Here is a 56761-nt window from a genome sequence, read left to right as displayed (position 1 = left end):
GACCAGGCGCAGCTTGTCGCGCGCCTCCTCGCGGGCCCGCTGGTCGAGGACGGTGATCCGCCCCTTCCCCCCGGCCTTGGCCTGGTACATCGCGATGTCGCAGTCGCGGATGAGCTCCTCGGCGCTGGTGTGCTCGGTGGTCTGCACGGTCACGCCCACGCTGGCGTAGGGCCGGACGTCGACCCCGCCCAGCCGCACCGGGCGGGCCAGCTCCACGGAGATCCGCTCGGCGAGAGCGACGGCGGCGGCCTCGTCCACGCTCTCGCAGACCACCACGAACTCGTCGCCGCCGAAGCGGGCCACGAGGTCGCTGGGACGCACGACGGCGCGCAGCCGGTAGGCGACCTCCGCCAGGAGCTCGTCGCCGGCGGTGTGCCCGAGGGAGTCGTTGACGACCTTGAAGTTGTCCAGGTCGAGGAAGAGGCAGGCCAGTCCGCTGGAGCCCGCGGTGAACCGGCTCGCCACGTACTGCGCGAGCAGGGTGCGGTTGGGCAGTCCGGTCAGCGGGTCGTGGTTGGCCTGGTGCGCCAGCTTCGCCTCGAAGGCCAGCCGGTCGGTGATGTCCTCGATGGTGCCGACGAAGCCGGCCCCGACGCCCGGGGTGAACAGGTGGGCGAACCTGATGATCGTCGTCCGCACGGACCCGTCGTCCCGCATCAGGCGGGCCTGGGTCTCGACCTCCGCGCCGTCGAGCGCGGCCGAGACCTGCTCGATGACCAGGTCGAGGTCGTCCTCGTGGACCGTCTCGATCCAGCCGGTGCCCAGCAGTTGCTCGGCCTGGCGGCCGACCAGCGTGCAGAACGCGTCGTTGACGTGCGCCAGCCGCATACCCTGCTCGGAGAGCAGCGTCGGCACCGGGGAGCGCTCGGTGAGGGTGGAGAAGCGTCGTTCGTGGGCATCGGCGGTCGCGCGGAGGGCCCGCTCCTGCTCGCTCGCGGTCGACACGATGCGGATGGTCCACATCCGGCTCGCCGGCGACGGCGTCGTCGTCACGATCGCCTCGACGGTGGCTCCGCTCGCCGTCCGCACCTGCAGCGTCATGCGGGCCGCGCGCTCACGGCGCAGCAGCAGCTTCAGCTCCCCACCGCCGAGGGTCGGGAACAGGTGGTCGACGGGCAGCGCGCGCAGATCCTCCAGGCCGTAGCCGAGCAGCTCGACGGCGCCGACGTTGCCCCAGGTGATGCGGATGCGGCTGCCGACGACCTCTGCCACCACGAGCGCCAGCTGATCGCTGACGGTCGCGCTGTAGAAGACCGACGAGACGATCTCCGGCGGAACGCGGTCGTCGTCGGGCACGCTCATGGTGACGCTCACGGTCCTCCTCTCGTGGATCTCTCCCGGGCACCCTGCGGCGCCGTGCACGTTGGTTCTCGGTCGTGGCCCCCCTGGGCTTGCACCCGAGTGCGCACGGCGTCCCCCGTTGGGGGGAGGGCGGCGCGGGAGCCCGTCACCTGGGGGCAGCCGCCACCCGACGGGACGTGCGCTCCCTCACATTCACGCGACCATCCGTCGGAACGCCGCGTTAACAGGCAAGATCCATCCGTTCCACCGAGCACCGCGTACGACCCCACCACTGGCGGACAGGCGACGAGGCCTGACCACCGAGGAATGGAGCGCCACGATGCACATCGGAGTTCCGCGCGAGACACGCGCCCGCGAGACACGGGTGGCGGCCACGCCGACAACCGTGGCGAAGCTGGTCGGGCTGGGCTACGAGGTGGTCGTGGAGGCCGGGGCGGGCGAGGCGAGCAGCTTCCCCGACGACGCCTACGCCGAGGCCGGCGCCCGGATCGGGTCCGCCGACGAGGCCTGGGGCGCCGACGTCGTGCTGCGGGTCAGCGCCCCGTCGGCCGAGGAACTGCCCCGCCTGCGGGACGGCGCCACGCTCGTCGGGATGCTGAGCCCGGCCTTCAGCCCGGAGCTCGTGGACGCGCTGGCGCAGCGGCCGATCACCGCGCTGTCCATGGACGCGGTGCCGCGCATCTCCCGGGCCCAGTCCATGGACGTGCTCAGCTCCATGGCCAACATCGCCGGCTACCGCGCCGTGGTCGAGGCCGCGCACGTCTTCGGCCGGTTCTTCACCGGCCAGGTCACCGCCGCGGGCAAGGTGCCGCCGGCCAAGGTCCTGGTCGCCGGCGCCGGGGTGGCCGGCCTCGCCGCGATCGGCGCGGCCAGCAGCCTCGGTGCGATCGTGCGCGCCACCGACGTCCGCCCGGAGGTCGCCGAGCAGGTGCGCTCGCTGGGCGGGGAGTACGTCGCCGTTCCCGCCGGCGAGCAGGAGGCGAGCTCTGACGGCTACGCCCGCGAGATGGGCGAGGACTTCAACCGCCGCGCCGCCGAGATGTACGCCGAGCAGGCGCAGGACGTCGACATCATCATCACCACCGCGCTGATCCCGGGGCGGCCCGCGCCCCGGCTGATCACCGAGGAGATGGTCGCCTCGATGAAGTCCGGCAGCGTGATCGTGGACATGGCCGCCGCACAGGGCGGGAACGTGGCCGGCTCGGTCGCCGACGAGATCGTGGTGACCGGCAACGGCGTCTCGATCATCGGCTACACCGACCTGCCCGCCCGGCTGCCGGCGCAGGCCTCGCAGCTGTACGGCCAGAACCTGGTCAGCCTGCTCACACTGCTGACGCCGGAGAAGGACGGCCGGCTGGTCCTCGACTTCGACGACGTCGTCCAACGGGCCATCACGGTCGTGCGCGAGGGCGAGAAGACCTGGCCCCCGCCGCCGGTCCAGGTGTCGGCCTCGCCCGCGCCGGCCGCGCCACCGGCCACGAAGGAGCCCGCTCCCCCACCGGAGCCCCCGAAGCCCGGCCGGCAGCTCGCCCTCGTCGGCCTGGGTGCGGCGCTGCTCTTCCTCGTCGCGGCGCTCTCCCCCGACGAGCTCGTCGGCCACTTCACAGTGTTCGCGCTCGCCGTCGTCGTCGGCTTCTACGTCATCGGGAAGGTGCACCACGCGCTGCACACCCCGCTGATGAGCGTCACCAACGCGATCTCCGGGATCATCGTGGTCGGCGCGATCCTGCAGCTGAGCAGTGACGACGGCGTCGTCCGGACGCTGGCCTTCGTGGCGACGCTGCTCGCGAGCATCAACGTCTTCGGCGGCTTCGCCGTCACCCGCCGCATGCTGGCCATGTTCTCCCGCGGCCCGAGCCCGAAGGGCGCGACCCGATGACCGCCACGTCTGCCGCCTCCGCCGCCTACATCGTCGCCGGGCTGCTGTTCATCCTCAGCCTCGCCGGGCTCTCCAGGCACGAGACGGCCAAGTCGGGCAACGCCTTCGGCATCGCCGGCATGGCGCTGGCGCTCGCCGCGACCGTCGGCGTCGCCACCCGCGACATCTCCGCCATCGGCCTGACCCTGCTGGTGGTGGCGGTCGTCATCGGAGCGGCCATCGGTCTCTGGCGGGCCCGCGCGGTCGAGATGACCGGCATGCCGGAGCTGATCGCCCTGCTGCACAGCTTCGTCGGCCTGGCCGCGGTGCTCGTCGGCTGGAACGGCTACCTGTCGGTCGAGGGGGCGGATCCCTCCGACGGCGGATCGACGCTCAGGGGCGCCGAGGCCGGCATCCACTCCGGCGAGGTGGTCATCGGCGTCTTCATCGGCGCGGTCACCTTCACCGGCTCGATCGTGGCGTTCCTCAAGCTGTCGGCGCGGATCAAGAGCAATCCGCTCATGCTGCCCGGCCGCAACTGGCTGAACCTCGGCGCCCTCGCGCTCTTCGCCGTGCTGACAGTCGTGTTCGTGGTCGAGCCGAACCTGCTGGTGCTCTCGGTCGTCACCGCCCTCGCGCTGGCGCTGGGCTGGCACCTGGTCGCCTCCATCGGCGGCGGCGACATGCCGGTCGTCGTCTCGATGCTCAACAGCTACTCGGGCTGGGCGGCCGCGGCGTCGGGCTTCCTGCTCGGCAACGACCTGCTGATCATCACCGGTGCGCTGGTCGGCTCCTCGGGGGCCTACCTCTCCTACATCATGTGCAAGGCGATGAACCGGTCGTTCATCTCCGTGATCGCCGGTGGGTTCGGCAACGAGGGCAGCGCCGCGGCCTCCGACGTCGACTACGGCGAGCACACCGAGATCGGCGCCGAGGACGTCGCCGAGCTGCTCCGCGACGCCGACTCCGTGGTCATCACCCCCGGCTACGGCATGGCGGTGGCCCAGGCACAGGGCGCGGTCGCCGACCTGACCCGCAAGCTCATCGACCGCGGGGTGCAGGTGCGCTTCGGCATCCACCCCGTCGCCGGGCGGCTCCCGGGGCACATGAACGTGCTGCTGGCCGAGGCGAAGGTGCCCTACGACGTCGTCCTCGAGATGGACGAGATCAACGACGACCTGGCCGGCACGTCCGTCGTCCTGGTCATCGGCGCCAACGACACGGTCAACCCTGCCGCGGCGGAGGACCCGACCAGCCCGATCGCCGGGATGCCCGTGCTGCGGGTGTGGGAGGCCGAGCGGGTCGTGGTGTTCAAGCGCTCCATGAACACCGGGTACGCCGGCGTCCAGAACCCGTTGTTCTTCCGGGACAACAGCCGGATGCTCTTCGGGGACGCCCGCGAGCGCGTGGAGGACATCCTCCGCGCCCTCTGAGGTCCCGACGGATCGTGGATCCCGGCAGATCAGTGCCGAACGTCCCTGTTCCGATAGGCCGACAGCAGCTACTGTCGGTACGTGCGCCGTCACGGACAGGTCAGTGAGGTTCCCGAGCCGTCGGCGCGCGAGCACGTGTGCTGGGTCTACCGGGACGATGCCGAGCTGCACAGCGCCGGAATGGCCTTCCTCGCCGGCGGACTGGCCCGGGGCGAGCGGCTGCTCTGCGTCGGCGACCGCCTGGCCGCGGGGCTGCGTGCCGATCCCGCGGCGCTCGGCGGCATTGCCGGGCTCGTCGCGGCGGGCACGCTCCGGGTGCTCACCTTCGCCGAGGCCTACGAGGTGGCCGGCGAGTTCAGCGCGGAGAACCAGTGGGCCTTCTACGACGCCGCCACCCGCCGGGCGCTCGCCGACGGCTACACCGGTCTGCGTGTCCTCGCCGACGTGAGCCCTCTGGCCGGCGACCCGGTGCTCCACGACGAACTGGTGCGCTGGGAGCACGTGGCCGACCAGTTCATGGCCACGGGCCCCGGGATGTCCGCGATGTGCGCCTACCGGAGCGACCTGCCGGAGTCCGCTCTCGCCGACGTCACCGCCGTCCACCCGCTGGTGCGATCGACGGCCGCCACCGCGTTCCGGCTGTTCTTCGACGGGAAGCGCCTGGTGCTGGCCGGTGACGTCGACACGCTCGGCGCCGAGCGGCTCACCCGGGCGCTGGGCTGCTCCCCCGCCCATCCCGGAACGCACTCGCTCGACCTGGCCGAGCTGCAGTTCGCCGACGTCGCCGCCATCCGGGTTCTCGCCGCCTGGGCGCGGTCGGTGACCGACGACGGCGGCGAGGTGCAGCTGTGGAACGCCCCGGCGCTCCTGCGGCGCACGTGGCGTCTGCTCGGTCTGGACGAGTGGGCCCGGGTGTCGTTCGCCGCGGCCGCCTGACCGCGGTCAGCGCTTCGGGACCTCGCCTGTCGTCACCACGTGCTCGGCCACGGCGCGGACCTTGGTGTTGCCCTCCATCGACAACCGCGCCAGCGTCTGGAAGGCCTGGTCGGCGGTGAGCTTGAACCGCTCCATCAGCACACCCTTCGCCTGGTCGATGACCGCCCGAGACTTGAGCGCGATCTGCAGGTTCTGCGCCTGCTCGCGTGCCTGTTCGTAGGCGAGCATGTTGCCGGCCACGACGGCGGCGTAGGAGGCGAAGCGCTCCGCGAAGCCGCGCGCTTCCCCGTCGACGGCCGCAGGCCCCCGTCCGTAAACGTTCAACCCGCCGCTGAGCTGCTCCTGCACGGGGAAGGGCAGGGACATCACGCTCCGGCAGCCCCGCTCGCGGACGACCCGGAGGTAGTCCGGCCAGCGGTCGTCGGCGGCGGTGTCGGGAATCGTCACCGGACGGCCGTGCGTTGCCGCCTCCAGGCACGGACCGTCCCCCCGCCCGTACTGCTGCTCGTCCAGGTCCTTCGCGAGGTCACCGCTGTACGCCGCCGTGAACGGTGAGCCCTGGCGGATGAGCGTCACCGACGCCTCGATGTCCTCGGCGAGCCCCTGCCGGGCCAGGCGCACGATCTCGTCGAGGACCGAGTCCATCGAGTGGTCGCTCAACCGAATCCGGCCCAGCTCGTCGAGCGCTGCCTCGGGAGGCAGAACGGCACGGTCGCGGGCCACGAGGGCCTCCGGTCTGTTGCGACCCGGATGCACGTCCCGGCTCAGAACGTGGTGTCCGAACGGACCCGCACGAGGGGACGGCGATTCTGACCGACCCTCGAAGCGTGTGCCCACGTGAGCGAAGGTCAAGGCTACGCCCCTCGTTGAGATAACCGTGAGCTTCTGGAGGATCCTGACGACCGCCACCACGCTCCCGCAGGTCAGGCCTGCGTGGCCCCACGCCGGAGACTGGCTATGCTCGATGCCGCGACAAGCGCGTCACACAGCCGGCGTGCGGCCGGGCCTTCGGCCCGGCGCTGGAGCGACCTTGGAACCCCCGGGGTCGTTCCCTCACCGCCGGCATCTGCGTGACCGGTTGCAGCCCTAGACGGAGTACCCCCGTGACACCGCCCGACGACGATTCCGCCGTCGTCCAACCGGCCTTCGACGAACTGGCTCGGCTGTCCTTCGCCGAGCACTCGCTCGAGTCGGTGCTCGACAAGGTGACCGAGCTGGCCACCCGCATCCTTCCCGGCCGGCCTCTGGCCTCGGTCACCATCCTCGCCGGCGGCCGGCCCACCACCGTCGCGGCCAGCGGTGAGCTCGCCAACGAGCTCGACCAGGTCCAGTACCGCCTCGGGGCCGGCCCGTGCCTGGAGGCCGCCTCCACGGGGCGGCACGCCGGCATCCCGAACACCCACGCCGAGCGCACCTGGCCGGAGTTCGCCGCAGAGGCCGCCGCCCGGGGCGTGGACAGCATCTTCTCCTATCCCCTGCCGTCCCAGGAGCTGGTCCAGGGCGGGCTGAACGTCTACGCACGGCAGGCAGACGTCGACGACCCCCGCACCCGTGACCTGGTCTCCCGGCTCGCCGCCTACGCGGTCGGGCCGGTCTCCAACATCTACCTGTACGAGACCGCGGTGGATCGGGCGGAGCACCTGCAGGCTGCGCTGGAGTCCCGGGCCGTCATCGACCAGGCCAAGGGCATCCTGATGGAGCGGTTCAAGCTCACCGCGGACCAGGCCTTCCAGATCCTGGCCCGGCTGTCGATGGAGCGGAACGTCAAGCTGCGGGACGTCGCCATCCAGTTCGTGCACACCGGCGAGCTCGACCCGTCCTGAACCGACCCCGCCTGAACCGACTCCGCCCAGCACGTATGCGGCCGGTCCGCACTGGGCATCCCGGACTCACGGCCCCCCGGGTCGCCGGCGGCCCGGGGGGGCCGAGATCCAGCGGTCCAGCAACCGGCCGCTGGATCGTCCCCCCGAACCGGCCGGGTTGCGTGCACGCCGGCACTCGCGGACGGTGACCAGGTGGATCCCTTTCGCGGCCTCGGCCTCCCCCGCATCCCCGGGTTCGGCGAGCTGCTCTCCCTGCTGCAGACCCAGACCGAGGCGCTCGCGCAGCTCCCGCGCACGCTGTCGGACCTGAACGGCACCGTGCGGCAGCTCATCCAGCTCGTCGACTCCGCCACGGAGACGATCGCGTCGGTGCAGCGCACGGCCGAGCGCCTGGAGACGCTGGTGGACGACCTCGAGGAGCCGGTGCGAGCCTTGAAGCCGGGCCTGCAGCGGGTGGCCCGGGTGCTCGACGACCCGGTCGTGGAGACCGTGCCCGACACGCTCCGGCACATCCAGGACGACCTCGTGCCACTGATCGCCGGGCTCCGCCAGGCGCAGACCCGGATGGGCACGGTGACCGGCCTGCTCCGCCGTCCGCCCCGCCGACCGCGGGACGACGAGGAGGACGACGGCTACTGAGCGGGGTCCGAGCCCTCGGAACGACGCTCGCCGTGGCGCACGAAGTCGCCGACCGCCTCTTCGAGCCGCGCCCAGGTGGAGCTCCACTCGACCAGCGGGTCCAAGATCTTCTCCAGCACCTCGAGCTGCCGGTCGAAGGCGTCGAGCTGGGCGCGCATCGCCGCGATCGAGCTGCGCTGGGCGCCGACCATCTCCGCGATCGCCCGCACCTGGGCGGCGGAGAGCGCGCCGGGCGGGCTCGGCAGGGCGGGCAACGGCAGCCGGGCGGTGGCGCTGCCGGCGAGGCTGCGCGCGCGGTCGGTGAAGCCGCGGAGCTGGCCGACGAACTCGTCGATCGAACGCCCGACGAGCCCGGGGGGCGGCACGGCGGGGTCGGCGGCGTCGGGCTCGGTCATCGGGGTCCCTCCGGCTGGGGTGCGGTCCCCCGACCTTAGGCAGCCGAGCACCTCCGCGGCGAGCGGTCCAGTCGCCCTCGCACCTCGCGCATGCCCGGGTGTCCCGTCGGGAACACTGCTGACGGACCCCTTCCACCTGCTCCGGGAGAATCGTGCGCATCCGCGGTCCACTGCTCCCTGCTGTCGCGTCCGTGACGCTCGCCGTCGCGCTGGCCGCCTGCACCACGACCGAGACGCGCCCCGTCGCCGCCACCGCCACCACGGCGGCCGAGGGCTCCTCCCCGACGGCCTCGGCGCCGGCGGCGCCGACCAGCGCGAACCGGGTGGACGCGGCGCTGGAGGAGCTGGACCAGCGCCAGCGGGTCGCCCAGCTGTTCGTGGCCGGCGTGCCCCTGGACGACCTGGACAGTGGGGCCGACATCGTCCGCACCGGGGTAGGCGGGGTCTTCCTGCACGGCCGGACGGGGATGCCCGCCGCCGACCTGGCCGCGCGAACGCGCGACTGGCAGGAGGCGGCGCCCGGCCCTGCCCTGTGGATGGCCGCCGACCAGGAGGGCGGCCTCGTGCAGACCTTCAAGGGCCCGGGGTTCGACCTGCTCCCGACCGCGGTCGAGCAGGGTCGGCTGCCGGACGCCGAGCTGCGGACCCTCGGCGAGCAGATCGGCGCCTCGATGAACGCGGCCGGCCTCAACGTCAACCTGGCGCCGGTAGCCGACGTCGTCCCGCCCGGCACGGAGGGCGGCAACGAACCCATCGGCGCGGTCGACCGGCACTACGGCGGCACCGCCGGTGACGTCGCCGCCGACGCCGTCGCGATCTCCGACGGGTTGGCCGCGCACGGCGTCGTCGCCACGCTCAAGCACTTCCCCGGCCTCGGCCGGGTGCAGGGGAACACCGACACCCGGGCCAGCGTGGTGGACCCGGGCACCGGCCCCGACGACGAGCAGGTCACCGCGTACTCCGACGCCCTCGACCGCATCTCCGCCGAGCCGTTCGTGATGATGTCCAGCGCCGTCTATCCGCTGATCGACCCGGAGAACCAGGCGGCCTTCTCCCGACCTGTGGTCACCGGGCTGCTCCGCGAGCGCCTCGGCTTCGACGGTGTGGTCATCTCCGACGACCTGGCGAACGCCGACGCGGTGGAGGGCATCCCGCCCGGCGAGCGCGCGGTGCGGTTCCTCGCGGCCGGCGGAACTCTCGTGCTCACCGTCGACGGCGAACCCGTGCCCGCCATGATCGACGCCGTGGTCGGGCGCGCGGATCAGGACCCGGCGTTCGCCGAGCTGGTCGACGACGCCGTCCGGACGACGCTGGCGGCAAAGGACCGGGCCGGGCTGCTGGACTGACCGCCGCGGTGCCTAGTCGGCGATGCGGTCCTCCTCCTCCGGCGTGCCGACGTAGGAGGGGTCGATCGGATAGCTGGCCATGCAGACGTAGTTGGCGAGGGAGAAGTCGGCCCGCTGCGCTTCCGACGCCACGTAGGCCCCCTCGACGAGTCGCCAGCCCCGACCGGCCAGGCAGTTCTCGACCAGCGCAGCCCGCCGTTCCGGGGTGACCAGTTCGACGACCGGCACAACCGGTGGATCGACGATCCCGAACTCGGCGGCGAGGTCGGCGTGCTGCTCCGCCACGCCGGGCGTCGTCGGCCCCGCCGGTGCGGCCACGCTTCCGCGGTCGGGCCGGTCCGGGCGGTCCAGCAGGGGCACCGCGGCGACCACGAGGACCGCGCCCGCGGCGGCGGCCACCAGGCCGGCCCGGCGGCGGTTGCTCCGTCGGTGCAGCTGCTCGACCCGCTCCAGCAGGTCACCGGGCGGTTCCCCGACCAGGTCGGCGTCGCGGCGCAGGGCGTCGGTCAGGTCGCTGCTGTTCATCGGACTTCCTCTCGCTGCGCGGTCTTCCCGGTCGAGGGGGCGAGCTCGGCCCGGAGCCGGGCCAGCCCGCGGGACGCCTGGCTCTTGACGGAGCCGGGCGAGCAGCCGAGCGCCGCGGCGGTCTCGGCCTCGGAGAGGTCCTCGTAGTAGCGGAGGACGACGACCGCCCGCATCCGCGGAGGCAGCGTCTCCAGCGCCGCGAGCGCGCGGCCCGGGAGGATCCCCGCCTCGTCCGGCGGCGGACCGTGATCAGGCAGCTGGTCCACCAGCACCTCGGTCACCCGGCGGCGCCGCAGCCAGCTGGTCTGCGTGGTCACGAGCACTCGGCGGACGTAGGGGTAGGCAGCCTGCGGGTCGGCGATCGCCGACCACCGCCGCGACGTCTTCAGGAGCGCCGTCTGCAGGAGGTCCTCCGCCGACCAGCGGTTGCCGGTGAGCAGGAACGCCACCCGCAGCAGCGCGGGTGACCACTGCTCGACGAATTCGGCGAAGTCGCCTTCGTCGCCGCTGACCACGATGCCTCCGCTCCGGCACCCGGCCGGGTGCTCTACCTCTGAACACGCCCGACACGGCACCGAAGGTTGAGTCGGCCGCCGATCTCTCCGCACCGGCCCCCGATCGGGCGAGGTGCGCGGCGTCACCCGGCTACGAGTTCACGGAGCCGCTCGGCGTTGCGGACGGCGTGGCCGTGTCCGTCGTTGTTGAAGTAGACGTAGACCTCGCGCCCGCCGGCCTGCCACTCCCCCAGCCGGTCGGCCCACCAGCGCAGGTCGTCGTCGGAGTACGAGCCGGCGTAGAGGTGCTGGGAATCGGGGCCGTGCATGCGGACGTAGACGAACGGCGCCGTGGCGCGCAGCACGCAGGGCAAGCCCGCGCCGCTCATGACGCAGTACGCGGCGCCGTGCCGCTCCAGCAGGGCGTAGACGGCGTCGTCGTGCCAGCTGGGGTGGCGGAACTCCACGGCCACCCTCATCCACGGCGGCAGCCGCTCCAGGACGTAGGCCAGCCGGGCGTCGTCGCGCTGGTGCGCCGGGTGCAGCTGGAGGAGCAGGACCGCGCGTCGGTCGCCGAGCTCGTGCCAGGCCGAGGTCATCCGGCCGATCCACGCCTCGGGGGCGTAGAGCTTCTTCGCGTGCGTCAGGCCGCGGGGCGCCTTGACGGAGAGCTGGAAGCCCGGTGGCAGCCGACGCCGCCAGCTCGCGAACGAGGAGTCCCGCGGCCAGCGGTAGAAGCTGGCGTTGAGCTCGACGGTGCCGAACCGCCGCACGTAGTGCCCCAGCCGGCCCCGAGGCGGCGTGCCGGGCGAATAGAGCACGCCGTCCCAGTGGTCATAACTCCACCCCGACGTCCCGATGTGCACTGCCCTCTCAGTACCAGCCCTTGGACTGGCTGTGCGACCACGCGGCGCAGGGGGAACCGAACCGGTTCTCGATGTAGATCAGGCCCGCGTCGATCTGCCGGTAGCCGTCGGAGGTCTTGGCGATCCCGGTGCCCTTCCAGGTGGAGTCGAGGAACTGCGGGATGCCGTAGGCGGTGCTGGAGGGGTTCTGGGCGTTCGGGTTCCAGCCGCTCTCCTTGCCCCAGAGGCTCTCCAGGCAGGAGAACTCGCCGGAGCTGCCGACCTTGCTCATCGCGTACTGCTTGTAGGAGCCGGCCGGCGCGGCGGCGGTGGTGGTGCCGCGGCCCGGGCGGGCGGATGCGGCAGCGGCCTCGGCCTTGCGCGCGGCCTCCGCCGCGGCGGCCTCGGCGGCCTTCCGTGCGGCCTCCTCCTCGGCGGCCTTGCGCGCTGCCTCCTCGGCGGCGCGGCGGTCGAGCTCGGCCTGGTCGGCAGCGATCTGCGCCTGGACGGCGGCGTCCTGCGCGGCCTGCCGCTCGCTGCGGCTGGCGGCCAGCTCGCCCAGGGAGTCGACGGCGGTGACCGCGTGCTCCTCGACCGGGGCGGCCTCCTGGGTGATGCCGAGCTGCTCGGCGACGCTGACCGAGGCCAGCTGGGGCTCGGCCTGCGCGGCGGGCTCGCCGGCGGTGACCACGTTGACCATCAGGGCGCCGGCGGCGGCGACTCCGAGCAGGAGCGCGGGGCGACGGGCGCGCAGAGCGGCGCTGCGGGTGCCGGTGGACGGGCGTGCGGCACGGGTGAGACGAAGGTTCATGGGGAGGAACTGCTCCAGGTGCAGGGCGCGGCGGTCCGGCCGGGGGCGGCGTCGGACGGCTGCGAAGTGGTCGGGTGGCAGCGGGTGTCGGGCGGGTGGCCCGGGCGCTCAGCGCGGGGAAGGCGCGCGCGAGACTCCGTACCGGCTGCGGTTCCGTGCAAGGTGGGCCCGCAGGCTCGCCATGCGGCGGTGCTCCGTTTCTTCTGTGAGCCGCCTACCGAGTTAGCTGACGGATTCGGGCGCAGAAGTAGCCCTACCCGCGCCGGTGCGGCGCAGGATTCACCCCAGTACTGCGGTGGGTCCCCGGTTCGCTCGCGGCTCGGGAGCAGCGGGCGATTCGGCGGCGCCCGGTGGACCTCCCCGGGTGGGGAGTGAGTGACCGGCCGGGCTCAGCCACGGTAACCAGTGTTATCCGTTCGTGACAATCCCCGGGGCTCAACTATCGGGCTGTGAGCCGAGTCGCTCCCCGGGTCAGGGCAGCCGCCAGACCGTCGTCCGGCGGACCCCCGGCCCTTCGGTGTCAGGCACCTCGTAGGTGGCCACGGAGCTCAGCCGGTCCTCGGGCAGGTACACCCGGCCGGGGTCGCCGATCAGCACCTCGGCCCCGCGGGCGCGGGCCGCCTCGAGGAAGGGCAGCACCCGGTCGGTCATCTCCCGGTCGTAGCAGACGTCGCCGGCCAGGATCACCGCGACGTCCGGCGAATCCCCGCCCAGCACGTCACCGACCGGCGTGATCCCCGCGGCGCCGTTCTCCTCTGCGTTGACCGCGATCGCGGTCAGTGCGAACGGGTCCACGTCGCTGGCCAGCACCTCGGCGGCGCCGGCCTTCACCGCGGCGACGGCGACCAGCCCGCTGCCCGCCCCGAGGTCCAGGACCCGGCCGCCCGCCACCACCTGCGGGTTGTCGAGCACGTACCGGGCGAGCGCCTGACCGCCGGGCCAGGCGGCCGCCCAGAACGGCGGATCGGTCGAGGTCCGCCCCTGCTCGGTCTCCATCGCCTCCCACAGGGCGACGACGTCGGCCGCGATCAGCAGCTCGACCTCGGGCACCAGCTCCGGGCGGACCGGGCGGGTGTGGGCGCGGATGAACTCCGGGGGGACGTCGGGCACCCGGTCAGTCTGCGGTGCCCGGCCTGCGCGGGGGGCCGGCGACCCTGCCGACCAGCCGCCAGTACCGCCCCGGCATCAGCCGCACGAGCACGTCGGGCACCTTCGCGCTCGCGCCGATGAGCAGCCGCGGACGGCGCTTCTCGATGGCCGTGACGATCTGAGCGGCGGCCTTCTCCGGCGGGATGCGGAGCATGCGCGAGAACTGCTTGCGCCCCTTCTCGTACTCCTCGGCGGAGACGCCGGAGCCGGTGCGGGCGGTCTCGGCGATGCGGGTCTTGATCCCGCCCGGGTGCACCACGGTGAGACCGACGCCGTCCTCGGCGAGCTCGTGCCGCAGCGACTCGCTGAACCCGCGCACGGCGAACTTGCTGGCCGCGTAGGCCACCTGGCCGGCCGGCGCGAAGATGCCGAAGACGCTGGACACGTTGACCACGTGCGCGCCCGGGTGCGACTTCAGCACCGGCAGCATCGCGTAGGTGAGCCGGACGACGGCGGAGAAGTTGATCGCCATGACCCAGTCGAAGTCCTCGAGGCTGACCTGGTCGAGCCGCCCGCCGAGGGCGACGCCGGCGTTGTTGACCAGCAGCGTCGTCTCGGGGTGCTCGGCCGCCAGCGTCTCGGCCAGGACGGCGGTCGCCTTCTCGTCGGAGAGGTCGACGACGTGCGTGACCACGCGCAGCGCGGGGTGCTCGCCCCGGATCCGCCCCGCCACGCCCTCGAGCCGCTCGGCGTCCCGGTCCACCAGGACCAGGTGGCTCTCCCGGCGGGCCAGGTCGAGCGCGAGCGCCTCGCCGATGCCGCTGGCCGCGCCGGTGAGAACTGCCGTGCCCCCGGCGAAGGTGCACTCGCGCATCACGCCACGACCGACGGGGCCGCGGCGGCCGGCACGGCGGCCTGCTTCTGGAAGGTCATGCCCTCGTCCTCCAGCGATCCACGCTTCATCATCCGCACGTCGAGGATGTAGTTCTGGTGCAGTCGCCACGGGGTGCGGCCGCCCTGCTTCGGCAGTCCGTCGAGGCTGCGCTGCACGTAGCCGGAGGCGAGGTCCAGGAAGGGTGCGTCGGCGCCCTCCGGCGGCGCGACCGGCGTCGCCGTGGCGAGGCCCTCGGCGTCCAGGTGGTCCAGCAGCCGGCACACGTAGCGGTTGACCAGGTCGGCCTTCAGCGTCCAGGAGGCGTTGGTGTAGCCGATGACCATGGAGAAGTTCGGCACGCCTGAGAGCATCATCCCCTTGTAGGAGACGGTCTCGGAGAGCTTCACCTCCGTGCCGTCCAGGTACAGCGTCATTCCGCCGACCGGCAGCAGGTTGAGCCCGGTCGCCGTGATGATCACGTCGGCCTCGAGGTGCTTGCCCGACTCCAGCTGGATCCCGGTCTCGTCGAAGTGCGCGATCCGGTCGGTGACCATGTCGGCCTTGCCCTTGCGCAGGGTGCGGAACAAGTCGCCGTCGGGCACCAGGCACAGCCGCTGGTCCCACGGGTTGTACGGCGGGTTGAAGTGCGTGTCGACGTCGAAGCCGGGCAGCTGCTTGACGGTCAGCCGGCGGATCAGGCCGCGCACCAGCGTGGGACGGCGACGGCTGAGCTGGTACAGCGCGGTGGAGGCCAGCACGTTCTTCCAGCGCACGATCGGATAGGTGAGCTTGTCGGGCAGCCGGTTCTTCAGCGCCTTGGCCAGCGGGTCGCGCCCGGGCAGCGACAGGATGTAGCTGGGCGTCCGCTGGAGCATCGTGACCTTGGCGGCCTGCTCGGCGAGATTGGGCACCAGGGTGACGGCGGTGGCGCCGCTGCCGATGACGACGACCTTCTTGCCCGTGAGGTCGAGGTCCTCGGGCCAGTGCTGCGGGTGGATCATCTGACCGGCGAAGCGCTCCTCGCCCTCGAAGCTCGGGCTGAAGCCCTTGTCGTAGCTGTAGTAGCCCGCGCAGGTGTGCAGCCAGTCGCAGGTGAGCTCGAGCGTCTCGCCGGTGTCGGTGCGCTCCACGGTCACGACCCAGCGGCTGTCCGCGCTCGACCAGTCCGCCGAGACCACCTTGTGGTGGTAGCGGATCTTGTCGGTGACGCCGTACTCCCGCGCGGTGTCCTCGATGTAGGAGCGGATGTCCGCGCCGTCGGCGATGGCCTTCGACTCCTTCCACGGCCGGAAGGCGTAGCCCAGGGTGAACATGTCCGAGTCCGACCGGATGCCCGGGTAGCGGAAGAGATCCCACGTGCCGCCCATGGCGGCCCGGGACTCCAGGACGGCGTAGCTGCTGCCGGGCCGCTCGGTCTCGAGGTGGCAGGCCGCACCGATGCCGGAGAGCCCCGCTCCGACCACCAGGACGTCCAGGTGTTCGCTCGTCATGTCCGCTCTCTCCGCTTGCTCGTCCGGCCGGAGCCGGGGACTGGTCGTCGCTGTCGCAGGACTCTGCGCCGCCGACCGTATCGACGCCTTGTCGAACGAGTCAACATGGTGTCGAGTTACGCAGGAGCAGCGGTTATCCTCCCTTGCTGTGTCGACTGCTCAGGGTGATGCCCCCGGCACCGGACGCGGCCGACGGCCCGTCCGGCCCTCTGGCGACGACCGGGAGCTGGCGATCCTCGCGACCGCGGAGCGCCTGCTCTCCGAGCGCTCCCTGGGGTCGATCTCGGTCGACGACCTGGCGCGCGGCGCGGGCATCTCCCGGCCCACCTTCTACTTCTACTTCTCGTCGAAGGACGCCGTCCTGCTGTCGCTGCTCGACCGGGTGGTGGCCGAGGCCGACAGCTCGATGCGGCAGGTCTTCGGCACGCCGGCCACCAGCGCCCGCGAGGGGTGGTCGCGCGCCATCACCGCCTACTACGAGACCTTCCGTCGGCACCGGGCGCTCACCGTGGCCTGGGCCGAGGCGCGGACGACCAACGCCGAGGTCCGGGCGCTGTGGTCCTCGGTCTTCGAGCGGTGGGTGCAGCAGTGCGCCGCCGCCATCGACGCCGAGCGCGCCCGCGGCGCGGCGCCGCAGGGCCTGCCCGCGCGCGACCTCGCGGTCGCGCTGACCTCCATGAACGAGCGGGTCCTCTACGCGACCTTCACCGGCGACGGCCCCTCGGTTCCCGAGTCCGACGTCGTCGACGTGCTGCTGGGCGTGTGGTTGTCAGCGGTCTACGGCGCCGTCGGGGACGTCTGACTCACAGCTGCACGGTCACAGGTCGACCGTGGCCAGCGTGCTGCCGGTGAGGCTGCCGAACCAGAGCCGGCCCTGCGCCTCGCGGACGCCGGTGAGCATCTCGAAGCCGGGGATCTCCCCGCTCAGCCGGTGCACCACGCGCCCCTCGGCGTCGACGGCCAGGACGCCGAGCGTCCGGCCGGGGCTGGGCTGCAGGCTCGGGGGCAGCTTGCTGAGCAGCACCCGCAGCGGCGCGGGGAGCCGGTGGATGACCGCCAGCGAGGAGACCCGGGGGCTGGGCAGGGTGATCCAGATCAGGCCGTCGGAGCCCAGGGCGATGTTGTCGGGATGCCCGGGCAGGTCGTCGACGAAGACCTCGCTCTCGCCGGCCCGCTCCCCCGTCAGCCAGACGCGCTGCACCCGGGCCGCGCCGGTCTCGGCGACGGCGACCCAGGACTCGTCCGGCGCCAGCGCCACCCCGTTGGCGAACTCCAGCCCGCCGAGCAGCTCGGTGACCATGCCGTCGGGGGTGCGCCGGAACAGCCGCCCGGTCGCCGTCCGCTGCACCAGGTCCGCGCGCCACTGCGGAATGCGGAAGCGCTGCGAGGAGTCGGAGAAGTAGATCGTGCCGTCGGCGGCCACCGCGGCGTTGTTGACCGCCTCGAGGGGACGCCCCTCCACCCGGTCGGCCAGCGTGCGGACGGCGCCGTCGGCCAGGGTGACCGCCAGCAGCCCGCCCTCGGACGAGCAGACGAGCAGCTCCCCCTCGCCGAGGAACTCCACGCCCAGCGGCCGACCCGGTACCCGCGCGACGGTCTCCACGGGCCCCTGCGGACCGGCCACGCGCACGATCCGGCCGTCGGCCAGGCCGGTGTACACCCGTCCGGCCCCGTCGACGAGGACGTCCTCCGGCCCCTCGCCGACAGTCACCACCGTGGTTCCGCTGAAGTCGCGCACGCCGTTCCTCCGCTCCGGCCCGCGGCTGCTCCGCAGGTCAGCGGCAGTGTGCACGACGTCCCGCAGGGGTCAGCGGGGTCCCGGGGCGAAGGCGTGCCCGCCGTGGCCGCTGCGGACCACCGTCACCGGACAGGCCGCGTGGTGGACCAGCTGGTCGCTGACCGAGCCGAGCAGGAGGCCGGCGAACCCGCCCTCGCCACGGGCCGCGACCACCAGCAGGTCGGCACCTTGCGCGGCAGCGAGCAGCGCCTTCACCGGCGAGCGGTGCACCACGTGGGCGGTGACGCGCACGGACGGGTCCACCGCCGCCGCGGCCACGTGCGCGGCGAGCTCGTCGGCGACCGCGCGCTCCCAGTCGGCCAGCGGCGGCACGGACCCCGGCTCCCAGCCGGCCGGCCGCGGTGCGGTCGGAAGGGACCAGCCCCGCACGACGTGCAGCTCCAGTCCGGCGCGGGCGGCCAGCCGGCCGGCCCACCCCAGTGCCTCCTGCGCCCACGTCGATCCGTCGTGCCCCACGACGATCCCGCCGTCGATCCGCACGTCCTCGTTCACCGCGTCCACGCCCGACCGCCTCTCGTCGTCCTCCGGTCGGAACAGGATCCCACCGGCGGCCGTCAGGCCGGAACCGGCTCCCCCGGGCCGCCGGCCAGGACGAGGTCGTCGGGGTCGGGCACGCCCACGGCGCGCAGCGCCTCCCCGAGCCGGTCGGCGAGCCCACGCAGCGTGGCCCGGACCTCCTCCCGCTGACGGTGCAGGTCGGCCAGGTCCGCGGCGATCCGGTCGCGCTCGGCGAGTGCCGCGGCAGCCTGCCGCTCGCGCTCCTCGGCCGCTTCCCGCGCCAGCGCCTCGGCGCCCCGGCCGGCCTGCGCGAGCAGCGCGGCGGCCTCCGCCCGGTCACGCTGGGCGTCGGACCGGAGCTGGTCGGCGACATTGCCGGCCAGCTCCCGGATCTCGTGTGCCTTCCGCAGTCGGGCGTCGGCCTCCAGGCGCGCGTCGGCGATGATCCGGCCGGCCTCGCTCTCGGCGGCGGCGAGAACCTCGGCGGCCTGGTCCTCCGCGAGCCGGAGGATCTCCCCCACCCGGTCGCTGACCACCGGGCGCGGATGCGGGCGCTCGGCCAGCAGTCGCCGGGAGATCTCCAGCTCGGCGGCGCCGGACACCAGGCGGTCCAGCAGGTGCTCCCGCTCCCGCTGCGCGGTGGCGAGCTCCCCCTCGGCCCAGGCGACGTAGTTGTCCACCTCGAGGCGGTCGTAGCCCCGGACCGATCCGCGGAAGGCGGGACGGTGGTCGAGCAGCGTCTCGAGCGCTCCGGCCGGACGCGGTGGGCCGGCCAGGGACTCCTCCGAGGGCGCCTCACCGTCCACGACACGGTTCTCGACGAACTCGACTTGTCGGACCGACCGCATGCGCCCCCCTGGGAAGTTAGGTGCCACCGAATCTGCCAGGCCGCTCCCGGAGGGTGCGGCACCGTGACTGAGCCGTGACCCGCCACGCCGGGCGCTCCGGTGGCGCCACGGCGGCGCGTGCCGGACCGACTACGCATCGCTGCCGGGGCTCTTCACCCCCATCCGGAGGAGCGGGCATAGGAGAGGGGGAGGCCGTGTTGCAGCGGGTGAGATAGTTGCACTCTCAACTAGCACGGAGGCGGACATGCAGTTCGGCATCTTCACGGTCAGCGACATCACGACCGACCCGACCACCGGCCGCACCCCCACCGAGGCGGAGCGGCTCCAGGCGGTCCTGACCATCGCGCAGAAGGCCGAGGAGGTCGGGCTCGACGTCTTCGCCCTGGGCGAGCACCACAACCCGCCGTTCTTCTCGTCCTCCCCCACCACGACGCTGGCGTGGATCGCGGCGAAGACCCAGAAGCTCCAGCTGTCGACCTCCACGACGCTGATCACCACCAACGACCCGGTGAAGATCGCCGAGGACTACGCGATGCTGCAGCACCTGGCCGGTGGCCGGGTGGACCTGATGATGGGCCGCGGCAACACCGGGCCCGTGTACCCGTGGTTCGGCCAGGACATCCGCAACGGCATCGAGCTGGCGGTGGAGAACTACGCGCTCCTGCGCCGGCTCTGGAGCGAGGACGTCGTCGACTGGCAGGGCAAGTTCCGCTCCCCGCTGCAGGGCTTCACCTCGACGCCCCGCCCGCTGGACGGCGTCGCCCCGTTCGTCTGGCACGGCTCGATCCGCAGCCCGCAGATCGCCGAGCAGGCCGCGTACTACGGCGACGGCTTCTTCTCCAACCACATCTTCTGGCCGGCCGAGCACACCCAGAAGATGGTCGAGTTCTACCGCCGCCGCTACGAGCACTACGGCCACGGCACCGCCGACCAGGCGATCGTCGGCCTCGGCGGGCAGGTGTTCATGCGCAAGAACAGCCAGGACGCCGTGAACGAGTTCCGGCCCTACTTCGACAACGCACCGGTCTACGGCCACGGCCCCTCGCTGGAGGACTTCAGCCGCGAGACCCCGCTGACCGTGGGCTCCCCGCAGCAGGTCATCGAGCGGACGCTCGGCTTCCGCGACTACGTCGGTGACTACCAGCGCCAGCTGTTCCTCATCGACCACGCCGGCCTGCCGCTCAAGACCGTGCTCGAGCAGCTCGACATCCTCGGCGAGGAGGTCGTGCCGGTGCTCCGCAAGGAGTTCGCCGCGCTCAAGCCGGCGCACGTGCCCGCCGCCCCGACCCACGCCTCCCGCGTGGCCGCGGCCGGCGGGGCGAAGGACGCGACGGTGCACGCCGGCGGCGACAGCGTCACCGGACAGGCCCCCGGGCGCACCGCGGAGGAGGCGATCCGATGAGCACCCGCACGCTCGCCGTCGTCAGCGCCGGGCTGAGCAACCCCAGCTCGACCCGGCTGCTGGCCGACCGGCTGACCGCGGCCGCCCAGGCCGCGCTCACCGGGCGCGGCATCACCGCCACCGTCGAGGTCGTGGAGCTGCGCAAGCACGCCCGCGACCTGGCCGACAACCTGCTCACCGGGTTCCCGAACGAGTCGCTGCGGGGTGCGGTGGACACCGTCGTCGGCGCCGACGGGCTGATCGCGGTCACCCCGGTCTTCTCGGCGTCCTACAGCGGGCTGTTCAAGACGTTCTTCGACGTCCTGGACAAGGACTCGCTGACCGGGAAGCCGGTGCTCCTGGGCGCCACGGCGGGCACCGCGCGGCACTCCCTGGTGCTCGAGCACGCCATGCGCCCGCTGTTCTCCTACCTGCGGGCCACCGTGGCGCCGACCGCGGTGTTCGCGGCGTCGGAGGACTGGGCCGGCGGCGACAGCGGCACCCCTGCCCTCACCGGTCGGGTGCGCCGCGCCGCCGAGGAGCTCGCCGACCTGGTCGCCGGTCGCCCGCCGGCGGCCCCGGCCGACCCGTTCGCCGATCCGACGACGTCGTTCGAGGACCTCCTCAAGGGCCTGTGACCAGCAGTTGATCATCGTCTGCCTGCCCGCCCGGACGGCGCGTCGAGCCGGCGCCACGCCCGAGACGGGCACGTGGACGACGATCGATTCCGAGGGCGGAGCCTTCAGCCGGCGGCGGTCGGCGAGGGCGGCGCACTGCCGCCCCGCGGCGACTCCCCCGCCATGATCGCGGCGATCGCGCTGCGGTCGGCCGCCGACGGCAGCCCCCACCCCGGCTCGTAGCCGTACACCTCGTCCAGCGGCCGCGACTCGGTCCGGCCGGTGAGCACCTCGACCGAGCCGGTGTCGATCAGCCCCGGGTGCTCGACGCCGCAGGCCTCGGAGACCTTGAGCAGATCGCGCCGCAGGGTGCGCACGTAGTTGGCGAGTCGGACCGACTTCAGCGCCGGGTCCAGTCCGTGGGCCAGCCAGGCGTTCTGCGTCGCGACGCCGGTCGGGCAGGTGTCGGTGTGGCACTTCTGCGCCTGGATGCAGCCGATGGCCAGCATCGCCTCGCGGGCGATGTTGACCAGGTCGCAGCCCAGCGCGAAGGCGACGACGGCGTTGTCGGGCAGACCCAGCTTCCCGCCGCCGACGAAGACGACGTCCTCGGCCAGCCCTGCTCGCGCGAAGGTGCTGTACACCCGGGCGAAGCCCAGCTGGAAGGGCAGCGACACGGAGTCGGTGAAGATCAGCGGCGCCGCTCCGGTCCCGCCCTCTCCGCCGTCGATGGTCACGAAGTCGACGCCGCGCCCGGTGGTGGCCATGAGCGCGGTCAGCTCCTCCCAGAACACCATGTCGCCGACGGCGGACTTGATCCCCACCGGCAGCCCGGTCGCGTCGGCGAGGAGCTCCACCCAGTCCAGCAGGCTGTCGACGTCGGAGAACTCCGCGTGGCGGGACGGGCTGACGCAGTCGACCCCCTGCGGCACCCCCCGGGCAGCAGCGATCTCCGCCGACACCTTGGCCGCCGGCAGCACTCCGCCCAGACCCGGCTTGGCGCCTTGGCTCAGCTTGATCTCCAGCGCCCGCACCGGGGCGCCGGCCACCAGGTCCACCAGCCGCTGCAGGTCGAAGCGGCCGTGCTCGTCCCGGCAGCCGAAGTACGCGGTGCCGATCTGGAGGACCAGCTCGCCGCCGTGCCGGTGGTGGGCGGACAGCCCGCCCTCCCCCGTGTTCTGCAGGCAGCCGGCCAGAGCCGCACCCCGGTTGAGCGCCTCCACCGCGGCGCCCGACAGCGACCCGAAGCTCATCGCCGACACGTTGACCACGGAAGCCGGACGGAACGCCTTCGCCCGGCCGCGGGCCGCGCCCAGCACCTTGGCGCACGGCAGCTCGACGTCGGAGCCGGCCTCGACGTGCGAGGCCGGCACCGCACGGCCGAACGTGCGGTGCTTGATGACCGGGTACCCGGCCGTGTACTCGAGGTCGTTGTCGGTGCCGAACCCGAAGTAGTTGTTCTCCTGCTTGGACGAGGCGTAGACCCAGCGCCGCTGGTCCCGGGTGAACGGCCGCTCCTCGTTGTTCCCGGCGACGAGGTACTGGCGCAGCTCGGGGCCGATGGCCTCCAGCAGGTAGCGCGCACGCCCCACCACGGGGAAGTTGCGGAGGACGGTGTGCTCGCGCTGCAGCAGGTCTCGCGCGGCGACCGCCGCGACCGCGGAGAGCCCGGCGGCGGCCACCCGCGAGATCCGGTTCATGGGCCTGAGGGTCCCAGCGGCCGGCCCGCTGGGACAGCCCCTCCGGCGCGCCGGGTCAGAGGAACAGGCTGAGGACCAGGGCGATGAGGAAGCCGATAGTGCCCAGCAGGGTCTCCATCACCGTCCAGGTCTTCAGCGTCGTCTTCTCGTCCATCCGGAAGAAGCGGCTGACCAGCCAGAAGCCGGAGTCGTTCACGTGCGAGAGCACGGTGGCGCCGCCGGCGATCGCGATGACGATCAGCGCGAGGTCGATCGACGACAGCCCGGAGGACGCCTCCACCACCGGTGCCATCAGCCCGGCCGCCGTCGTCAGCGCGACGGTGGCGGAGCCCTGAGCCACGCGGAGCAGCACCGACACCACGAACGCGGCGACGATCACCGGGAGCCCGATGTCCCCGAGGACGTCGGCCAGCGCGGTGCCGATGCCGCTGGCGCGCAGCACGCCGCCGAACATGCCGCCGGCACCGGTGATCAGGATGATCGCGCAGACCGGCCCCAGGGCGCTGTTCACGATCGACTCCACCTGGGCGCCGCTCTCCCCGCGCCGCAGCCCCAGCACCACGCTCGCCACCAGCACGGTGATGAGCAGGGCCACCGGCGTCGCGCCGATCAGCTGCCCGGCGCGCACGACGAACGACTCCTCGTCCACCGTGCCGTTGGCGGCCAGGGTGCTCAGCCCGGTGTTGAGGAAGATCAGCACCAGCGGCAGCAGCAGGATGCCGACGACGGTGCCGAAGCGCGGCGGCGCCGGCCGGGTCGCCGTGGTGGTCCCCGACGAGGCGATGCCCGGCGAGGTCCCCTCGACCGACGGGTCCGGGGTGTCGTCGAGCGCATTGCCGCCGCTGAGGATGTCGGGCACGGCGACGTCGTACCGGCGTCCGGCCCACAGGCCGAACAGGTAGCCGCCGAGGTACCAGGTCGGCAGGCCGACGAGGAGCCCGAAGACCAGCACCAGGCCGATGTCCGCGCCGATCAGCTCCGCGGCGGCGACCGGTCCGGGGTGCGGCGGGACGAACGCGTGCATCACGGCGAAGGCGCCGGCCACCGGCAGGCCGTAGGTCAGCAGCGACCCGCCCAGCCGCAGCGCGACGGTGAAGACGATCGGCAGGAAGACGACCAGCCCGGCGTCGAAGAAGATCGGGAAGCCGAAGAGCAGCGCGGCGACGCCGAGGGCCAGCGGCGCCCGCCTCTCGCCGAACCGCCGGATGAGGCTGTCGGCCAGCACCTGCGCCCCGCCGCTGTGCTCGAGCAGCCGGCCGAGCATCGCGCCGAGCCCGACCAGCAGCGCCACTCCGGCCAGCGTGCTGCCGAAGCCGGTGGTCAGCGTGGTGACGACGTCCTCGAGCGGGATCCGGGTGGCCAGCGCGGTGAGCAGGCTGACCAGGACCAGCGCCAGGAAGGCGTGCAGCTTCAGCTTCATGATCAGGAACAGCAGGACGCCGACCGCCGCCGCCGCGATCAGCAGCAGCGGCCCGGCGCTCAGGACGGGTTCGACCTCGGGCATGGGTTCCTCCTCGGGTGGTTCAGCCGGTCCGGTCCGGGCTGGTGAGCCCGTCGAGGGTGCTGAGGACGTCGGCCAGGGCGGTGGTGGACCGGGTGACGAGCGGACGCAGCCGGGCGTAGACCTCGACGTCGGCCGGGTCGGGCAGCACCGGATCGCCGACCGCGACCAGCTCGGTCGCCGCCTCGAGGTCGGGCAGCGCACCGAGCGCGTGCAGCCCCAGCAGGCCGGCGCCGAGCCCCGCGCCCTCGGGTGAGTCGGCGACCCGCACCGGCAGGTCCAGCGCCGCGGCCAGCGTCCGCAGCCACAGCCGCGAGGAGACCGAGCCTCCCGTGGCGCGCACCTCGCGCACCGGCAGCCCGGTGGCGGCGAACGCGTCGCCCACCAGGGCGAGCTGCTGGCAGACCCCCTCGACCGCCGCGCGCACCAGGTGCGGACGGCGGTGCTCGCGGCGCAGGCCGAGATAGGCGCCGCGCAGTCCGGGCCGCCACCAGGGCGCGCGCTCGCCGAGCAGGTAGGGCAGGCAGAGCAGCCCGGAGCTGCCCGCCGGAACGCCCTCGGCCTCGGCCAGCAGCTGCGCGTCGAGGTCGTCGGCCGCCTCGCCCTCGGGGTCGGGCCCGCCGTCGTCGGCCATCGCCCGGGAGGCCCAGCGCACGACCGACCCGGCGTTGTTCACGGCTCCCCCGACGACCCAGCGGTCGTCGGTCAGGGCGTAGCAGAACAGCCGGCGCTCGGGATCGACCACCGGCGCAGGGACGACGACGCGCATGGCGCCGCTGGTGCCCAGAGAGACGGCGGCGACATTCTCGCGGACGGCTCCGATGCCCAGGTTGGCCAGCACGCCGTCGGAGGCGCCGATCACCACCGGGAGCCCGGCCGGCAGCCCGGTAGCCGTCGCCGCCTCGCGGGTCAGCCCGTCGAGCACCGTCGTCGTCGGCAGCACCTCGCCGAGCTGGCCGGGCACGACGCCGGCGACGTGCAGCGCCTCGTCGTCCCAGCGCCCGGCGTGGATGTCGTAGAGCCCGCTGGCCGAGGCGCAGGACCGGTCGACCACGTGCGCGCCGGCCACCAGGGCGGCCACGACGAGCTCCTTGACCCCGCCCCACCGCGGCGTGCCGATGACCCGGTCGGGGTCCTGCCCGAGCTCCCAGGCCAGCTTCAGCAGCGGCGACATGGGGTGCACCGGGGTGCCGGTGCGCGCGTGCAGCCCGGCGGCGCGGCCGTCGGCCTGCAGCACGGCGGCCTGCTCGGCGGCGCGGTCGTCGGCCCAGGTGACCAGCGGCCCTCGCGGCACCCCGGCGCCGTCCATGGGCACCAGCCCGTGCATGGCCGCGCTCAGCGAGATGCCGACGACGACGTCCCCGCGCTCGCGCGCCCGGGCGGCGACCTGCGCGAGGGCCTCGATCGCCGCGCCCTGCAGCCGGACGGCGTCCAGCTCCGCCCGGCCGGGCCCGGGCACCTGCAGCGGATAGCCGACGCTGGCGACGTCCCGGACGCGCCCGTCGATCCCCGCCGTGACCGCCTTCGTGGCCGTCGTCCCCGAGTCGAGCCCGACGACGACGTCCACGACACTCCCCCGACGGTCCGGCTGCTGGGCGCGATCATGCTCGCCCCGGAGGCCGAGCGGCAAACGCGGGCCGCCGGATCAGCTCGGGTCAGGCGTCCGGACGCCGCCGGATCACGTAGCGCCGGGCGTGCCAGTGCGTCTCCGGCTCGTCGACCGCGGCCGCCTCGACGACCTCGGCCCCGTGCACGGCGACCAGCCCGGCCACCCGCTCCTCGGAGACGCCGGTCATCCGCATCGGCGCGGGGTAGCCGAGCAACCGGCGCTGCGCCCAGCGGATCAGCGGTGCCGGGGCCACCCGCCACACCAGGCCGCGGGCCGTCCGCATCGGTCGCGTGGGGCAGTGCACGACGGCCACGCCACCCGGGCGCAGCACGCGCGCGAACTCGGTCAGGTAGGTCTCCAGGACCTCGCGCGGCAGGTGCTGCAGCACGCGCTCGGTGTAGACGAGGTCGAAGTGCCCGTCGGGGAAGGACCGGAGGTCGGGGTCCTCGTTGAGCACGAAGGAGATGCGGCCTCCGCTGCGGTCCAGACCGCGGGCCGTCTCCAGCATCGGCGCCGCCACGTCCAGCCCGACGACCTCGCCGGCGTGCTCCGCCAGCGCCTGGCTCAGCCGCCCGGCGCCGCAGCCGAAGTCGAGGACGCGGTTCCACGACGTCGGCAGACCGAGCCGCCGCAGCTGGTCGCGGGCGACCCCGACGTCGCGCCGGCCGAGCTCGAGGAACGCCTCGGCGTCCCAGCGCCCGCCCCGCTTGTCGGGGTCCACCAGGACCGCCCAGAGCGGGTCCTCCGCCCCCAGCGTGGTCCAGTCCTTGCGCACCTGCTCGAAACTCATCGCACCCGCCGCTCTCCTGGACCTCGACCGCGGACCGTACCGGCCCGGTCCCGGCGGTTCCAAGCCCCGGACGGGTGCACTCACCGGTACGCGGAGCCGCCCCGCAGCCGTGCGCGGACGGCGACGTGCAGCGGAGCCAGGACGACGCCGTCGCGCGCGAGCCGGGACCGCAGCTGCCGGCGATGGCGGATGACCCCCGCCAGCCCGATCGCCCAGAACAGGTACTGGACGGAGAAGGCCGCCCGGAAGGCGTCCAGGTCGTAGTCGGTGGAGCCCCCGGGCGTGAGCACGTCGAGCACCGCCCCCACGGCCAGGATGGTGAGCAGCGAGGCCACGAAGCCACCGACGTTGACCACGCCGCTGGCGCTGCCGTGCCGCTCCACGGGGTTCTCGGTGCGGGCGTAGTCGAAGCCGATCATCGAGCCGGGCCCGTTGGTGCCCAGCACGACGACGAGCAGGACCAGCAGCCACAGCGGCGCGCGCCCCGGCCACAGCAGGACCACGGTCCACGCCGTCACCGTCGCGAGCAGGATCGAGAAGACGAGCACCGACCGGCGCAGCGGCCAGCGCGCGCAGAGCCGCCCCAGGGCCGGGCCGACGCCCATGCCGACCAGGACCAGCAGCGTGAGCAGGGCGGCCGCCGTCCCCGGCGTCAGCCCCTGGCCGACCACGAGGAACGGATAGCCCCACAGCAGCGCGAAGACGGTGCCGGAGAACTGGGTGACCAGGTGCGTGTAGAGGCCGATGCGGGTGCCGGGCTCGCGCCAGGTGTCCAGCAGCCCCTGCCGGAGCTCGGCCATCCCGGGGGCCACCGGGCGGGGCGTCCCGGCCGGGGCGTCGCGCAGGGCCACCAGCACGAGGACGGCGACGAGCACGCCGGTCGCCGCGGCACCGAGGAACGTCGTCGGCCAGGACGTCGAGTGCAGCAGCGTCACCAGCGGATAGGCGGCCACGATCGAGCCGATCTGCCCGAGGATGCCGGTCAGCTGGGTGATCAGCGGCGCCGCCGACCCGGGGAACCAGAAGGAGATGACCCGCAGCACGCTGATGAACGTCATCGCGTCCCCGGCGCCGACCAGGACCCGGGCGGCGATCGCGGTCGGCACGTCGCCGGCCAGCGCCAGGACCAGCTGTCCCGCGGCCATGGTCACCGCGCCGGCCAGGATCATGCGGCGGGAGCCGAAGCGGTCCAGTGCCACGCCGACCGGCACCTGGAGCGCGGCGTAGACGGCCAGCTGCAGCACCAGGAACAGCGAGACCGCCGACGCGCCGGCCGAGAAGCGCTCCTGGGCCTCGACCGCGGCCACCCCGAGCGAGGACCGGTGGAACACCGCCACGCCGTACGCCAGCAGGGCGATGAGCCACATCGCGTACGCGCGGGCCGGGATGCGGGTTCCGGGCGCAGAGGTCACCTGGGGACGACGCCCTGCGGGCCCCGACACTTCCGCCGCGGGGAATGAGATGCATCACCGACCAGTGATGCACAACTAGAGTTCCTCGCCGATGGACAAGCTGGTCGACCTCACCGACGACCCGGCGGTGGACGACGGCCACCGCCGCGGCCGGATCCTCTGGGCGCTCGCGACCTGCATGGCCGAGAAGGGCTACCAGGCGACCACCATCTCCGACATCGCCCGCGAGGGCCGGGTGTCGAAGACGATCGTCTACGCGCACTTCCAGGACAAGGAGCAGTGCCTCCTCGAGCTCTACACCCGCGCCAACGACAAGGTGCTCGACACCGTTCGCCAGGCGCAGGAGCAGGCCCGGGCGGGAGGCCTGGCCTGGCGGGCCCGGCTGCGGGCGGGCATCGGGGCCTACCTGCAGACGCTCGCCGCCGGGCCGACGGTGGCCTGGGCGGCGCTCGTCGAGGTGCAGGCCGCCGGCCCCCGGGCGCGCGAGCTGCGGCGCGAGGTGCTCGACCGCTACGTCGACCTGATCTGCGAGGTCGCGGACGGGCTGGCCCGCGAGCTCCCCGACGAGGTGCGCCCGGTGGACCGGCAGCTGGTGCTCGCCGCCGTCGGGGGCATCAACGAGCTGATGCTCGTGCGGGTGGAGAACGGGGAGACCCACCGGCTCCCGGACGACGTCGACGACGCGACCTCCGTCGTCGTCGGCCTGCTGGAGCGGCGCCCCCAGCTGTCGTGACCACCCGGGTGCCGCCGGGCCCTTCCCGGCGTCACCCTCCTCGGTGACCGGCTGCGGTCGTGCGGCCGATCTCGTGCCCTGCGCCCCCTAGAATCGCCGACCATGGCTGCCTCGACGATCGCTGCTCGCGTCGCGCGTCACACGCGCAACCGAGGCGTCCTGCCGGTGCTCACCGACTGTCTCGCGTGGGGCGCCCGCTGGGCCGTGGGCCGGCCCCTCGCCGGACGCCCGGCCACGGCGACCTTCGCCCACGACGGATCCGTGCACTCCTACCTCCGCCATCCCTACAACTGGACCTGGCTGAACGAGCGGGCCGTCGAGGTCCCCCTTGCCGCGGCGGTCCTGGCGGGCGCCGGAGGACAGCGGGTTCTCGAGGTGGGCAACGTCCTGGCCCACTACCAGCACGTCGCGCACACGGTGGTGGACAAGTACGAGCAGGCGCCGGGCGTGCTCAACGAGGACGTCGCCGAGCTCACGCTGACCGGGCCCTACGACCTGATCCTCGCCGTCAGCACGCTCGAGCACGTGGGTCTGGACGAGGACGTGCGGGATCCCGACAAGCCCGCCCGGGCGATCGCCCGGCTGACCGCCCTCCTGGCTCCCGGTGGGCGGCTGTGGTGCACGTTCCCCGTGGGCTACAACCCGGATCTCGACCGCCAGCTGCGCTCCGGCGAGCTCGGGTTCACCCGCCTGTCGGCACTGCGCCGTACGGGCCCGGCCAACCGCTGGGAGCAGGTTCCCCTCGAGTCCGTCTGGGACGTCGACTACGACTGGCTGCTGTACACCGCGCACGCGGTCGTCGTGGCCGAGCTGACCCGCTGACCCCGTGACCGCGTCCGCGGCGCTGGAGGGCGGGCCGGTCGCTCGAGTCGAGCGCACCTACCCCGCCCTGGACGGGCTGCGTGCCGTCGCCGCCCTGGCCGTCCTGGTGCACCACGCCTCCTACTGGAGCGGGGACCACAGCGACGACGTCCTCGGCCGGACCTTCTCCCGGCTGGACGTCGGCGTCGCCGTCTTCTTCGTCCTCTCGGGGTTCCTGCTGTCCCGCCCGCTGTTCCAGGCGGCCGCCGAGGGGCGGCCGGCGCCCCGGACCGCGGCCTACCTCTGGCGACGCGCCCTGCGCATCCTGCCCGCGTACTGGCTCACGATCGCCGCGGCCCTCCTCCTGCTCCCGAGGAACGAGGGGGTGGGCCCGGACACCTGGATCCGTCATCTCACCTTCACCCAGTACTACGGGGACGGGTGGTTCGGGGACGGGCTCAGCCATGCCTGGAGCCTGGCCACCGAGGTCGCCTTCTACCTGGTGCTCCCGTTCGTCGGCGCCGGTCTGGTCGCCCTCAGCAGGAGGAGCCCCGGGCGCCCCGTCCGTGCGCTGGTCGCACTCGGGGCCGCGACCCTGGGCAGCCTGGCGTGGACGGCCTGGACCTGGACCAGCCGGCCCACCATCGGCGCGACGGACCTCTGGCTGCCCGCGTACGCCGGGTGGTTCGCCGCCGGCCTGGCCCTGGCGCTGCTGACCGTCTCCTCCCCCTCGTGGGGGCCGGTGCGGGTGGCGCACGAGCTGGGCCGGAGCCTGCCCACCTGCTGGGCGGCCGCGGGTGCCCTGTTCTGGATCGCCAGCAGCCAGATCGCCGGCCCGATCGACCTGGCCGCTCCCACGCCGGGGCAGGCCGTGCTCCGCAAGGCCCTGTACCTCGCGGTGGGCCTGCTGCTCGTGCTGCCGCTGGTCTTCGGGAACCAGCGCGACGGGGTCACCCGGCGGGTTCTGGCCGGCCCTGCGGCCCGGTTCCTCGGGGAGATCTCCTACGCGCTGTTCCTTGTCCACCTGGTGGTGATCGCCGGGGGCTACGCGCTCTTCGACGTCGCGCCGTTCTCCGGCAGCCTCTTCCTGGTGCTCGTGCCGACCCTGGTGGTCTCCCTGGTGGTCGCGGTCGCCGTCTACTGGCTGGTCGAGCGGCCGCTGCGCCGGTGGCGCGGCCTGGTGGCCGACCCGGCGTCGTCGACCAGCAAGCGGGCCAGCAGCGCGGCGAGCGCGACCAGCACGAGCGTCTGAGTCGCCACCTCGGGCCCGGCGCGGCCCAGGGTGAGCGTCACGGCGCCCGCTGCCACGAGCGCGCCCGCGGCCATCGCGGGTAGCACCCACCGGCGGCCCTGACCCGCGACCTGCCCGAGCACGCCCGCGACGACGAGGGCGACGAGGGCGACCGGGCCCCCGACCAGGGCCATGCCGAGGACCGCCACGGCGGCGGTGCCGAGACCCGCGCGCGACCGGCCGCACCGGGCCGGCCGTGCGGAGCGCCGTGCCGGAACGAGCAGGACGAGGATGAGCAGCAGGACCGCGCCCGCGCCGGTCAGGAGGGCCGTCCGGTAGGTGTCGCCCGGCTCGAAGCGCAGGAGGACCTCACCGGCACCCCCGGCCGGGAGCACGTACGCCTGCTGCCAGCCGTCGACCGTGCGCTCGTCCAGCACCTCGCCGTCCAGGGTGGCCACCCACCCGGGGTTGACGTTCTCCGGCAGGACCAGCAGCGCCGGCTCCGTGCGCGCGGGCACCTGCAGGTCCCGCGCCTCCGCCTCCCACCGGGTGGCGGGGACGTCCGCGCGCCGCACGGGCGCCGCCCCGTCGGCGTCGATCCGGATGAGTTCGGCCGACACCACGCCGAAGACGTCGGTGCTCTCCGCGCGGAACCGATGATCCCCGGGCGCCAGGAGCACCGGTCCGCTGCCGCAGATCTCCACGTCGAACGGTTCCAGCGCGCGCAGACCACCGAGCGTCGTCCGCACCGAGGTCTCCAGCCGCCTGCCGTCGAGCTGCACGACCGGGCCCTGTCCGCACGGGAGGGCGACGGACGCTGCGGGGTCGCCGACGCCGCGACCGACGATCTCGAGCTCGGAGACGCCCACCCCGAGGGTCGTGGCCGCGCGGCTGTACGGGTCGTAGGAACGGATCTCGTCCACCAGCGGAAAGGTGATCGTCACGGATGTGGCCGTCAGCGCCGGGAACTCGGCCCAGCCGTCCTCGTCGAGGTCGGCACGCCGTTCGAGACCGTCCGCGGCGATCGACACCGCGAGCGGGCGGGAGACCGCGGTCTCCGGTTCGACGACCACCCGGAGCCGGTCGACGGTCTGCGGCGTCGCCCACCTCATCGTCAGGGTCGGGCGGGGGTCGTCGGGATCGGCCATCCAGGCGGTGTCCCGGTCCCCGTCCATGGCCGCGTCGGCTCCCGCACGCGGGTCGGGGACCAGCGAGCTGGAGGCGGTCAGGACCTGGCCGTACGGCCGGGCGAGGCCACCGATCAGGTCGTCCAGTTCCGGCCCCGGACGGGGCACTACGGTGACGCCCACCTCGTGGTCGGCCTGCTCGAGCACGTGGAAGGTGCGGTCGAGCCCGATCGGCTCCTCGGCGGCCCTCGCCAGGGAGGGCGCACAGCGCGGGCGGTCGCTCTCGGCGAGCACGCAGCCGGAACCGGCGGTGCGGGAGGCGTCGAAGACGTAGGCCGATGCCGGCTCCACCGGTTCCGGCGTGACCACCGATCGCGAGACGTCCAGCCCGTCGATCTCGACCTCGGCCAGGTGCGGGATCTCGGTGGTCAGGCCGCCCGGGCCGGGCACCTCGATGGTGAGCCGCCGGGTCGGGCCGTCGGGCAGGAGCAACCGCTGCGGGTCGGGGGTGTCGGCCACGTCCACGGTGCGCTCTCCGCTGTCCGTGCGCACGATCAGGGAGTCGGGCCGGTCCCCGCCGAGCCGGACCGTCACCGCAGGGGCCTCGAAGGTCCGGCCGGTCTCGATCCGCCACCAGACCGGCTGCGCCTCACCGAGCCGGTTGGCCGGCCGCCACGCGCTCTCCGGATCGCCGTCCAGGGCGGCGTAGGGATGGGCGGAGGTGTCGGTACCGCCGAAGCTGGCGGCGTCCGCGGCCGAGCTGGACGCGGAGACGTCTGCGCCGTCGATCCGGACGACGCTCTCCCCCAGCTCCCAGCCGGGGTAGAGGTAGTCGCGCTGCGGACCCTCCAGGGTCAGCGCGTCCTTCCGCCCGAGCCCGGCCGACGCCGCCTCGTTGATCCGCCCGAACGTCCGCTCGCGCCGGAGCTGCGCATCGCTGACCAGCACGGGGCCGGTCGCGGGCACCTCGGGCTGCGCGAGCAGGGCGGGCCGCCCCGAGAGCAGCTGCCGTTGCTCGAGGGCGAGGATGCCGTCCGGGCCGCCCTGCACCGTCACCGCGCTGCTCAGCGGCACCGTGAAGGCACGCGGAGCGGGGTCGCGGACCTCGTAGATCTCCACGGCCGGGCGCGGGGAGACCAGGTGGGCGTCCAGCACCCGCCCGAGGAAGGTGGTGCTGGACGGGAAGTCCGGGCCGAACCGCGCCACCCGGCGGATGCCGGGCGAGTCCGCCAGCGCCTTGCGGACCTGGACGGCCCGGGTCACGCCGGGCATGCCCGGCTCGAGGTCGTTCCGCAGCACCAGGTGCGAGATCCCGGCCCGTGCCAGGTAGCGCGTCAACGCCGGGGACCCCGATGCGCCGGCCAGGACGTCCTCGATCTCGTCGAGCATGCGGATGTGCGCCGACGGGGTCAGCGGCACCGCACCGCGCACCTCCCACGGCGACCGGGCGAGCGGCTGCATCGGCTCGTCCGCCGGCGTCCCCCAGGCGTACGTGCCGAACGAGGACCCGGGCACCAGGAGGGCCCGGCCCTCCGGCTGCGAGGCGGCCAGCCACTGGGCCGTCTGCGTCCAGTACGGCGGCACACCGTCGAAGCCCGTGGGCGGCGCCAGCCGGCCGCCGATCGCCGGGGATGCGGTGGCGACCAGGGCGACGGCGACGATCGGGACGGCGAGCCGTCGGCCGTGGCGAGCCAGTCGGCCGGCACGCGTGACGACGATCGGGTCACGGGACCGGGCGGGCCGGGCGCACAGGACCGCCACGCCGAGCGCCAAGGGCAGCCGGAGCACGGGATCGAACTTGTGCACGTTGCGCAGCGGGGCCAGCACACCGTCCAGCGCGCTGTGCAGTTCCGGGGCGAAGAACCCCTCGACCAGGCCTCTGTGCCCGGCGGTCACCAGCACCAGCCCGGTCAGGATCCCCAGGACGATCCAGCGGCGCTCGGTCATCCTCGCCGACATCAGGCCGAGCACGCCGGCGGTCAGCAGCACCAGGGTGCCGAGAACGGGGAGCGCGTCGTGCACCAGCGCCCAGCCGGTGGGCCACAGGGGCCCGTCCGCGTCGGCCAGGTAGGCCACCCACTGCGTGGTGCCACGCAGCGCCGAGAACAGGCCGGTGGGCGCCGTGGTGGTGCCGGCCGTCTCGATGTAGTCCAGGAACGGGGGGCTGTACTGCCGCAGCAGCAGCAGCGGCCCCGCCCACCAGGTGGTGGCCAGCGCCACCGACACGGCCCACCAGGCCATCAACCGCCGGCGGCGGGCGCCGGCCGGCCGGGTCAGCAGCCACAGGGCGGCCAGCGGCAGCACCGCGGCCGTCGCCACGGCGTTCACACCTCCCACGCAGAAGACCGCGAGCCCGGAGAGAGCCGCGGCGCGACGCGGCGAACCGCGCGTGCTCCCGATGACGAGCGGGAGCAGCACCCAGGGAGCGAGGGCCATCGGGAGCACCTCGATCGACGTCGCCCCCAGACCGGTGAGCATCCGCGCCGACAGGGCGTAGGCCAGCCCAGCGACGAGCCGGGACGTCGGGGTACCGAGCCTCAGCTGCCGCGCCAGCAGCACGACGCCGAGGAAGGCCGCCGAGAGGAGCAGCGCGAGCCACAGCCGCTGGACGACCCACACCGGGATGCCGAGCGAGGAACCCAGGCCGAAGAACGGGCCCATCGGGAACAGGTAGCCGTACGCCTGGTTCTGCACCTGGCCGGCGAACCCCGTGGGCTCCCACAGGTGCAGGGCGCGGGCGAGGAATCCCCACGGGTCGACCGCGAGGTCGAGCTTCGTGTCGGGAATGATGCGCCCCGGCTGCTGGGACAGCGCCAGGCCGACGAAGGCCAGGCACACCGTCGCCAGCCGGATCCGCCACATCATGCGGCTGCCGGCGGCCCGCCCGGCCTCGGCATCTGCCGGCCCCGGAGGATCCACGGAGCCCGCCGGACTGTGTCCGGCGGGCTCCGTGGTGACAGCGCTTGCCATGGGTCCTTACTACGGGGAGATCCTCCCCGCCGAGGTCAACGCGTGGCGTCCTGCAGCTGCGTGTTGTCGACGGAGTGGGCCGACCGGGTGGCCCCCGGAGCACGCAGGGCGAGGAACAGCCCGCCGGCGAGCGCCAGGAGGCCGAGCAGCAGGAGGACCAGCGGCAGGACGTTCTTGATCAGGTTGATCTTCCCCGCGGTGTCCTCGGCACGCTCGACGCCGGCGGCGATCGTCTCGTCAGTGCCCGAGAACGAGCCGGCCAGCACCGTCGCACCGATCGTGCCGTCCGGGCCCCGCAGGACCGTCTTCGGCTCCTCGGACGCGGTCACCTGCACACCGCTGGTGGGCTCGATGTACATCGTCCGCTCGTTGCTGTAGACGATCTCGGCCTGGACGGTGTCCTCGTCGGACCCGACCAGGTTGCCGGGGACGCTGGTCTCGCGGATGACGGTCTCGGGCACGGTCTGGACGAACTTGTAGACCTCGAGGCCCTCGAGCTCCTCGACGGACTCGAACCGCGCCGGGAAGGCCTGACCGGTCGTCGCGTTGAAGACGTCGTAGTCCCGCTTCTCGGTGCCGAACGGGAAGGTCAGCGTCAGACCCTCGATCGAGCGCCCGCGGTCGTAGTCGATCTGATCGGATTCGCACTCGACGGCGACGGCCTCGAGCCGGTCGATGCAGACGCGGTAGGTCGAGGCGTTCAGCAGCTCGCCGTCGGTGTCGGTCATGGTGGAGCCGAAGCTCCAGACGGCGACGTCCTCGCTGGCGTCCTCGGCCTCGGGGTCACCCTGGACGCGCTGCTTCACGGTGGCCTCCAGGCCGCGCAGCTGGCGCATCTGCGACAGGTCGAGGAAGTCGACGTCGGTGCCCTTCGCCGTGGGGCTGGCGGTCTGGTCCAGCGGGAGACGGACGAGCGTGTCCACGAGGACGAGGCGGACCAGGAGAGCTGCGACGAGCAGGAATGCTCCCAGCCCGACCAGGCCCAGCCCGATGGCACGACGGCGCATGGCGAAGGTCCTCCAAGATCAGCGCGACAGCTCCGACGGCATCGCGGCGCGCGTCACACTACTGGCCAGTAGCCCCAGATCAACAGGGCGGTACGCCCTGTTACCACCGCGTCGAGCCGGAATAGGCTCATTCCGCGGCGTGCACGGGACGGCAAATCACCCGAATGGCGGAACCGAGCCTGGTACGGGCAGGTACTGGAGAACTCGAACATTTCTGCGTCGGCTCGACACAGCTATCTCCTGCGCATCACCAGCACCAGGTTCCACGCGACGACCTCGCGCAGCCCGGGCACCGCGATGACCCACCGCGCCCACCAGGGGTGGTAGCGGGGATAGGTCGCGACGACATCGACGTCGGGGCACTGGCGGGCCCAGCGGATCGCGGCCCCCACCGAGACGGCGAAGAGGCTCTCCCCGAACCGGTTCTTCGGCTCGGCGCCCGTGCGCCGGAGGAACCGTCGCCGCGCGTACCGGCCGCCCAGGTAGTGCCACGGCCCGGTCTCGTGACCGCCGTGCGGTGACCACCAGGGCGTGAACGACAGGTAGACCGTGCCCCCGGGTCGCGTCACCCGCACCATCTCCGCCGCCATGACCCACGGATGCGGCACGTGCTCGAGCACGTTGGACGAGTAGCAGACGTCGACGGCTCCGGTACGCACCGGCAGCGCCTCTCCGCTCCCCCGCACCGTCCCCGGCTCGGGCGCGCCGCGGGCGACCATCTCGCCCGCGTCGGGCTCGAGCCCGACGTAGTGGGCGCCGGCGCGACGGAACTCCTGGGCGAAGTACCCGGGCCCGCCGCCGACGTCGAGCACCGTGGCGCCGGCCAGGGAGACGTGCTCGACCAGCTGCGCCACCGAGTCCTCGGCAAGGGTCCCGTAGAAGAGGTCGGGGTCGGACTGCTCCCGGAGGAATACCCGGAACAACGCAATCGATCGCGCCAACGTGGCGGTGCGTGCCATTTCTGGGACACCCCTTCCTGGTGTGAATGGGCTGGTGGAAACCCCGGTACCGGTAGGTACTCTCCCGCGGTGCCCAAGCGATCAAAGGCGATCGACGTCCTGTTCGTGAACTGGCGGGACGCCAGCCACCCCGAAGGCGGGGGGTCCGAACGCTACGTGCACCGGATGGCCGAGGGATTCTCAGCCGCCGGGCTGCGCGTCACCCTGCTGTGCGCCGCGCACGACCGCGCGCCGGCCGAGGAGGTGCTCAACGGCGTCCGGGTGGTGCGCCGCGGCGGCCGGATGAGCGTGTACCCGAGCGCCCTGGCCTTCGTCCGCCGGCACCGGCCGGGCCTGGTCGTCGACGTCCAGAACGGGTTCCCCTTCCTCAGCCCGCTCGCCGGGCGCGCCCCGGTGGTCAACCTGGTCCACCACGTGCACCGGGAGCAGTGGCCGATCGTCTTCGGCCGGGTCGGCGGCGCCGTCGGCTGGTGGGTGGAGTCCCGCCTGGCACCGCGGCTGCACCGCCGCTCGCGTTACGTCACGGTCTCCGGGGCCACGGCCGAGGAGCTGACCGGCCTCGGGGTGGACGCCGACCGGATCACCATCGTGCCCAACGGCATCGAGCCCGCGCCCGCGGTGACCGCCCAGCGGTCGCCGGCCCCCCGCCTGGTCGTGCTGGGCCGGCTGGTTCCGCACAAGCGGGTGGAGCACGCGCTGGAGGTCGTCTCGCGACTGCGGCACCGGTGGCCGGACATCCGGCTGTCGGTGGTCGGCGAGGGCTGGTGGGCCGACGAGCTGCGGGCCACCGCCGAGCAGCTCGGGGTCACCGACCTGGTCGAGTTCCAGGGCTTCCTCGACGAGGCGGCCAAGCACGAGGAGCTGGCCAGGGCGTGGGTGCACCTCTGCCCCTCGGTGAAGGAGGGGTGGGGGCTGGTCGTGAGCGAAGCCGGGCACCACCACGTGCCCACGGTGGGCTACCGGTCGGCGGGGGGTCTGCGCGAGTCGGTGCTCGACGGCCGCACCGGCCTCCTGGTGGAGGACCTGGACGAGTTCACCGCCGCGGTCGAGCGGCTGGTCGACGACGAGGCGACGCGCCACGAGATGGGGCGCGCCGCCGCTCGTCACGCGGCGTCGTACGGCTGGCCGGCGAGCGTCTCCGCCTTCGCCGGCGTGCTGGCCGCGGCCGCGGAGGGGTCAGCCGCGGGAGCCGTAGTCGAGGACGTTCGTCGTCGCCTCGCTGCTCTCCGAGATGGAGTTGTCCGGGTCGACGGCGGACGAGACACCGAGGACGGCGGCCGCGGCGAGGCCGCTGCCCCCTCCGACGGTGAGCAGGAGGGCGATCAGAGTCTTCATCGAGGAACTCGTTTCCGTAAGGGAAGGCGACGGCCCGTCACGGTAGAGGTCGCCGCGGTGATCCACAACACCGCCACGACGCAAACGCCCAGCGCCAGCGCGTGAGTTCCCCCTACAGCGGTAGACCGGAGGAGCGAGGGAGCGGGCGAGGGCGCTGCTCCGGGAACCCAGTGGAGGCGGAGATCCGGACCGTCCACCACGACGGGCAGACGGGTGACCGCAGCCGGGACCGGGCGGCCCGGCGTGCCCCGCTCGACCAGCACCCAGCCGACGCCGAGCCGGGCCAGTTCGGCCGGATCGCCGGCCGCCGCCGCGACGGTGCGGGCGCGCTCGTCCTCCCCGGCGACGGGGCGGCCACCCACCACCAGCTCGTCGTCGGTCACGGTCGGACGGGGCAGCCACCGCGACGCGGGGTCGAGCTGCGGCCGGTCCTCGTTCCAGTCGAAGGCCCGGTAGGCGCCGAAGGGCAGGACGAGGACGTCGCCCTCCTGCCCGGACAGCGCATCCCGCACCCGTTGCCAGTCGGCCGGGTAGTCCACCGCCTGCAGACGCCCGCCCACACCCCAGACCAGATCGGGCAGGGCGACCACCGGGATCAGGGCCAGCACGATCGCGAGCGCCGCGCGGGCGATCCGCCCGCCGCCGCGGGATCCGATCACCTCCGCGAGGCGGCCGGCGCCCAGCCCGGTTCCGATGGCCAGCGGCAGGAGCTCCCAGGCCACCCACTTCTGCCCGTCCCGGAGCAGGCCGGCGCCGGGCACGGTCCGCACGGCCGCCTCGAGCAGGTCCGATGCGCCGGGAACCGTGCCCGCGCAGGCCAGCAGCACGCCGGCGCCACCGAGGAGCAGCAGTCCGCGGGCCGGACCGCTCCGCGCGGCGCGGGCCGCCCAGCCCACCGCCGCGACGCCGATCAGGAGCGCCGTGAGCACCGGGACGAGGACCGACGCCCGGCTCCCGGGCACCGTGGCGGCGTTCCAGATGCCGCCGCCGCCGAGCACGGTGAGCAGCGTGCCGCCCCATCCTTCGGCGCGGGCGGCGAAGGCCGCGACGCCGGCGGGATCGGAGAGGCCGGCCGCCGGGTGCACGGCTCCGGCGACGATCCAGGGCGAGGAGAGCAGCAGCACTCCTCCGAGGGCGATCGCCATCCGGGCCCGACCCACCGTCGCCAGCACCAGGCCGGCGGCGAGCACCGAGCCGGTCGGGCTCAGCGCGGCCGGAGCCACGGCGAGCAGCAGCCGGGGCAGCGCTCCGGGCACGCCGGCGCGCAGCCGCAGCGACTGGCGGAGCACCCACGGCAGTGCGGCGTAGGCGACCAGCAGCGTCCAGTGGCCGATGAGCAGGCGCTCGGCCACGTAGGGGCTCCAGCCGTAGACAAGGCCGGCGACGAGCCCAGCCGCGCCGCGGCGGCCGTCGGGCCCCGGGGGCACCGCCCGCGCCGCGCCCAGCACCGCGAAGAACACGACGGCGACCAGCACCAGCTTCTGCAGCAGGTCGCCAGGGACGACGGCGGTCAGGACCGCCATGACCGCGTCGACCGGCACGGCCCGCGGCAGAGAACCGCCCAGTCCCAGCGCGTCGGCATCCAGATCCTGCCGCGGGACGAAGACCATGTCCCGGAGGAGCACGAAGCCGGGGGCCAGCGCGGGTCCCGTGACCAGCAGGGCGACGGCCAGCGCCAGGACGCGCGCCGGCCACGGCGCCGCGTCGGCGCGGGTCCATCGCTCGTCCACCTGCTGGGGTTCTCCTGTTCCGACGACCACGCTTCCGACAACCACGCGCCGGGTTCCCGGTCGACGTGCGCAGAGTAAGGGGGTGAGCGCAGTGCGAACGAACACCGCCCGGGGACGGCGCTCCCCGGACGCCGCTCCCTCCTCGGGGCTGCTCGGGGCGACGGCCGTCGTCTCCATCGCCTTCCTGGGCGCGAACGCGCTCGCCTACGTCTTCACCGTCGTCGCGGCGCGGCAGCTGGCCCCCGCGGCCTACGGCGAGCTGGCCGCGCTGCTCAGCGTGCTGCTCGTCGGCTCGGTGCCCGCCTCGGGCCTGCAGACCGCGACCGCGCTGCGCCTGGGTGGGCGTCGCGGGAACACCGGCGCGCTCGCCCGGCTGCACGCCACCAGCCTCCAGCTCGGCGTCACCGTGTGCGTCCTGGGGTTCCTGCTGGTGCCGGCCCTCGCCGACCTCCTCCACCTGCCGACCGCCACCGGGGCGCTGTGGCTGGCCGCGCTCCTGCTGCCGCAGACGATGGTGCAGGGATACCAGGGACTCCTGCAGGGTGCCGGGCAGTACCGGCGGCTCGCCATGCTCACGCTCGTCTTCGGGTCGGGCAAGCTCGTCGGCGGCGTCGCCGGGCTGCTGATCGGGGGCAGCCCGGCAGCGGCCCTGGCCGGGATGTGCACCGCCGCCGTCGTGGCCTCGGCGTGCGGCTGGCTGGCCACCGGCCGGCCGGGTCTGGCCGGGGGCACCCGGGCGACGCTGGGAGCCGCCCTGCGCGCCGCCGGCGCCCTGCTGGGGTTTGCCGTCCTGCTCAACCTCGACCTGATCCTCGCCCGGCACCACCTGCCGGCCGATGCGAGCGGCGAGTACGCGGTCGCGGCGATCATCACGAAGATCGCCTTCTGGCTGCCGCAGGGCGTCGGGGTCGTGCTGTTGCCGAAGCTGGCCGACGCCGACGGCCGGTCACGCGCCCTCCCTCTGGCGCTGGCTGCCGTGGGCGGTCTCGGGGCGGTGCTCACGCTCGGCACCGCTCTGGTGGGCGCGGCCGCGCTGCCCCTCATCGGCGGTGCCGCCTACGGCGGCACGCTCGGCTCGGCCACCTGGGTGTTCGCCGCACTGGGAACGCTGCTGGCCCTCGCGCAGCTCATGCTGTTCTCGGGGATCGCCACCGCCGACCGGCTGGCGACCGTGGCGGTCTGGAGCGCGGCCGCCGTGGAGGCCGTCGTCGTCCAGTTCCTGGCCGCCACGGGCCGGCTCTCCCTGCTCTCCCTCGCCGGCACCGCGCTGCTCGTCGCGGGCGCGCTCGTCGCGACCGGGCTGCTGCGGTCCCGTCGCGGCCGCGACGTCCCGGTGCTGGCCGCCGACGGGATGGTCCCCGCACCCGGCGCGTGATCCACCCGGCGCGTGATCTACCCGGTGCGTGATCAACAACGTGTGCCGGAGAGGACTACTCCGCGCGCGATCAGGGCAGGAGCACCGTCGTCGTCCGCCCGGGAACGCCTCCGGCGACCGGGCGGCAGCTCCGGCCCCGAGACGAGAGGAGCGCCTGTTCATGGCGTCCGTCATCCACTACACGATCGCGACCGAAGCCGAGAAGAGCCCGGACTTCCGCCGCGTGCTCTGGACCGGTTCGAAGACCCAGCTGGTCATCATGACCATCCCGCCGGGCGGTGAGATCGGCGAGGAGGTCCACGAGGACATCGACCAGATCCTCACGTTCGTCAGCGGCACCGGCAAGGCGATCGTCTCCGGCTCGGAGAAGGCCGTCGCCCAGGGCGACCTCGTCGTCGTCCCCGCGGGCAAGAAGCACAACTTCGTCAACACCGGCGCGAACCCGCTGATCCTGTACACGGTCTACGGCCCGCCGGAGCACGCCGACGGCGCGGTGCACAAGACGAAGGAAGAGGCCGACCGCCTCGAGGAAGAGGGCAAGGACGAGCCTCCGACGGAGTGATCGCACACGATCTCCGGCTGTGGCCGGGCACGCGAGTGCCCGGCCACAGCCGTCTCCGGGGCCGGGCGCGCCTGCCCCGGAGCCCCGTACGAGACTCGACACCATGAGCGCACCCGCGGCCCCTCTCTCGACCGACTCGGCTGAGGCCGGACGCGCCGTCGTCGACGAGCTCCGGCGGGCCGGGATCACCGACGTCGACGACTCCGGCCTGGCCCGCGCGCTGTACTCCTCGGACGCGTCGCTGTACCGGGTGCTGCCCCGCGCCGTCGTCCGTCCGCGCTCCACCGACGAGGTCGTCGCGGCCCTCGAGGTGAGCCGCCGCCTGGGTGTGCCGTTCACCGCCCGTGGCGCGGGCACCTCCATCGCCGGCAACGCCGTCGGCACCGGGCTCGTCCTGGACACCAGCCGGTACCTGAACCGGGTGCACGCGATCGACGCCGAAGCGCGGACCGCCACGATCGATCCGGGTGTCGTGCAGTCCGCCCTGCAGACCGAGGCCCGCCCGCACGGGCTGCGCTTCGGGCCCGACCCGAGCACGCACAACCGCTGCACCGTCGGCGGGATGATCGGCAACAACGCCTGCGGCTCCCGCGCGCTGGGCTACGGCCGGACCTCGGACAACGTCGTCGGGCTCGACGTCGTCACCGGCACCGGCGAGCGCCTCACCCTCGCCTCGGGCAGCCCAGCCGGGGACTCCGCCGTCCTCACCGCGCTGCGCCAGGTGGTGGACGGCGGCCTCGCTCCCCTGCGCACCGAGTTCGGCCGCTTCGGCCGCCAGGTGTCGGGCTACTCGCTCGAGCACCTGCTGCCCGAGCGCGGCTTCGACGTCACCCGGGCGCTCGTGGGCAGCGAGGGCACCCTCGCCGTCGTCCTCGGCGCCACCGTCCGGCTGGTCACCGACGCCCCCGTGCGGGGGCTGGTGGTCCTCGGCTACCCGTCGATGGCCGACGCCGCCGACGCGACCCCGGGGCTGCTCCCCCACGAGCCGACGGCGGTCGAGGGGCTCGACGAGCGGATCGTGCAGCGGCTGCGGGACGTGCCGGCCGCCGTCGTCCCCGACCTGCCCCGGGGGGCGGGCTGGCTGATCGTCGAGCTGACCGGTGACACCGTCGCCGAGGTCGAGGGCAAGGCCCGCGGCGTGCTCGCCGACTCCGCCGCCGTCGACTCGATGGTGGTCACCGACCCGGCGCACGCGGCGGCGATCTGGCGGATCCGCGAGGACGGCGCGGGGCTGGCCAACCGCACCTCCGAGGGGCGGCCGGCGCACGCGGGCTGGGAGGACGCCGCCGTTCCGGTCGAGCGGCTGGGCGAGTACCTGCGCGGCTTCGACGAGCTGCTGGACTCCCACGGCCTGCAGTGCGTCCCGTACGGCCACTTCGGCGACGGCTGCGTGCACGGCCGCATCGACTTCCCGTTCGGATCCGGGGACGACTCCGGCCGCGGCCGGTACCGCGCGTTCGTGGAGGACGCCGCCCGCCTGGTCGCCGGGTACGGCGGCTCGCTGTCCGGCGAGCACGGCGACGGCCGGGCCCGCAGCGAGCTCCTCCCGCTGATGTACTCCCCCGCCGCGATCTCGCTGTTCGAGCAGGTCAAGGCGGTGTTCGACCCCGACGACGTGCTCAACCCGGGGGTGCTGGTCCGTCCGCTGCCCCTCGACGAGGACATCCGGATGGCCGCCGCGCCGCGGAAGCGGGAGAACCTCGCACTGGCCTACCGGCACGACGGCGGGGACTTCTCCGCGGCCGTGCACCGCTGCACCGGCGTCGGCAAGTGCCGCGCGGACCTGCAGTCCTCCGGCGGCGTGATGTGCCCGTCCTTCCCGGCCACCCGGAACGAGAAGGACTCCACCCGCGGCCGGGCCCGGGTGCTGCAGGAGATGATCGCGCCGGGCGGCCCGGTGACCGACTGGCGCTCGCCCGAGGTGCACGACGCGCTGGACCTCTGCCTGTCGTGCAAGGGCTGCTCCAGCGACTGCCCCACCGGCGTCGACATGGCCTCCTACAAGGCCGAGGTGCTGCACCAGTCCTACCGCCGCCGGCTGCGCCCGATGTCGCACTACACGCTCGGCCGGCTGCCGTTCTGGGCCGACCTGGCCGCGAAGGCCCCCCGCCTGGTGAACGCGGTGCTGAGCTCGCGTCTCGGTGGGCGGATGGCCAAGTGGGGCTCGGGCATGGACCAGCGCCGGGAGGTGCCGCCCTTCGCCCGCCGCACCTTCCGCGACGAGTGGGCCGCTCAGGGCCGGCACGGCCATGTCGGCCCCGAGGGCGGCACTCCGGTGGCGCTGTGGGTGGACTCCTTCACCGACCACTTCGCCCCCGAGGTCGCGCACGCCGTCGCCCGGGTGCTCGAGTCGGCCGGCTACCGGGTGCAGGTGCCCGGCGCCGACACCTGCTGCGGGCTCACCTGGATCACCACCGGTCAGCTCGACACCGCCCGCAAGACCCTCGCGCACACCATCGACACGCTCCTGCCGCTGGCCGACGCCGGCATCCCGATCGTCGGCGTCGAGCCCTCCTGCACCGCCGCGCTGCGCAGCGAGTCCCTGGAGCTGGTGGGCGGGGAGGCCGCGGAGCGGGTCGCCGGCGCCACGAGGACCCTGGCCGAGCTGCTGGCGGAGACCCCGGACTGGCAGCCGCCGTCGCTGGACGGCGTCGAGATCGTCGCCCAGCCGCACTGCCACCACACCTCGGTGCTCGGCTGGTCGGCCGACGCCGCGCTGCTGAAGAAGGCGGGCGCCACGGTGACCCGGCTCGGCGGCTGCTGCGGGCTGGCGGGCAACTGGGGCGTGGAGAAGGGCCACCACGACGTCTCGGTGACCATCGCGGAGCAGCAGTTGCTCCCGGCGGTGAAGGACCTGCCGGCCGACGCCGTGGTTCTTGCCGACGGGTTCTCCTGCCGCACCCAGCTCGACCAGCTCGCCGACCGCCGCGGTCAGCACCTGGCCGAGCTGCTGGCCGACCGGCTGGGCTGACCGACGGGACCGACGCGATCTGCGGAGGTGTCGCCCGCGTTTGCGGAGGTGTCGCCCGCTCTGCGGAGGTGTCGCCCGCGTCTGCGACGATGCCCGTCGTGGACCTCGAGGAGACCCTGCTGCCCGGTGTCGGCGTCCGTTACGAGATGCGGTGCGCCTCCGGGCAGATGCTGGGCATCGTGGTGCAGCGGGAGGGCGGCGCGGAGATCGCCGTCTACGACCGGCGTGACCCCGACCGGGCCCAGGGCATGTTCCGGCTCAGCCCGGACGAGGCCGACGCCGTCGCCGAGGTCCTGGGCGCCCCGCGGCTGACCCAGCGCTTCGCCGACCTCTCCAAGGAGGTCCCGGGCCTGCAGTCGGCGCGGCTCGGGATCACCCCGGGCTCGCCGTTCGACGGCCGACCGCTCGGGGACACCCGGGCCCGCACCCTCACCGGCTGTTCCATCGTCGCCCTGGTCCGCGGCGCCGACGTCGTCCCCTCCCCGGGGCCGGAGGACGTCCTGCGCGGCGGCGACGTGCTGGTGGTGATCGGATCCGGCGCCGGGCTGGCGCAGCTCGAGCACCGCCTCACCGGCCGCGAGTAGCCCGCGTGGACCACGTCGCCGCGCTGCTGGTCGAGCTCGGCCTGCTGTTCGCCGGGCTCTCGCTGCTCGGCATCCTCGCCCGACGGCTGGGCCTCTCCCCCGTCCCGTTCGTGCTCCTGGCGGCGCTGGCCGTCGGCAACGGTGGCCTGGCGCCCCTCGACACCGCCGAGCCGTTCCTCACCGCCGCGGCCGAGATCGGCGTGGTGCTCCTGCTGCTGACCCTGGGCCTGGAGTTCTCGGCCACCGAGCTGTTCAGCTCCTTCCGGCGGCACGCGCCCTCCGGCGTCGTCGACCTGGTGCTCAACGCGCCACCGGGCTTCGTCGCCGGGTTGATGCTCGGGCTCCCCTGGGAAGGTGCGCTGGCGCTGGCCGGCGTCACCTGGATCTCGTCGTCGGGGATCGTGGCGCGGCTGCTCGGCGACCTGGGCCGACTGGCCAACCGCGAGACGCCGGCCGTGCTCGCCGTCCTGGTGCTCGAGGACCTGGCGATGGCGCTGTTCCTGCCGCTGCTGGTGGTCGCCCTGGCGGGGTCGGGCCCGACCGCGGCGATCGCCGGCGTCGGCCTCGCCGTCGGCGCCGTGGTCCTGGTGCTCTTCGCGGCGCAGCGGCACGGTCACCGGCTCGGCCGGCTGCTCAGCCACGACGACGACGAGCAGGTGCTGCTGCGCCTCGTCGGGCTCACCCTGCTCGTCGCCGGCGGTGCGCAGGCGATGGGGGCCTCTGCGGCGGTCGGCGCCTTCCTGGTCGGGCTGGCGCTGCCGGCGTCGTTCGCCGAACGGGCCCGGGCCATCCTGGCGCCGCTGCGGGATCTCTTCGCCGCTCTCTTCTTCGTGGCCTTCGGCTTCGCCACCGATCCGGGCGCGATCCTGCCGGTCCTCCCCGCCGCGCTGGCCCTGGCGGTGGTCTCCACCGCCACGAAGATGGGCACCGGCTGGTTCGCCGCCCGGCGGGACGGGGTCGCCGTTCCCGGCCGGCTGCGCGCCGGCACCGCGCTCGTGGCCCGCGGCGAGTTCTCCATCGTCATCGCCGGGCTGGCGGTGACGGCCGGAATCGCCGAGGTGGGGCCGATCGCGACCGGCTACGTGCTGATCCTCGCGGTGGCCGGGCCGGTGATCACCCGGTTCGCCGAACCCGCAGCACTGCGGCGACCCGCCTTCGCGCCCACCTGAACCTCAGGTCGAGGGTCAGGCTGCTGCCTCGTCCCGTCGCGCCCGGGCCACCTCGAGGACGTACGGAGCCAGAGCGCGGCTGATCCGGGCGTAGCCGGCGGACGACGGGTGGAACCGGTCCGCGGAGAACAGCGCCGGGTCCGCCACGAACGCCGCTGCCAGGTCCGCCACGACCGGCGCCACGGTGGCGCCGCCGGCCCCGGCCACCCGCGTCTGGCTCTGCTGCAGCACCGCGCAGGCTCCCCGCACCAGCGGCCGGAGGCCCGGCGGGACGAACGGCACCATCGACATGTCCGGGGCCGGGACGACGACGACGTCGCTGCCCGTGGCTCTCAGTGCAGTGACTGCAGCTCCGAGCGCGGCGGTGGCCTGCGGCGCGGGCACGAAGCGGGCCAGGTCGTTCGCGCCGATCACGACCAGCGCCAGGTCGGGCTCCAGCGGCACGGCGCGGCGTACCTGCGCCGCCAGGTCCGCGGACACCGCTCCGGGGACGGCGAGGACGTGCAGGTCGACGTCGAACCCGTCGGCGGTGAGCTCGGTGGCGAGCCGGCGTCCGATCGTGTCCTCGGACCGCGACGCCCCGGTGCCGTACGCGATCGAGTCACCGAGGACCAGCAGGCGGAAAGGAGAAGGGGCCACGACCGGACGAACGCCGGTCGTGGCCCCTCTATGCCGCTGCAGCTCAGTGCAGCGGCAGCTGCGCGGCGCCCTGCTCCTCGGCCAGGCGCTGCGCACCCGACGTCGTCTTGAGCGCCTTCTCCTTGATGAACAGCACCGTGACCAGCGCCAGTGCGGCCAGCGGGACGGCGATGAGGAACAGCTCCGCCGTCGCGTCGGCGTAGGCGTTCTGGATCAGCTCGCGCACCTCGGCCGGCAACGCCGACATGTCCGGGGCCGCGGCCTCGCCGCCGCCCTCCACTGGGCCGAGGACGGCCAGGTCGTCGGCCACCCGGGTGGCCAGCAGCGCGCCGAGCACGCTGACGCCGATCGTGCCGCCCAGGCTGCGGAAGAACGAGACCACCGAGGTGGCCGCGCCCAGCTCGTGGGCCGGGACGTCGTTCTGCGCGGCCAGGACCAGGTTCTGCATGAGCGCACCGACACCGGCGCCGAGGACGGCCATGTAGACGCCCAGGATCCACGGCGAGGTCTGCGCGTCGATGGTCGAGAACAGGCCGAAACCGATGACCATCAGCACGCCGCCGGCGACCAGCCAGCCCTTCCACCTGCCGGTCTTGGTGATCAGCGCCCCGGCGACGGTGGAGGACACCAGCAGACCGCCGACGAGCGGGAGGGTCAGCAGACCGGACTCGGTCGGCGAGTAGCCGAGCGAGACCTGCAGGTACTGGGCCAGGAACACTGTGCCGCCGAACATCGCCACGCCGACCAGCGCGCTGGCGACGACCGACAACGTGACCGTGCGGCTGCGGAAGATGTCCAGCGGGATGACCGGCTCGGACACCTTCGACTCGACGAACACGGCCAGGGCCAGCAGGACGACGGTGCCGCCGACCATGAGCGCGGTCTCGAGAGAGACCCAGTCGTACTTGTCACCGGCGAAGGTGATCCAGATGAGCAGCAGGCTCACGCCACCGGTGATCAGCAGGGCGCCCCACCAGTCGATGGAGGCCGTGCGGCGCGGAACGGCAGGCAGCTTCAGGGTGCGCTGGACCAGGACCATCGCCAGGAGGGTGAACGGGACACCCAGCAGGAAGCAGTACCGCCAGCCCAGCCACTCGGTGTCGACGATGAGGCCACCGATCAGCGGGCCACCGACGGTGGCGGTCGCGAAGATCGCGCCGAACACACCGGCGTACCGGCCGAGCTCGCGCGGCGGGATCATCGCCGCCATCACGATCTGGACCAGGGCGGTGAGGCCACCGGCGCCCATCCCCTGGAGCACCCGGGCGATGATCAGCGTGGTGGTGTCCTGCGAGAACCCGGCGAGCAGCGAGCCGGCCACGAACAGCCCGAAGGAGATCTGCAGCAGCAGCTTCTGGCTGAACAGGTCTGCCAGCTTGCCCCACAGCGGAACCGTGACCGTCAGCGCCAGCAGCTCGGCGGTGACCACCCAGGTGTAGATCGACTGGCTGCCGCCGATCTCGGGGATGATCACCGGCAGGGCGTTGGACACGATGGTCGCGGCCAGGATGGCCACGAACATGCCCATGAACAGACCGGAGAGTGCCTGGAGCACCTCCTTCTGCGTCATCGGCGCGGCCACCGCGGGGTCCCCGCCGGGCGGGGTCGCCGCGGAAGCGGGTTCGACGGACGTGGACACGGTTCTCCTCGGTGCTTCGGTTCCCGGACGGCGATCGGCCGCCGGGGGGTCAGGGTGTGTGCGGGATCAGTCGGTGCGCGGAGCGGGCAGGCCCGCGGCGAGGACGTCGACAACCTCGTCGAACAGCGCAGCCAGGGGCCGCTCCTCGCCCGTGGCGTGCCAGCGGGTCAGGCTGACCCGCAGAGCGCAGCCGAGCACCGCGGCCAGCAGCGCCGGATAGACATCGCGGTCGGCGTCCAGGCCCGTGCGCTCGGCCAGCGCCTCGGTCATCTCGCGCTCTCCGGCGGAGCCGAGCTCGACCAGCCGCGGCAGGACCTCGGGCGCGGCGGCGAGCACGGTGAGCCGCAGGCGCCAGCCCTCCGAGTCGGCGTCCAGGGCGGCGAGGTGGTCCCCCAGCGCCCGCCGCGCCGCCTCCAGCGGCGGCAACGCGGGGTCCTGCTCCTGCAGACGCGGAGCGAAGAGCAGACCGGCGCCGTCGGGCCGCAGCAGCGCCTCCTCCTTGCCGGAGAAGTAGTTGAAGAACGTCCGGTAGGAGACGCCGGCACGCGCCGCGATCTGCTCCACCGTCACCGCGCCGAGGCCGTGCTCGAGCGCGAGCTCCAGGGTCGCCGCGGAGAGGGCGGCCCTGGTGTCCTGCTTCTTGCGCTCTCGCAGGCCGGGTTCGGTCACCGACCCACTACAGCAGATTCCTTGCACACTGTGCAACGTTGCACGGTGTGCAACGCGTCACCGGGTCAGCGGCCGCGCCACACGGGCTCCCGACGCTCTGCGAACGCCGTCGACCCCTCGCGGGCGTCCTCGGAGGCGAACACCGGGCGCACGATCTCGTCCTGCCGGTCCCACATCTCCTCCGGCGTCCACGACGGCATGGACAGCACGACCTGCTTGGTCGCCGCGACGGCCAGCGGTCCGTTCGCCGCGATCCGCTCCGCCAGCGCGACGGCGGCGTCGACGGCTCCGCCGTCGTCGACCAGCTGGTTCACCAGGCCGACGGCCGCGGCACGCTCGGCGTCCATGGGGTCGCCGGTGAGCAGCAGCTCCAGCGCCACCGCCCGCGGCATCCGCTGCGGCAGGAGCAGCGCCGCTCCCCCGGCCGCGATCAGCGAGCGCTTGACCTCGGGAACGCCGAAGCGGGCCCCGCGCCCGGCCACGACGAGGTCGCAGGCGAGCACCAGCTCGAAGCCGCCGGCCAGCGCCCCGCCCTCGACCGCGGCGATCAGCGGCTTCCGCGGCGGGGTCTTCGTGATGCCGCACAGCCCGCGCCCCTCGATGGCCGGCGTCTCGCCGCGGAGGAACGCCTTGAGGTCCATCCCTGCGGAGAAGAAGCCCCCGGCCCCGGTGAGCACGCCGGCGCGGAGGTCGTCGGAGCCGTCCAGCTCGTCGACAGCGGCGGCGACGTCCCGCGCGACGGCGGCGTCGAGGGCGTTCTTGGCCTGCGGGCGGTTGATCGTGATCACCTGCACCGCACCGCGGCGCTCGACGAGGACGGGCTGCTCGGACACGGGACCTCCGGAAATTGGTCAGGGCCAGGCAGCCTATTCGGCTGCCCGGCCCTGTGACGTGCTGGGAACGCTGGTTACGCCTTGGGGCCACCGGCGGCGTAGACGACCTGGCCGGAGATGAAGCCGGCACCCTCGCTCACGAAGAACGAGACCAGGTGCGCGATGTCCTCGGGCTGGCCGACTCGGGCCACCGGGATCATCGAGGCGGCGCCCTTGATGAAGTCGTCGAACGGCACGCCCATGCGGTCGGCCGTCGCCTTGGTCATCTCGGTCTGGATGAAGCCCGGGGCGATCGCGTTGGCGGTGACGCCGAACTTGCCCAGCTCGATGGCGAGGGTCTTGGTGAAGCCCTGCAGACCGGCCTTGGCGGTGGAGTAGTTGGCCTGACCGCGGTTGCCCAGCGCGGAGGTGCTGGAGAGGTTCACGATCCGGCCGAACTTCTGGTCGATCATGTGCTTCTGGGCGGCACGGGTCATGAGGAAGGCACCACGCAGGTGCACGTTCATGACGATGTCCCAGTCGGAGTCCGACATCTTGAACAGCATGTTGTCGCGGAGCACGCCGGCGTTGTTGACCAGCACGGTCGGCGCGCCCAGCTCGCTGGCGATGCGCTCGACGGCGGCCTCGACCGCCGCGGAGTCGCTGACGTCGGCGCCCACGGCCAGCGCCTTGCCACCCGCGGACTCGATGGCCTCGACGGTCGCCTTCGCGGCGCCCTCGTCCAGGTCGAGGACGGCGACGGCGAAGCCGTCCTGGGCCAGCCGGATGGCGGTCGCCGCGCCGATGCCCCGGGCCGCGCCGGTCACGATGGCCACGCGGGACGGTGCCCCCGTGGTGCCTGCCTCGCTCATGTGAGTTCCCTTCAGGTCGAATGCCGGCGGTCACCGGAGATCCGGTGCGCGGCGAGCTGCGCCCGACACGTTACGGCCGCCGGTTGCGGCGCCGGTCACAAGGTCCGGAGCTGCCCCCTACCGGACGACGTCGACCCGGTCGAATCCCTCCTCGACCGACGGCGGCACGAAGCGCGCCCGGGTGGCGGATCCAGCCACACCGCCCGCACCGGCACGCCGGCCTGCCTCGCCAGGGCCACCAGGGGCGCCCGTTCCGCCGGCGAGGGGTTCGTGTTGTCCACGACGACGCTGTGCCCGGCTGCCAGCAGCTCGGCCACCACCCGCTGCTGCCGCGCCTCGCGCTTCCGGGCCCGCGGCCAGTGGTCCTTGCTCACGACGACGTGGGTCCGGGCGAGGTGGGCGGCCACCCAGGTGCTCTTGCCCGCGCCTTGGAGCCCGACCATGACGACGGCTTCCTGGCTCAGCGGCGCTCCGCGTCCACGGTCTCGGGCTGGACCTCGGGGGCCTCGACCACGGGCAGCTCGCTCTCGGGCACATCGACCTCCGCGGCCGCCGAGCGCCTGCTCGGGTGGTGCTGCAGCCGGCGCATCGAGGCCAGCGTCGCGTGCCGCATGGCCATCCGGCGGCGGGCGCGCATCGTCCGCGGCGCCCGGGGTTCCTCGCGCAGCAGCGCGTCGAGCCAGTGGCCCCGCGGATCGACGTCTACGAGCAGCGCCTTGACCAGCAGCGTGAGCGGGATGGCCAGCAGCGCGCCCAGCGCACCGAGCACCCAGCTCCAGAAGAGCAGCGCGATGAAGGTGACGGTCATCGAGAGGCCGACGGAGTCACCCACGAAGCGCGGCTGGACGAGCGTCTGGACGACGAAGTTCAGCAGCGAGTAGACGATCAGGATCGCGACGAACTCGCCCCACCCGCCGGCGAGCAGCCCGAGCACCGCGGGCGGCGCCACGCCCAGGACGAAGCCGATGTTGGGCACGTAGTTGGTGATGAATGCGAGCAGGCCCCACAGCGGGGCGGCGGGCACGTCCAGCCACACGAGCGCGATGGTGTCGCCGACCGCCACGATCGCGCCGAACACCGTGCTGACCAGCAGGTAGCTGCGCGTCCCGCGGGTGAAGAGGGTGAGCGCCACCGGCAGGTGCGGCCGCTCGGCGGCGACGAGGGCCATGCGCCGGCTGAAGCCGCCGGACTCGATCGCCATGAACACCAGCGCCGAGAGCAGCAGGACCAGCGTCGAGGCCGCGCTGGTCAGCCGGGCCAGCAGGTCGGTGGCCAGGCCGACCAGCGAGCTGTAGTCGATCTGCCGGACGAGGTCCGAGACCTGACCGGAGACGATGCCCCGGTTGTTCAGGTCGGCGACGACGTCGTTGATCAGTACTTCCGCCTGGTCGGCGTAGTCGGGCAGCAGGGCGGCGAACTGCGCGACGGAGACGACGAGCAGCGCGACGAAGCCGAGCAGCACCGCCCACACCAGCAGGAGCAGCACCGAGGTGGCCACCCAGCGGGGCGCCCCGATCCGCCGCAGCCAGCTCTGCACCGGCGCCAGTGCGATGACGACAACGAGCGCCATGAACACCGGCGCGACGAGCCAGGCCACGGCCTGCAGGCCGGCGATCGCGATCGCGGCGGCGGCGACGCCACCGACGAGGAGCAGCCAGCGGGGCAGTCCGGCCGGCGCCGGCTGTACCACCGGCGGGTCGGCGGGGGTGGCCCCGTCGGGCAGGACGTCGTCCTGCCCGGGCTCTCCTGCCATGCCGCCCTCCCCTCGGTGCGCCGATCTTCCCCCAGATCGCCTCCGGGCGACGGCTGGACCCTAGGCGGGCGCGTCGAGCAGCGCAGCCATGGCGGGGAGGTCGAAGAAGGTGGCCATCTCCCGCGCGCTCGGACCGCCCGCATCGGGGTCCGCCCCGGCCGCGACGAGCGCCGTCACCGTCTCGGCGGACTGCTTGAAGACCGCCGCCGCCAGCGCCGTCTGGCCCCGGTCGTTGGCCCGTCCGGAATCGGCTCCGTGCGCCAGCAGCGCGGCCACCGTCTGCGGATGGCCGTGGTAGGCCGCGAGGATGAGGAGGGTGTCACCCTTGTCGTTGGTCAGGTTCGCGGGCACCCCGGCGTCGAGGTACGCCGTCAGCTCCTCGGTGTATCCGCCGCGTGCCAGGTCGAAGACCCGTCCGGCGAGTTCGATGACGTCGGGATCGATCGGCTGGCCGCTCACGCCTCCAGCCTAGAGACCGCCGGCCGGGCGGGCCTCAGCTCCGGGCCACCCGGTCGGTGAGGGCGAGCACGTGCTCCCAGGCGTCGCGGCAGGCGTCGGACCAGTCGCCGTAGGAGCGGTCGAAGAACGAGTGCGGCGCGCCGTCGTAGACGACGGCGTCGACGTCGGCGCCGGCGGCCCGCATCCGCTCGGCGAGGCCCTGCTGCTCCTCGACGGGGGTGGCGGTGTCGGCACCGGCGATCAGCATCACCGTGGGCAGGTGCGCCCGGTCGGCGGAGTCGCCCACGAGCGACGGGCGGCCGTAGAACCCGGCGCAGCCGGCGAGGTCGAGGTCGCCGCCGGCCAGCCGCCAGGCGTGGCTGCCGCCGAAGCAGAAGCCGACGGTCACGACCGGGAGGTCCTCCCCCGCCTCGGCACGCAGGGAGGCGATCGCCGCGGTGACGTCGGCGTCGACGCCCTCCGGGGTGGTGCGCGGGATGTGGGACTGCCAGTCGAAGTCCTCGCCGCGGGTGCCCGACTCCGCGACCCCGGCGGTCCGGCCGAAGTAGTCGATCGCGACGGCGGCGACACCGGCCTCGGCGAACCGCTCGGCCAGCGCGACGTAGTAGGGGTGCAGGCCGCGGATGTCGGGGAGGATCACCACGCCGGTCCGCGCCGGCTCGGCGGGCAGGGCGGTGCTGACCGTGAACTCGGTGCCGTCGGCGGCGGTGAGCGTCGAGGACGCGGTGGACCCGATCGCTCCGCTGCGCGGCGGAGCGGGCGGGCGGCTGTCGTGGCTGTGGCACACGGGGCGGCGTCCTCGGCTCAGGTGTCGGCGGCGTCGCTGGCGGCTTCGGATTTCCCGCCGAAGACCCGGGCGGCGACCTCGCGGCGAGCCTCGGCGAGCCAGGTGTGCTGGTCGTCGGCCTGGTCGATGAGCCGCTCGAAGAGCCCGGCGTCGATCCGGGGGTCGACCTCGCCGAGCGCGCGCAGCGTCTCGAAGCCGGCCCGCTTCGCCAGGACGGCGGTGGCGATGAACTCGAACTCCACCAGGTCGCTCGACGGCGAGCGGGAGAGCAGCCGGCCGTTGAGCTTGCCGCGGCTGAGCTTCTCGCCGACCCAGGAGGCGATCAGCTTGTACTGCTGCACCGGGAAGCCCAGGGACTCCATGGTGGTGCGCAGCGCCGTCCGCTCCTCGCGGAGCTCGTCCAGCAGGCTCTCCATCGGGCCCTCGTACGGCGTGCCGCGGTACCGGCCGAGCATCCGGGTGACCAGCTCGATGCCACCGGTTGCCGCGGCCAGGTGGTCGTTGCAGTAGATGGCCAGCAGCTCGGGGTTGCGGATGGCGCCGGCGGCGGACGGGTCGGGCACGGGGCCTCCAGGAGGAACGACGATTTCCCTCATTGTCGCCGCCGGGTGATCACCCCGCTCGGTGTGGAATCAGCCGCGCAGGAGGACCGCCACCCCGACGCAGGCCGCGGCCCACAGCGCGCTGGCCAGCGTGCCGACGATGAACCGCTCGGCGGCGGCCGGCGCGCGCAGCTCGGAGAAGCGGCCCAGGCCCTTGACCGCGAGGACGACGGCGAGCCCTTCGGGCCAGCCCGCCAGCAGGGTGCCGGCGACGGCGCCGCGCTCGAGGACCCCGATCCAGGCGCCGCCGCGGAGGATGTCGGGGTCCTGGGGACCGCCGGAGACCCCCGCGGCCGCGGGGTCGGCGGCGTGCAGCACCGCCGTCGCCACCGGACCGCCTCCGGTGACCGCGGCCAGCACGGCGAGGAGCGCAGCCGCGTGCACCTCGCCGCCACGGGCCCCGTCCCCCAGCCAGGCCAGCCCGGCGGCCGTGACGAGGGCGACCACCAGCGCCACCGCCCCACCGGTGACGACGGGTCGGCGCTCACCGCGGACGATCAGCGCCAGCCCGGCCAGCGCGACGAGGCCCAGCAGGACCAGGACGGCGGGGGTCATCCGGCTGCCCGCGCGAGCAGCCGGGCGGCGGTGGGACGCAGTTCGCGCTCGAGCTCCCAGGAGGCGGCGGCCAGGCGCTGGCCCACGGCCTGCCGGGAGATGCCGAGCTCCGCCGCCGCCTGGGCCTGCGTGCGGCCGCCCTCGACCAGGTCGATCGCCTCCCACGCCTGGTCGCTGCGCCGGCCGACGAGGACGGCGAGCGCGCTCAGCACGGCCTGGGCGTCCGCCGCCTCCGCGGCGGCCACGCCGCGGACCGCGAGCCGCATCGGGCGCTGCTTGGCGGCGTCGACGGCGCGCCGGGCGCTCAGGAAGGCCGGCCCGGTGGCGGCGCGAGTGCTGGGCGGCAGGGGGCCCTGCACCGGCCCCGCGCCGATCCCGATGCTCCAGCCGCCGAGCCGGACGAGGCGCGCGGCGACGTCGACCACCGCCTCGGGCGAGCCGAGCACGCCCTGGAACTCGTCGCCCGCCGTGCGCTCGAAGGGCAGCACGGGGCGGACCCCCGCGGTCAGTTCGGCCAGGGCCTCACCGACCCGGTCGGGTCCTCGACGACTACCTCGCTGGTCCACGGTCAGCACGTACGGCACCCGACAAGCCTGACACCTTTCTTCGCCGGATGCAAGGCTCAGAGCTTGTCGGCTACCGAAGCGGGAAAACCACCGGTGGCGATGGGCCCCCACCCGGTGACGCTGATCCGCAGCAGGGACTTGCCCTGCTTCACCATGGCCGCGCGGTACTCGTCCCAGTCGGGGTGCTCGCCGCTGATCGAACGGAAGTACTCCACCAGCGGCTCCACGGAGTCCGGCAGGTCGAGCACCTCGGCCTCACCGTCCACCTGGACCCACGGGCCGTCCCACTCGTCGGAGAGCACGCACAGCGACACGGCCGGGTCGCGGCGGGCGTTGGCCACCTTCGCCCGTTGGGGATACGTGGAGACCACGACGCGGCCCTCGGCGTCCAGCCCGCAGGTGACCGGGGAGAGCTGCGGCGCGCCCGAGGAGCGGCGGGTCACCAGGACCGCCCGGTGCCGGGGGCGGAGGAACTCGAGCAGCTCGCTGCGGTCGACGCGGTCGGCGGTGGCGATCTTCGGCATGCCGGGAACGCTACGACGCGGGTGTGATGATCGTTTCCTGACCGGTCCGCCGGGGCGATCCGTGATGGGATCTCGGGCATGAAGTTGCGCCTGCCCGGCCGGAAGCCCGCTGTCCCACGCGGCGACTCCGCGCCCCTCCCCGAGCCGGCGTCCCGCCAGGACGACGCGGCGCCCGCGGTCTCGACCGCGCCGGCCCCCTCCGACGGCCGCGGGCCCAAGATGCAGCGCGCCCTGCGAGCCCTGGCCACCACCTCGGGTCAGCTGCTGCTGATCCTCGCGGCGGTCACGGTGCTCGGCTACGTGCTCGGCAAGCTGT

At 73.7% G+C, this 56761-nt stretch carries 54 protein-coding genes and 1 riboswitch (2 of these 55 only partly in view); of the genes, 19 read left to right on the top strand and 35 right to left on the bottom strand.

The genetic code is table 11. From position 1 onward, the window contains the following. On the bottom strand, positions 1–1314 hold the 5' portion of the coding sequence (locus LBW97_RS09530) for an EAL domain-containing protein (protein ID WP_224499186.1). 762 nt of this gene lie to the left of the window's left edge; only the first 1314 of its 2076 coding nucleotides appear in the window; the start codon lies at positions 1312–1314; the stop codon falls past the left edge of the window. A 307-nt stretch (positions 1315–1621) separates the two neighbouring features. Between LBW97_RS09530 and LBW97_RS09525 the strand changes: the two genes are divergently transcribed. The 3 genes from LBW97_RS09525 to LBW97_RS20405 all read left to right on the top strand — a co-directional run bounded on the left by LBW97_RS09525 (position 1622) and on the right by LBW97_RS20405 (position 5529). Further along, positions 1622–3181 (top strand): Re/Si-specific NAD(P)(+) transhydrogenase subunit alpha, encoded by a 1560-nt coding sequence (locus tag LBW97_RS09525; protein WP_224499185.1) that lies wholly within the window; start codon positions 1622–1624, stop codon positions 3179–3181. Further along, positions 3178–4593: a Re/Si-specific NAD(P)(+) transhydrogenase subunit beta gene (gene pntB, locus LBW97_RS09520; RefSeq protein ID WP_224499184.1), complete on the top strand. Its 1416-nt coding sequence runs from the start codon at positions 3178–3180 to the stop codon at positions 4591–4593. The genes LBW97_RS09525 and pntB overlap by 4 nt, the downstream gene beginning before the upstream one ends. 81 nt (positions 4594–4674) lie before the next feature. Then, positions 4675–5529: an MEDS domain-containing protein gene (locus LBW97_RS20405; protein ID WP_224499183.1), complete on the top strand. Its 855-nt coding sequence runs from the start codon at positions 4675–4677 to the stop codon at positions 5527–5529. A 6-nt stretch (positions 5530–5535) separates the two neighbouring features. Here the strand turns inward: LBW97_RS20405 and LBW97_RS09510 are convergent, their stop codons facing one another. Continuing rightward, positions 5536–6252 carry a GAF and ANTAR domain-containing protein gene (locus tag LBW97_RS09510; RefSeq protein ID WP_224499182.1) on the bottom strand — a complete coding sequence of 239 codons (717 nt, stop codon included), beginning with the start codon at positions 6250–6252 and terminating at the stop codon, positions 5536–5538. A gap of 380 nt (positions 6253–6632) precedes the next feature. Here LBW97_RS09510 and LBW97_RS09505 point away from each other — a divergent pair, with 380 nt between their 5' ends. Together LBW97_RS09505 and LBW97_RS09500 are read left to right on the top strand one after the other, a co-directional pair. After that, complete coding sequence (locus LBW97_RS09505; protein WP_224499181.1) at positions 6633–7352, top strand: GAF and ANTAR domain-containing protein; 720 nt, start codon at positions 6633–6635, stop codon at positions 7350–7352. Between the two features lie 192 nt (positions 7353–7544). Beyond that, positions 7545–7991 carry a hypothetical protein gene (locus LBW97_RS09500; protein WP_224499180.1) on the top strand — a complete coding sequence of 149 codons (447 nt, stop codon included), beginning with the start codon at positions 7545–7547 and terminating at the stop codon, positions 7989–7991. Here LBW97_RS09500 and LBW97_RS09495 read toward each other — a convergent pair. Next, positions 7985–8386 carry a hypothetical protein gene (locus LBW97_RS09495; RefSeq protein ID WP_224499179.1) on the bottom strand — a complete coding sequence of 134 codons (402 nt, stop codon included), beginning with the start codon at positions 8384–8386 and terminating at the stop codon, positions 7985–7987. The two genes, LBW97_RS09500 and LBW97_RS09495, sit on opposite strands and share 7 nt — an antisense overlap. 191 nt (positions 8387–8577) lie before the next feature. Here LBW97_RS09495 and LBW97_RS09490 point away from each other — a divergent pair, with 191 nt between their 5' ends. Continuing rightward, positions 8578–9732 carry a glycoside hydrolase family 3 N-terminal domain-containing protein gene (locus LBW97_RS09490; protein WP_224499178.1) on the top strand — a complete coding sequence of 385 codons (1155 nt, stop codon included), beginning with the start codon at positions 8578–8580 and terminating at the stop codon, positions 9730–9732. Positions 9733–9744: 12 nt separating this feature from the next. On the opposite strand, the gene LBW97_RS09485 is transcribed toward LBW97_RS09490, so the two are convergent. The 7 genes from LBW97_RS09485 to LBW97_RS09455 form a co-directional block, all read right to left on the bottom strand. Further along, a complete protein-coding gene (locus tag LBW97_RS09485; RefSeq protein ID WP_224499177.1) occupies positions 9745–10257 on the bottom strand; it encodes a hypothetical protein in 513 nt (170 codons plus the stop codon). Next, positions 10254–10772, bottom strand: a complete 519-nt coding sequence (locus tag LBW97_RS09480; protein WP_224499176.1) for a SigE family RNA polymerase sigma factor — start codon at positions 10770–10772, stop codon at positions 10254–10256. Before LBW97_RS09480 ends, LBW97_RS09485 begins: the two co-directional genes overlap by 4 nt. A 122-nt stretch (positions 10773–10894) precedes the next feature. Further along, a complete protein-coding gene (locus LBW97_RS09475; RefSeq protein WP_224499175.1) occupies positions 10895–11572 on the bottom strand; it encodes a DUF72 domain-containing protein in 678 nt (225 codons plus the stop codon). Positions 11573–11624: 52 nt separating this feature from the next. Then, positions 11625–12407: a transglycosylase SLT domain-containing protein gene (locus LBW97_RS09470; RefSeq protein ID WP_224499174.1), complete on the bottom strand. Its 783-nt coding sequence runs from the start codon at positions 12405–12407 to the stop codon at positions 11625–11627. A gap of 196 nt (positions 12408–12603) precedes the next feature. Next, positions 12604–12760, bottom strand: a riboswitch (cyclic di-AMP (ydaO/yuaA leader). Between the two features lie 118 nt (positions 12761–12878). Then, positions 12879–13517, bottom strand: coding sequence for a methyltransferase (locus LBW97_RS09465; protein ID WP_224499173.1), 639 nt, complete (start codon positions 13515–13517; stop codon positions 12879–12881). 4 nt (positions 13518–13521) lie between these two features. Further along, a complete protein-coding gene (locus tag LBW97_RS09460) occupies positions 13522–14370 on the bottom strand; it encodes an SDR family oxidoreductase (RefSeq protein ID WP_224499172.1) in 849 nt (282 codons plus the stop codon). Then, positions 14370–15860, bottom strand: coding sequence for an NAD(P)/FAD-dependent oxidoreductase (locus tag LBW97_RS09455; RefSeq protein ID WP_224499171.1), 1491 nt, complete (start codon positions 15858–15860; stop codon positions 14370–14372). The genes LBW97_RS09460 and LBW97_RS09455 overlap by 1 nt, the downstream gene beginning before the upstream one ends. 148 nt (positions 15861–16008) lie before the next feature. Here LBW97_RS09455 and LBW97_RS09450 point away from each other — a divergent pair, with 148 nt between their 5' ends. Next, positions 16009–16662: a TetR/AcrR family transcriptional regulator gene (locus LBW97_RS09450; protein ID WP_224499170.1), complete on the top strand. Its 654-nt coding sequence runs from the start codon at positions 16009–16011 to the stop codon at positions 16660–16662. A gap of 15 nt (positions 16663–16677) precedes the next feature. Here the strand turns inward: LBW97_RS09450 and LBW97_RS09445 are convergent, their stop codons facing one another. From LBW97_RS09445 to LBW97_RS09435, 3 genes are all read right to left on the bottom strand, one after another. Next, entirely contained in the window at positions 16678–17598 is a 921-nt protein-coding gene (locus LBW97_RS09445) for an SMP-30/gluconolactonase/LRE family protein (protein ID WP_224499169.1), read from the bottom strand. A 69-nt stretch (positions 17599–17667) separates the two neighbouring features. After that, positions 17668–18159, bottom strand: a complete 492-nt coding sequence (locus LBW97_RS09440; RefSeq protein ID WP_224499168.1) for a universal stress protein — start codon at positions 18157–18159, stop codon at positions 17668–17670. Between the two features lie 53 nt (positions 18160–18212). After that, complete coding sequence (locus LBW97_RS09435; RefSeq protein ID WP_224499167.1) at positions 18213–18962, bottom strand: DivIVA domain-containing protein; 750 nt, start codon at positions 18960–18962, stop codon at positions 18213–18215. A 286-nt stretch (positions 18963–19248) separates the two neighbouring features. Between LBW97_RS09435 and LBW97_RS09430 the strand changes: the two genes are divergently transcribed. Next, positions 19249–20406, top strand: coding sequence for an LLM class flavin-dependent oxidoreductase (locus LBW97_RS09430; RefSeq protein ID WP_224499166.1), 1158 nt, complete (start codon positions 19249–19251; stop codon positions 20404–20406). After that, positions 20403–21023, top strand: coding sequence for an FMN reductase (locus LBW97_RS09425; RefSeq protein ID WP_224499165.1), 621 nt, complete (start codon positions 20403–20405; stop codon positions 21021–21023). Before LBW97_RS09430 ends, LBW97_RS09425 begins: the two co-directional genes overlap by 4 nt. A gap of 104 nt (positions 21024–21127) precedes the next feature. On the opposite strand, the gene LBW97_RS09420 is transcribed toward LBW97_RS09425, so the two are convergent. The 5 genes from LBW97_RS09420 to LBW97_RS09400 form a co-directional block, all read right to left on the bottom strand. After that, entirely contained in the window at positions 21128–22702 is a 1575-nt protein-coding gene (locus tag LBW97_RS09420; RefSeq protein WP_224499164.1) for an FMN-binding glutamate synthase family protein, read from the bottom strand. Between the two features lie 55 nt (positions 22703–22757). Further along, positions 22758–24206, bottom strand: a complete 1449-nt coding sequence (locus LBW97_RS09415; RefSeq protein ID WP_224499163.1) for a GntP family permease — start codon at positions 24204–24206, stop codon at positions 22758–22760. Between the two features lie 19 nt (positions 24207–24225). Next, the gene (locus tag LBW97_RS09410) at positions 24226–25770 is read right to left on the bottom strand and encodes a gluconokinase (protein WP_224499162.1); all 1545 of its coding nucleotides are present in this window, start codon (positions 25768–25770) and stop codon (positions 24226–24228) included. Positions 25771–25858: 88 nt separating this feature from the next. Next, the gene (locus tag LBW97_RS09405) at positions 25859–26602 is read right to left on the bottom strand and encodes a class I SAM-dependent methyltransferase (RefSeq protein ID WP_224499161.1); all 744 of its coding nucleotides are present in this window, start codon (positions 26600–26602) and stop codon (positions 25859–25861) included. An 80-nt stretch (positions 26603–26682) separates the two neighbouring features. Continuing rightward, on the bottom strand, positions 26683–28014 hold the full coding sequence (locus LBW97_RS09400) for a nitrate/nitrite transporter (RefSeq protein WP_224499160.1): 1332 nt from the start codon (positions 28012–28014) through the stop codon (positions 26683–26685). Between the two features lie 91 nt (positions 28015–28105). Here LBW97_RS09400 and LBW97_RS09395 point away from each other — a divergent pair, with 91 nt between their 5' ends. The 3 genes from LBW97_RS09395 to LBW97_RS09385 all read left to right on the top strand — a co-directional run bounded on the left by LBW97_RS09395 (position 28106) and on the right by LBW97_RS09385 (position 30800). Then, on the top strand, positions 28106–28747 hold the full coding sequence (locus tag LBW97_RS09395) for a TetR/AcrR family transcriptional regulator (protein WP_224499159.1): 642 nt from the start codon (positions 28106–28108) through the stop codon (positions 28745–28747). 102 nt (positions 28748–28849) lie between these two features. Beyond that, entirely contained in the window at positions 28850–29569 is a 720-nt protein-coding gene (locus LBW97_RS09390; protein ID WP_224499158.1) for a class I SAM-dependent methyltransferase, read from the top strand. 4 nt (positions 29570–29573) lie between these two features. After that, positions 29574–30800 carry an acyltransferase gene (locus LBW97_RS09385; RefSeq protein WP_224499157.1) on the top strand — a complete coding sequence of 409 codons (1227 nt, stop codon included), beginning with the start codon at positions 29574–29576 and terminating at the stop codon, positions 30798–30800. Here the strand turns inward: LBW97_RS09385 and LBW97_RS09380 are convergent. The 3 genes from LBW97_RS09380 to LBW97_RS09370 all read right to left on the bottom strand — a co-directional run bounded on the left by LBW97_RS09380 (position 30686) and on the right by LBW97_RS09370 (position 36806). Beyond that, the gene (locus tag LBW97_RS09380; RefSeq protein WP_224499156.1) at positions 30686–34825 is read right to left on the bottom strand and encodes an alpha-(1->3)-arabinofuranosyltransferase; all 4140 of its coding nucleotides are present in this window, start codon (positions 34823–34825) and stop codon (positions 30686–30688) included. The genes LBW97_RS09385 and LBW97_RS09380 overlap by 115 nt on opposite strands. An 86-nt stretch (positions 34826–34911) precedes the next feature. Beyond that, complete coding sequence (locus LBW97_RS09375; protein ID WP_224499155.1) at positions 34912–35883, bottom strand: DUF3068 domain-containing protein; 972 nt, start codon at positions 35881–35883, stop codon at positions 34912–34914. A 233-nt stretch (positions 35884–36116) separates the two neighbouring features. Then, entirely contained in the window at positions 36117–36806 is a 690-nt protein-coding gene (locus tag LBW97_RS09370; RefSeq protein WP_224499154.1) for a bifunctional 2-polyprenyl-6-hydroxyphenol methylase/3-demethylubiquinol 3-O-methyltransferase UbiG, read from the bottom strand. A 105-nt stretch (positions 36807–36911) separates the two neighbouring features. Between LBW97_RS09370 and LBW97_RS09365 the strand changes: the two genes are divergently transcribed. Next, complete coding sequence (locus tag LBW97_RS09365) at positions 36912–38282, top strand: glycosyltransferase family 4 protein (protein WP_224499153.1); 1371 nt, start codon at positions 36912–36914, stop codon at positions 38280–38282. Here the strand turns inward: LBW97_RS09365 and LBW97_RS09360 are convergent. Beyond that, on the bottom strand, positions 38174–39907 hold the full coding sequence (locus LBW97_RS09360) for a hypothetical protein (RefSeq protein ID WP_224499152.1): 1734 nt from the start codon (positions 39905–39907) through the stop codon (positions 38174–38176). The two genes, LBW97_RS09365 and LBW97_RS09360, sit on opposite strands and share 109 nt — an antisense overlap. Before the next feature lie 82 nt (positions 39908–39989). On the opposite strand from LBW97_RS09360, the gene LBW97_RS09355 reads away from it, so the two are divergent. The 5 genes from LBW97_RS09355 (at position 39990) to LBW97_RS09335 (ending at position 46568) form a co-directional block, all read left to right on the top strand. Continuing rightward, entirely contained in the window at positions 39990–41282 is a 1293-nt protein-coding gene (locus LBW97_RS09355) for a lipopolysaccharide biosynthesis protein (RefSeq protein ID WP_224499151.1), read from the top strand. Between the two features lie 160 nt (positions 41283–41442). Beyond that, the gene (locus LBW97_RS09350) at positions 41443–41844 is read left to right on the top strand and encodes a cupin domain-containing protein (protein WP_224499150.1); all 402 of its coding nucleotides are present in this window, start codon (positions 41443–41445) and stop codon (positions 41842–41844) included. A gap of 103 nt (positions 41845–41947) precedes the next feature. Next, a complete protein-coding gene (locus LBW97_RS09345; protein ID WP_224499149.1) occupies positions 41948–44815 on the top strand; it encodes an FAD-binding and (Fe-S)-binding domain-containing protein in 2868 nt (955 codons plus the stop codon). A 98-nt stretch (positions 44816–44913) separates the two neighbouring features. After that, positions 44914–45399, top strand: a complete 486-nt coding sequence (locus LBW97_RS09340) for a cation:proton antiporter regulatory subunit (protein ID WP_224499148.1) — start codon at positions 44914–44916, stop codon at positions 45397–45399. 5 nt (positions 45400–45404) lie between these two features. Next, a complete protein-coding gene (locus LBW97_RS09335; RefSeq protein ID WP_224499147.1) occupies positions 45405–46568 on the top strand; it encodes a cation:proton antiporter in 1164 nt (387 codons plus the stop codon). 15 nt (positions 46569–46583) lie between these two features. Here LBW97_RS09335 and LBW97_RS09330 read toward each other — a convergent pair whose 3' ends face one another. The 13 genes from LBW97_RS09330 to LBW97_RS09270 form a co-directional block, all read right to left on the bottom strand. Then, positions 46584–47207, bottom strand: a complete 624-nt coding sequence (locus tag LBW97_RS09330; protein WP_224499146.1) for an SGNH/GDSL hydrolase family protein — start codon at positions 47205–47207, stop codon at positions 46584–46586. A gap of 43 nt (positions 47208–47250) precedes the next feature. Beyond that, a complete protein-coding gene (locus LBW97_RS09325) occupies positions 47251–48846 on the bottom strand; it encodes an MDR family MFS transporter (protein ID WP_224499145.1) in 1596 nt (531 codons plus the stop codon). Between the two features lie 66 nt (positions 48847–48912). Then, on the bottom strand, positions 48913–49515 hold the full coding sequence (locus LBW97_RS09320) for a TetR/AcrR family transcriptional regulator (RefSeq protein ID WP_224499144.1): 603 nt from the start codon (positions 49513–49515) through the stop codon (positions 48913–48915). A gap of 65 nt (positions 49516–49580) precedes the next feature. Next, entirely contained in the window at positions 49581–50348 is a 768-nt protein-coding gene (locus tag LBW97_RS09315) for a crotonase/enoyl-CoA hydratase family protein (RefSeq protein ID WP_224499143.1), read from the bottom strand. A 74-nt stretch (positions 50349–50422) separates the two neighbouring features. Next, a complete protein-coding gene (gene fabG, locus LBW97_RS09310) occupies positions 50423–51199 on the bottom strand; it encodes a 3-oxoacyl-ACP reductase FabG (protein ID WP_224499142.1) in 777 nt (258 codons plus the stop codon). Positions 51200–51294: 95 nt separating this feature from the next. Then, entirely contained in the window at positions 51295–51642 is a 348-nt protein-coding gene (locus LBW97_RS09305) for an ATP-binding protein (protein WP_224499141.1), read from the bottom strand. 17 nt (positions 51643–51659) lie between these two features. Beyond that, entirely contained in the window at positions 51660–52952 is a 1293-nt protein-coding gene (locus LBW97_RS09300) for an AI-2E family transporter (RefSeq protein ID WP_224499140.1), read from the bottom strand. A gap of 60 nt (positions 52953–53012) precedes the next feature. Beyond that, positions 53013–53411 carry an ankyrin repeat domain-containing protein gene (locus tag LBW97_RS09295; RefSeq protein WP_224499139.1) on the bottom strand — a complete coding sequence of 133 codons (399 nt, stop codon included), beginning with the start codon at positions 53409–53411 and terminating at the stop codon, positions 53013–53015. A 34-nt stretch (positions 53412–53445) separates the two neighbouring features. After that, entirely contained in the window at positions 53446–54198 is a 753-nt protein-coding gene (locus LBW97_RS09290) for a dienelactone hydrolase family protein (protein ID WP_224499138.1), read from the bottom strand. Between the two features lie 17 nt (positions 54199–54215). Then, positions 54216–54761: a hypothetical protein gene (locus LBW97_RS09285; protein WP_224499137.1), complete on the bottom strand. Its 546-nt coding sequence runs from the start codon at positions 54759–54761 to the stop codon at positions 54216–54218. Positions 54762–54830: 69 nt separating this feature from the next. Then, positions 54831–55355: a hypothetical protein gene (locus LBW97_RS09280; protein ID WP_224499136.1), complete on the bottom strand. Its 525-nt coding sequence runs from the start codon at positions 55353–55355 to the stop codon at positions 54831–54833. Next, positions 55352–55939 carry a SatD family protein gene (locus LBW97_RS09275; protein WP_224499135.1) on the bottom strand — a complete coding sequence of 196 codons (588 nt, stop codon included), beginning with the start codon at positions 55937–55939 and terminating at the stop codon, positions 55352–55354. Before LBW97_RS09275 ends, LBW97_RS09280 begins: the two co-directional genes overlap by 4 nt. Positions 55940–55977: 38 nt before the next feature. Further along, positions 55978–56445 carry a PPOX class F420-dependent oxidoreductase gene (locus LBW97_RS09270; RefSeq protein ID WP_224499134.1) on the bottom strand — a complete coding sequence of 156 codons (468 nt, stop codon included), beginning with the start codon at positions 56443–56445 and terminating at the stop codon, positions 55978–55980. A gap of 78 nt (positions 56446–56523) precedes the next feature. Here LBW97_RS09270 and LBW97_RS09265 point away from each other — a divergent pair, with 78 nt between their 5' ends. After that, positions 56524–56761, top strand: the start of a protein-coding gene (locus LBW97_RS09265; RefSeq protein WP_224499133.1) for an AI-2E family transporter. 1049 nt of this gene lie beyond the right edge of the window; the window shows 238 of its 1287 coding nt (coding positions 1–238); the start codon lies at positions 56524–56526; the stop codon falls past the right edge of the window.

This window comes from Blastococcus sp. LR1, from assembly GCF_020166105.1.
GTDB lineage: Bacteria > Actinomycetota > Actinomycetes > Mycobacteriales > Geodermatophilaceae > Blastococcus.
This window is presented reverse-complemented; position numbering and strand designations above follow the sequence as displayed.

What these genes read in the sequence shown, in the direction of transcription:
- LBW97_RS09420 (WP_224499164.1), bottom strand. Translation starts at nt 22,702, where the DNA reads ATGAACCGGATCTCGCGGGTGGCCGCCGCCGGGCTCTCCGCGGTCGCG.
- LBW97_RS09280 (WP_224499136.1), bottom strand. Translation starts at nt 55,355, where the DNA reads ATGACCCCCGCCGTCCTGGTCCTGCTGGGCCTCGTCGCGCTGGCCGGG.
- LBW97_RS09485 (WP_224499177.1), bottom strand. Translation starts at nt 10,257, where the DNA reads ATGAACAGCAGCGACCTGACCGACGCCCTGCGCCGCGACGCCGACCTG.
- LBW97_RS09495 (WP_224499179.1), bottom strand. Translation starts at nt 8,386, where the DNA reads ATGACCGAGCCCGACGCCGCCGACCCCGCCGTGCCGCCCCCCGGGCTC.
- LBW97_RS09350 (WP_224499150.1), top strand. Translation starts at nt 41,443, where the DNA reads ATGGCGTCCGTCATCCACTACACGATCGCGACCGAAGCCGAGAAGAGC.
- LBW97_RS09415 (WP_224499163.1), bottom strand. Translation starts at nt 24,206, where the DNA reads ATGCCCGAGGTCGAACCCGTCCTGAGCGCCGGGCCGCTGCTGCTGATC.
- LBW97_RS09390 (WP_224499158.1), top strand. Translation starts at nt 28,850, where the DNA reads ATGGCTGCCTCGACGATCGCTGCTCGCGTCGCGCGTCACACGCGCAAC.
- LBW97_RS09430 (WP_224499166.1), top strand. Translation starts at nt 19,249, where the DNA reads ATGCAGTTCGGCATCTTCACGGTCAGCGACATCACGACCGACCCGACC.
- LBW97_RS09395 (WP_224499159.1), top strand. Translation starts at nt 28,106, where the DNA reads ATGGACAAGCTGGTCGACCTCACCGACGACCCGGCGGTGGACGACGGC.
- LBW97_RS09305 (WP_224499141.1), bottom strand. Translation starts at nt 51,642, where the DNA reads ATGGTCGGGCTCCAAGGCGCGGGCAAGAGCACCTGGGTGGCCGCCCAC.
- LBW97_RS09425 (WP_224499165.1), top strand. Translation starts at nt 20,403, where the DNA reads ATGAGCACCCGCACGCTCGCCGTCGTCAGCGCCGGGCTGAGCAACCCC.
- LBW97_RS09270 (WP_224499134.1), bottom strand. Translation starts at nt 56,445, where the DNA reads ATGCCGAAGATCGCCACCGCCGACCGCGTCGACCGCAGCGAGCTGCTC.
- fabG (WP_224499142.1), bottom strand. Translation starts at nt 51,199, where the DNA reads ATGAGCGAGGCAGGCACCACGGGGGCACCGTCCCGCGTGGCCATCGTG.
- LBW97_RS09345 (WP_224499149.1), top strand. Translation starts at nt 41,948, where the DNA reads ATGAGCGCACCCGCGGCCCCTCTCTCGACCGACTCGGCTGAGGCCGGA.
- pntB (WP_224499184.1), top strand. Translation starts at nt 3,178, where the DNA reads ATGACCGCCACGTCTGCCGCCTCCGCCGCCTACATCGTCGCCGGGCTG.
- LBW97_RS09460 (WP_224499172.1), bottom strand. Translation starts at nt 14,370, where the DNA reads ATGCGCGAGTGCACCTTCGCCGGGGGCACGGCAGTTCTCACCGGCGCG.
- LBW97_RS09405 (WP_224499161.1), bottom strand. Translation starts at nt 26,602, where the DNA reads ATGAGTTTCGAGCAGGTGCGCAAGGACTGGACCACGCTGGGGGCGGAG.
- LBW97_RS09300 (WP_224499140.1), bottom strand. Translation starts at nt 52,952, where the DNA reads ATGGCAGGAGAGCCCGGGCAGGACGACGTCCTGCCCGACGGGGCCACC.
- LBW97_RS09470 (WP_224499174.1), bottom strand. Translation starts at nt 12,407, where the DNA reads ATGAACCTTCGTCTCACCCGTGCCGCACGCCCGTCCACCGGCACCCGC.
- LBW97_RS09455 (WP_224499171.1), bottom strand. Translation starts at nt 15,860, where the DNA reads ATGACGAGCGAACACCTGGACGTCCTGGTGGTCGGAGCGGGGCTCTCC.
- LBW97_RS09375 (WP_224499155.1), bottom strand. Translation starts at nt 35,883, where the DNA reads ATGCGCCGTCGTGCCATCGGGCTGGGCCTGGTCGGGCTGGGAGCATTC.
- LBW97_RS09525 (WP_224499185.1), top strand. Translation starts at nt 1,622, where the DNA reads ATGCACATCGGAGTTCCGCGCGAGACACGCGCCCGCGAGACACGGGTG.